General features: G+C 66.6%; 46 protein-coding genes and 3 tRNA genes. 26 read left to right on the forward strand and 23 right to left on the reverse strand.

Features of this window, described 5'->3' with window-relative positions:
- Window positions 1-21 precede the first annotated feature (21 nt).
- The 5 genes from AB0M74_RS27415 to AB0M74_RS27435 all read left to right on the forward strand — a co-directional run bounded on the left by AB0M74_RS27415 (window position 22) and on the right by AB0M74_RS27435 (window position 1,587).
- Window positions 22-687 (forward strand): TetR family transcriptional regulator, encoded by a 666-nt coding sequence (locus AB0M74_RS27415; RefSeq protein ID WP_366529172.1) that lies wholly within the window; start codon window positions 22-24, stop codon window positions 685-687.
- Between the two features lie 94 nt (window positions 688-781).
- Window positions 782-854: transfer RNA gene (locus AB0M74_RS27420), tRNA-Glu, on the forward strand.
- Between the two features lie 28 nt (window positions 855-882).
- Window positions 883-956 (forward strand) — tRNA-Asp (locus AB0M74_RS27425).
- Between the two features lie 59 nt (window positions 957-1,015).
- A tRNA-Phe gene (locus AB0M74_RS27430) sits at window positions 1,016-1,089 on the forward strand.
- Window positions 1,090-1,404: 315 nt separating this feature from the next.
- Window positions 1,405-1,587 carry a hypothetical protein gene (locus tag AB0M74_RS27435; RefSeq protein WP_366529173.1) on the forward strand — a complete coding sequence of 61 codons (183 nt, stop codon included), beginning with the start codon at window positions 1,405-1,407 and terminating at the stop codon, window positions 1,585-1,587.
- A gap of 58 nt (window positions 1,588-1,645) precedes the next feature.
- Here the strand turns inward: AB0M74_RS27435 and AB0M74_RS27440 are convergent, their stop codons facing one another.
- Window positions 1,646-2,911 (reverse strand): cytochrome P450, encoded by a 1,266-nt coding sequence (locus tag AB0M74_RS27440; RefSeq protein WP_366529174.1) that lies wholly within the window; start codon window positions 2,909-2,911, stop codon window positions 1,646-1,648.
- Window positions 2,912-3,417: 506 nt separating this feature from the next.
- Here AB0M74_RS27440 and AB0M74_RS27445 point away from each other — a divergent pair.
- Window positions 3,418-4,137, forward strand: a complete 720-nt coding sequence (locus AB0M74_RS27445) for a polyprenol monophosphomannose synthase (protein ID WP_366529175.1) — start codon at window positions 3,418-3,420, stop codon at window positions 4,135-4,137.
- A gap of 86 nt (window positions 4,138-4,223) precedes the next feature.
- Here the strand turns inward: AB0M74_RS27445 and AB0M74_RS27450 are convergent, their stop codons facing one another.
- A complete protein-coding gene (locus AB0M74_RS27450) occupies window positions 4,224-5,723 on the reverse strand; it encodes an HAD-IB family hydrolase (protein WP_366529176.1) in 1,500 nt (499 codons plus the stop codon).
- Entirely contained in the window at window positions 5,723-8,182 is a 2,460-nt protein-coding gene (locus tag AB0M74_RS27455; RefSeq protein WP_366529177.1) for a glycerol-3-phosphate 1-O-acyltransferase, read from the reverse strand. Before AB0M74_RS27455 ends, AB0M74_RS27450 begins: the two co-directional genes overlap by 1 nt.
- A gap of 118 nt (window positions 8,183-8,300) precedes the next feature.
- Between AB0M74_RS27455 and AB0M74_RS27460 the strand changes: the two genes are divergently transcribed.
- On the forward strand, window positions 8,301-9,077 hold the full coding sequence (locus AB0M74_RS27460) for a DUF2127 domain-containing protein (protein WP_366529178.1): 777 nt from the start codon (window positions 8,301-8,303) through the stop codon (window positions 9,075-9,077).
- A 57-nt stretch (window positions 9,078-9,134) separates the two neighbouring features.
- Complete coding sequence (gene nbtS, locus AB0M74_RS27465) at window positions 9,135-10,445, forward strand: nocobactin biosynthesis salicylate synthase NbtS (RefSeq protein WP_366529179.1); 1,311 nt, start codon at window positions 9,135-9,137, stop codon at window positions 10,443-10,445.
- A gap of 63 nt (window positions 10,446-10,508) precedes the next feature.
- Here nbtS and AB0M74_RS27470 read toward each other — a convergent pair whose 3' ends face one another.
- Complete coding sequence (locus AB0M74_RS27470) at window positions 10,509-12,122, reverse strand: AMP-binding protein (RefSeq protein WP_366529219.1); 1,614 nt, start codon at window positions 12,120-12,122, stop codon at window positions 10,509-10,511.
- Between the two features lie 242 nt (window positions 12,123-12,364).
- On the opposite strand from AB0M74_RS27470, the gene AB0M74_RS27475 reads away from it, so the two are divergent.
- Complete coding sequence (locus tag AB0M74_RS27475; RefSeq protein ID WP_366529180.1) at window positions 12,365-13,243, forward strand: oxidoreductase; 879 nt, start codon at window positions 12,365-12,367, stop codon at window positions 13,241-13,243.
- A 73-nt stretch (window positions 13,244-13,316) separates the two neighbouring features.
- On the opposite strand, the gene AB0M74_RS27480 is transcribed toward AB0M74_RS27475, so the two are convergent.
- Window positions 13,317-13,940 carry a disulfide bond formation protein B gene (locus tag AB0M74_RS27480; RefSeq protein ID WP_366529181.1) on the reverse strand — a complete coding sequence of 208 codons (624 nt, stop codon included), beginning with the start codon at window positions 13,938-13,940 and terminating at the stop codon, window positions 13,317-13,319.
- Window positions 13,940-14,104 (reverse strand): DUF5993 family protein, encoded by a 165-nt coding sequence (locus AB0M74_RS27485; RefSeq protein ID WP_366529182.1) that lies wholly within the window; start codon window positions 14,102-14,104, stop codon window positions 13,940-13,942. The genes AB0M74_RS27480 and AB0M74_RS27485 overlap by 1 nt, the downstream gene beginning before the upstream one ends.
- A 516-nt stretch (window positions 14,105-14,620) precedes the next feature.
- Here AB0M74_RS27485 and AB0M74_RS27490 point away from each other — a divergent pair.
- Together AB0M74_RS27490 and AB0M74_RS27495 are read left to right on the forward strand one after the other, a co-directional pair.
- Entirely contained in the window at window positions 14,621-15,091 is a 471-nt protein-coding gene (locus AB0M74_RS27490) for a carboxymuconolactone decarboxylase family protein (protein WP_366529183.1), read from the forward strand.
- Window positions 15,092-15,388: 297 nt separating this feature from the next.
- A complete protein-coding gene (locus tag AB0M74_RS27495) occupies window positions 15,389-16,480 on the forward strand; it encodes a 3-deoxy-7-phosphoheptulonate synthase (protein ID WP_366529184.1) in 1,092 nt (363 codons plus the stop codon).
- A 182-nt stretch (window positions 16,481-16,662) separates the two neighbouring features.
- On the opposite strand, the gene AB0M74_RS27500 is transcribed toward AB0M74_RS27495, so the two are convergent.
- The gene (locus AB0M74_RS27500) at window positions 16,663-17,256 is read right to left on the reverse strand and encodes a GNAT family N-acetyltransferase (protein ID WP_366529185.1); all 594 of its coding nucleotides are present in this window, start codon (window positions 17,254-17,256) and stop codon (window positions 16,663-16,665) included.
- A gap of 104 nt (window positions 17,257-17,360) precedes the next feature.
- On the opposite strand from AB0M74_RS27500, the gene AB0M74_RS27505 reads away from it, so the two are divergent.
- Window positions 17,361-18,284 carry a sigma-70 family RNA polymerase sigma factor gene (locus tag AB0M74_RS27505; RefSeq protein ID WP_366529186.1) on the forward strand — a complete coding sequence of 308 codons (924 nt, stop codon included), beginning with the start codon at window positions 17,361-17,363 and terminating at the stop codon, window positions 18,282-18,284.
- 60 nt (window positions 18,285-18,344) lie between these two features.
- Here the strand turns inward: AB0M74_RS27505 and AB0M74_RS27510 are convergent, their stop codons facing one another.
- Window positions 18,345-18,581, reverse strand: coding sequence for a hypothetical protein (locus AB0M74_RS27510; RefSeq protein WP_366529187.1), 237 nt, complete (start codon window positions 18,579-18,581; stop codon window positions 18,345-18,347).
- Between the two features lie 172 nt (window positions 18,582-18,753).
- On the opposite strand from AB0M74_RS27510, the gene AB0M74_RS27515 reads away from it, so the two are divergent.
- Window positions 18,754-19,932 carry a pyridoxal phosphate-dependent aminotransferase gene (locus tag AB0M74_RS27515; protein ID WP_366529188.1) on the forward strand — a complete coding sequence of 393 codons (1,179 nt, stop codon included), beginning with the start codon at window positions 18,754-18,756 and terminating at the stop codon, window positions 19,930-19,932.
- A gap of 10 nt (window positions 19,933-19,942) precedes the next feature.
- Here the strand turns inward: AB0M74_RS27515 and AB0M74_RS27520 are convergent, their stop codons facing one another.
- Together AB0M74_RS27520 and AB0M74_RS27525 are read right to left on the reverse strand one after the other, a co-directional pair.
- Window positions 19,943-20,629 carry a trimeric intracellular cation channel family protein gene (locus AB0M74_RS27520; RefSeq protein WP_366529189.1) on the reverse strand — a complete coding sequence of 229 codons (687 nt, stop codon included), beginning with the start codon at window positions 20,627-20,629 and terminating at the stop codon, window positions 19,943-19,945.
- A gap of 109 nt (window positions 20,630-20,738) precedes the next feature.
- On the reverse strand, window positions 20,739-21,383 hold the full coding sequence (locus AB0M74_RS27525; RefSeq protein ID WP_366529190.1) for a LysE family translocator: 645 nt from the start codon (window positions 21,381-21,383) through the stop codon (window positions 20,739-20,741).
- Window positions 21,384-21,521: 138 nt separating this feature from the next.
- Between AB0M74_RS27525 and AB0M74_RS27530 the strand changes: the two genes are divergently transcribed.
- The 4 genes from AB0M74_RS27530 (at window position 21,522) to AB0M74_RS27545 (ending at window position 26,049) form a co-directional block, all read left to right on the forward strand.
- A complete protein-coding gene (locus AB0M74_RS27530) occupies window positions 21,522-23,180 on the forward strand; it encodes a DNA repair helicase XPB (protein WP_366529191.1) in 1,659 nt (552 codons plus the stop codon).
- A gap of 41 nt (window positions 23,181-23,221) precedes the next feature.
- On the forward strand, window positions 23,222-23,890 hold the full coding sequence (locus AB0M74_RS27535; protein WP_366529192.1) for a DUF3239 domain-containing protein: 669 nt from the start codon (window positions 23,222-23,224) through the stop codon (window positions 23,888-23,890).
- A gap of 53 nt (window positions 23,891-23,943) precedes the next feature.
- Window positions 23,944-24,582 carry a LysE family translocator gene (locus AB0M74_RS27540; protein WP_366529193.1) on the forward strand — a complete coding sequence of 213 codons (639 nt, stop codon included), beginning with the start codon at window positions 23,944-23,946 and terminating at the stop codon, window positions 24,580-24,582.
- Between the two features lie 72 nt (window positions 24,583-24,654).
- Window positions 24,655-26,049, forward strand: a complete 1,395-nt coding sequence (locus AB0M74_RS27545) for a M1 family metallopeptidase (RefSeq protein ID WP_366529194.1) — start codon at window positions 24,655-24,657, stop codon at window positions 26,047-26,049.
- Window positions 26,050-26,059: 10 nt separating this feature from the next.
- Here the strand turns inward: AB0M74_RS27545 and AB0M74_RS27550 are convergent, their stop codons facing one another.
- Complete coding sequence (locus AB0M74_RS27550) at window positions 26,060-26,881, reverse strand: hypothetical protein (protein WP_366529195.1); 822 nt, start codon at window positions 26,879-26,881, stop codon at window positions 26,060-26,062.
- 314 nt (window positions 26,882-27,195) lie between these two features.
- Here AB0M74_RS27550 and AB0M74_RS27555 point away from each other — a divergent pair, with 314 nt between their 5' ends.
- A complete protein-coding gene (locus AB0M74_RS27555; RefSeq protein WP_366529196.1) occupies window positions 27,196-27,723 on the forward strand; it encodes a hypothetical protein in 528 nt (175 codons plus the stop codon).
- 16 nt (window positions 27,724-27,739) lie between these two features.
- Here the strand turns inward: AB0M74_RS27555 and AB0M74_RS27560 are convergent, their stop codons facing one another.
- A complete protein-coding gene (locus tag AB0M74_RS27560) occupies window positions 27,740-30,037 on the reverse strand; it encodes a helicase-associated domain-containing protein (RefSeq protein ID WP_366529197.1) in 2,298 nt (765 codons plus the stop codon).
- A gap of 107 nt (window positions 30,038-30,144) precedes the next feature.
- Here AB0M74_RS27560 and AB0M74_RS27565 point away from each other — a divergent pair, with 107 nt between their 5' ends.
- Complete coding sequence (locus tag AB0M74_RS27565; RefSeq protein WP_366529198.1) at window positions 30,145-30,333, forward strand: hypothetical protein; 189 nt, start codon at window positions 30,145-30,147, stop codon at window positions 30,331-30,333.
- 89 nt (window positions 30,334-30,422) lie between these two features.
- Here the strand turns inward: AB0M74_RS27565 and AB0M74_RS27570 are convergent, their stop codons facing one another.
- The gene (locus AB0M74_RS27570; protein ID WP_366529199.1) at window positions 30,423-31,058 is read right to left on the reverse strand and encodes a transglycosylase family protein; all 636 of its coding nucleotides are present in this window, start codon (window positions 31,056-31,058) and stop codon (window positions 30,423-30,425) included.
- Window positions 31,059-31,428: 370 nt separating this feature from the next.
- Window positions 31,429-31,671, reverse strand: a complete 243-nt coding sequence (locus AB0M74_RS27575) for a hypothetical protein (RefSeq protein ID WP_366529200.1) — start codon at window positions 31,669-31,671, stop codon at window positions 31,429-31,431.
- Between the two features lie 200 nt (window positions 31,672-31,871).
- Between AB0M74_RS27575 and AB0M74_RS27580 the strand changes: the two genes are divergently transcribed.
- On the forward strand, window positions 31,872-32,297 hold the full coding sequence (locus AB0M74_RS27580) for a cold-shock protein (RefSeq protein ID WP_328412716.1): 426 nt from the start codon (window positions 31,872-31,874) through the stop codon (window positions 32,295-32,297).
- A 90-nt stretch (window positions 32,298-32,387) separates the two neighbouring features.
- On the opposite strand, the gene AB0M74_RS27585 is transcribed toward AB0M74_RS27580, so the two are convergent.
- The 3 genes from AB0M74_RS27585 to AB0M74_RS27595 all read right to left on the reverse strand — a co-directional run bounded on the left by AB0M74_RS27585 (window position 32,388) and on the right by AB0M74_RS27595 (window position 35,932).
- Window positions 32,388-32,978: a DUF2771 domain-containing protein gene (locus tag AB0M74_RS27585; RefSeq protein ID WP_366529201.1), complete on the reverse strand. Its 591-nt coding sequence runs from the start codon at window positions 32,976-32,978 to the stop codon at window positions 32,388-32,390.
- Window positions 32,979-33,131: 153 nt separating this feature from the next.
- Window positions 33,132-34,982 (reverse strand): MFS transporter, encoded by a 1,851-nt coding sequence (locus AB0M74_RS27590; protein ID WP_366529202.1) that lies wholly within the window; start codon window positions 34,980-34,982, stop codon window positions 33,132-33,134.
- Between the two features lie 176 nt (window positions 34,983-35,158).
- Window positions 35,159-35,932 (reverse strand): glutaminyl-peptide cyclotransferase, encoded by a 774-nt coding sequence (locus tag AB0M74_RS27595; protein WP_366529203.1) that lies wholly within the window; start codon window positions 35,930-35,932, stop codon window positions 35,159-35,161.
- 17 nt (window positions 35,933-35,949) lie between these two features.
- Between AB0M74_RS27595 and AB0M74_RS27600 the strand changes: the two genes are divergently transcribed.
- Both AB0M74_RS27600 and AB0M74_RS27605 read left to right on the forward strand, forming a co-directional pair.
- A complete protein-coding gene (locus AB0M74_RS27600; protein ID WP_366529204.1) occupies window positions 35,950-37,473 on the forward strand; it encodes a DUF3027 domain-containing protein in 1,524 nt (507 codons plus the stop codon).
- The gene (locus tag AB0M74_RS27605; RefSeq protein ID WP_366529220.1) at window positions 37,470-40,715 is read left to right on the forward strand and encodes an ATP-binding protein; all 3,246 of its coding nucleotides are present in this window, start codon (window positions 37,470-37,472) and stop codon (window positions 40,713-40,715) included. Before AB0M74_RS27600 ends, AB0M74_RS27605 begins: the two co-directional genes overlap by 4 nt.
- Window positions 40,716-40,788: 73 nt before the next feature.
- Here the strand turns inward: AB0M74_RS27605 and AB0M74_RS27610 are convergent, their stop codons facing one another.
- A complete protein-coding gene (locus tag AB0M74_RS27610) occupies window positions 40,789-41,403 on the reverse strand; it encodes a TetR family transcriptional regulator (protein ID WP_366529205.1) in 615 nt (204 codons plus the stop codon).
- A 128-nt stretch (window positions 41,404-41,531) separates the two neighbouring features.
- Here AB0M74_RS27610 and AB0M74_RS27615 point away from each other — a divergent pair, with 128 nt between their 5' ends.
- Window positions 41,532-43,598: a neutral/alkaline ceramidase gene (locus AB0M74_RS27615; protein WP_366529206.1), complete on the forward strand. Its 2,067-nt coding sequence runs from the start codon at window positions 41,532-41,534 to the stop codon at window positions 43,596-43,598.
- Between the two features lie 2 nt (window positions 43,599-43,600).
- On the opposite strand, the gene AB0M74_RS27620 is transcribed toward AB0M74_RS27615, so the two are convergent.
- Window positions 43,601-43,840, reverse strand: a complete 240-nt coding sequence (locus AB0M74_RS27620; RefSeq protein WP_366529207.1) for a DUF2530 domain-containing protein — start codon at window positions 43,838-43,840, stop codon at window positions 43,601-43,603.
- 63 nt (window positions 43,841-43,903) lie between these two features.
- Between AB0M74_RS27620 and AB0M74_RS27625 the strand changes: the two genes are divergently transcribed.
- Entirely contained in the window at window positions 43,904-44,341 is a 438-nt protein-coding gene (locus AB0M74_RS27625; RefSeq protein ID WP_328408912.1) for a MarR family transcriptional regulator, read from the forward strand.
- Window positions 44,342-44,371: 30 nt separating this feature from the next.
- Here the strand turns inward: AB0M74_RS27625 and AB0M74_RS27630 are convergent, their stop codons facing one another.
- Window positions 44,372-44,773 carry a YccF domain-containing protein gene (locus AB0M74_RS27630; RefSeq protein ID WP_366529208.1) on the reverse strand — a complete coding sequence of 134 codons (402 nt, stop codon included), beginning with the start codon at window positions 44,771-44,773 and terminating at the stop codon, window positions 44,372-44,374.
- 163 nt (window positions 44,774-44,936) lie between these two features.
- The gene (locus AB0M74_RS27635; protein ID WP_366529209.1) at window positions 44,937-46,142 is read right to left on the reverse strand and encodes a GNAT family N-acetyltransferase; all 1,206 of its coding nucleotides are present in this window, start codon (window positions 46,140-46,142) and stop codon (window positions 44,937-44,939) included.
- A gap of 146 nt (window positions 46,143-46,288) precedes the next feature.
- On the opposite strand from AB0M74_RS27635, the gene AB0M74_RS27640 reads away from it, so the two are divergent.
- Entirely contained in the window at window positions 46,289-47,092 is an 804-nt protein-coding gene (locus tag AB0M74_RS27640) for an RNA methyltransferase (RefSeq protein ID WP_366529210.1), read from the forward strand.
- Between the two features lie 13 nt (window positions 47,093-47,105).
- A complete protein-coding gene (locus tag AB0M74_RS27645; protein ID WP_366529211.1) occupies window positions 47,106-47,417 on the forward strand; it encodes a DUF2537 domain-containing protein in 312 nt (103 codons plus the stop codon).
- A 64-nt stretch (window positions 47,418-47,481) separates the two neighbouring features.
- Here AB0M74_RS27645 and AB0M74_RS27650 read toward each other — a convergent pair whose 3' ends face one another.
- Both AB0M74_RS27650 and sepH read right to left on the reverse strand, forming a co-directional pair.
- Complete coding sequence (locus AB0M74_RS27650; RefSeq protein WP_366529212.1) at window positions 47,482-48,228, reverse strand: hypothetical protein; 747 nt, start codon at window positions 48,226-48,228, stop codon at window positions 47,482-47,484.
- 430 nt (window positions 48,229-48,658) lie between these two features.
- A complete protein-coding gene (sepH, locus tag AB0M74_RS27655) occupies window positions 48,659-49,786 on the reverse strand; it encodes a septation protein SepH (RefSeq protein ID WP_366529221.1) in 1,128 nt (375 codons plus the stop codon).
- Between the last annotated feature and the right edge of the window lie 284 nt (window positions 49,787-50,070).

A 50,070-nucleotide genomic window follows, 5' to 3' on the forward strand; every position in this document is an offset into this window, starting at 1 on the left:
GGCTTCGGAGGCGTTTCGAGCATGGCACGGCAGCAAGAGCGGGCCCGCCGGACACGCGCGGCGATTATCAGGTCCGCCGCCGTTGAGTTCGGGAAGAGCGGCTATGCCGCTGCATCGCTCAACCGCATATTAGAAGGATCGCGCGCCACCAAGGGCGCCATGTACTTTCATTTCGATTCCAAGGAAGATCTGGCTCGAGCCGTACTGGAGACGGCGGTCGAGCGCTATCGCGCGTCGGCCGAACGTTGGCTTACCAGAACGGATCTCAGTGCGTTGGACATCCTGCACGGCATGATCGACGAGATGGCGCTGCGACTGGAGCACGACATCATCGTCCAGGCCGAGTATCGGTTGATCATCGAGCCCGACTTCTATCGGGACGTCCAAACCGGTGGTGGACGGATTCTCGGCCGCGCTACCAGGATGCTCACTGTCCGCGCCATCGAGCAAGGGCAGCTGCGCACCGGCGCGGACCCGGACCGCTTCACCCGCACGCTGGCCGCCGCACTCGCGGGCCAGCGCTACATGGTGGACCTCTTCGGCGGCGGGGCGGATCTGCGCGCCAGATTCCAGGAGGCGCTCGAGGTGATTGTCGAGGCCATGGCCACTCCGGAGTGGGCCGAGAAGTTCCGCAAGGATGGCTGGCAGGCTCGAGCCCGCCTGGAAGACCTCGGTTTAGGGCTGTGACCAGCCGGTTTGGAAAGCTACACCGGTCTGTCATAAGCTAACCGAGCTCCCAACGGATACCCGTTGAAAGCCGGTCTGGAGGAATCCAGGACGAGCCCCCTTCGTCTAGCGGCCTAGGACGCCGCCCTTTCAAGGCGGTAGCGCGGGTTCGAATCCCGTAGGGGGTACGGTCTTCGGATCGTTGGTAGCACGCAAGGCCCTGTGGCGCAGTTGGTTAGCGCGCCGCCCTGTCACGGCGGAGGTCGCGGGTTCGAGTCCCGTCAGGGTCGCAAGATAAGTGCCGGAGCAATCCGGCACTTCGCGTATGGCATTCAATACGGGTGCCTGCGGCCAGGTAGCTCAGTTGGTACGAGCGTCCGCCTGAAAAGCGGAAGGTCGCCGGTTCGATCCCGGCCCTGGCCACTCGCAAGCGGGCAAGCCCTGCACGGAGAAATCGCGTGCATCGGCTTGCTCGTATTTTTGTTTGTGGAGGCAACCCCGTGCCCCGCCAGGCGGGGCTTCGGCCCGCGGACCCCCGGATAGGGGTCACGTTTCCGCCCCGGGCCTCCGGACCAGGGTTACGTTCGGCTCCCGGCTCCCGGCTCCCGGCTCCCGGCTCCCGGCTCAGGTTCGGCCCGTTGACCCTCCGATGTGGTCACCTTTGTCCCAGGCCAACGGTCGCGTCGGGCTTTGTCCGAAATATCGGATCGGCTGGCGGATCGGTGGGATGCTGGGGGTATGGCTGAGCGCTGGTATTACTGCCTGAAGCACAACCGGGCCGAGCACGGGCGGCAGTGTTGGTTCCGGGATCGGATGGGGCCGTATCCGGATCAGGCCACCGCCGAGCGGGCGTTGGAGATTGTGCGTGCGCGCAATGAGCGCGAGGATGCGCGGGATCGGTCGTGGCGCGACGGCGAATGAGGTGAGCCGCGGCGCGGCGCACGTCGTGGTGACACGACGAGCGCCGCGCACAACCGGGTCAGACCATCGAGAAGTGCGTCTCGTCGTCCCCGACAGGCATGGTCAGGAAATCGGCGGGCGGTGCCAGACGGACCGGGAGCGCGGCGAGGCCGCGGATCAGCAGGCTCTTACGCCAGGTCAGCTCGCCGACCGCCACGTTCAGCGACATCGTCGGAATCCTGGCGAGGAGCCGGGTGAGTGCGACGGTGGCCTCCGTTCGAGCCAGTGCCGCACCCAGGCAATAGTGGATGCCATGGCCGAAGGCGATATGCCTGTTGTCGTCGCGCTCGGCGTCGATCCGGTCCGGTTCGGCGAACCGTTCCGGGTCGCGGTTGGCGGCCGCGAGAGAAATCATGATGAATTCGCCCGCGTCGATGTCCTGGTCGCCCAACGTGATCGGTGCGGTGGTGTAGCGGGCCGTGGCCAAGTGCACCGGACCCTGGCAGCGCAGGATCTCCTCGATGTAGGCCGGGATTGCGCTGGGGTCCGCCCGCAGTCGCGCGGCCGCCGGCGGATCGCGCAGTAGTTCGAGCACGGCGTTGCCGATCAGATTGACCGTGGTCTCGTGCCCGGCCGCCAGCAGGAGGAACAGCATGGAGATGAGTTCCTGCTGGTCGAGTCGGTCGCCGTTGTCCTTCGCGACGATGAGCTCCGAGAGCAGGTCATCGCGCGGGTTGTCGGTGCGCACCGCGATCAATTCCGTCAGGTACGTGAAGAAGTTGATTCCGGCGCTGGTGCGTTCCTCGATGCTGGCCGAGTCGTTGACAACGACGGCGGTCCAGGAGCGGAATGCGTCTTTGTCGTCGTCCGGCACGCCGAGCAGCTCGCAGATCACCGCGATCGGCAGGGGAAAGGCGTAGGCGTCCAAGATATCGACGGTTTCCCGGGTGCTCATGGTGTCGAGCAGCTCGTCGGCGATCGCGGTGATCCGCGGGCCGAGATCGCGGACGGCGCGGCCGGCGAACGCCTTTACGACGAGGCGTCGCAGTCGGGTGTGCTGTGGCGGATCGGCGAACAGCATGTTGTCGTTGATGGCGCCGTTGAACATGTCGTCGGCGCCGTTCTTGGCCAGCACGGCCCTGCCCTCGGGCGAGCTGACCTTCTTGCTGATAGTCGGCTCCATGAAGGCTTGCTTGGCCACATCGTGGTCGACGATCAGCCAACCGAGCACCCCTTCCAACCGGACTCGATGGATGGGCCCGCGCTCGCGCAGCATCTGGTAGATCGCGTGCGGGTCCTGGTAGAACTCGTCGGTCAATTCGAGAATCTCGTGCGCGGCCGTCACCGGCCACCACCGGCCAGCGACGTGGCGGCGGCTGCGGCCGAGGGGGAATTCGGGTAGTTCACTTGCCCTGAGTCCTTTCGACGTTCGTACAGTTCTGACATACGCCGATGCAGCTTCGAGCCGCGACAGTGGCAGTGCTCGCCCGGTGGCAGGCCGTGCCGAGGCCGGGATGAGGACGGCCGACGCCGTGCAACTCGATGGGGTTATCGACCAGGTCTGCATCGGTGGAAGGTCGAGCAGTTTCGATCGTGTGTGAACCAGAAAAAGCCCGGCGAGCGGACCGGCCGTGGTGCCGGCAACAGAATGTCCGTGCGCCCGAGGCATTTCCGAGCGATTGTTGCACAGGTAGCCGGGTCGGCCCTGGAGGCTGGACGAAAGTTGACCGAACGTCGGGGAGTGCGCTCAGGTGCTGTTTAGGTCGATCAAGTACGGTTTCCTGAAATCAGACGAATGCTCGGGGTCCTGTCGTGGGCTCGGGGCTGACAGGTGAGCAGGGAGGGCGACCCTTGAGGGTTACCGTTGTTGTGCCGACCTACAACGAGCGGGAAAATCTGCCGGTTGCGGTGGAGCGGCTGACGGCGCTGCCAGTGCCCGACCTGCATGTGCTCGTGGTGGATGACAATTCGCCGGACGGAACAGGCGAGGTCGCCGACAAGTTGGCGGTCGAGCTGCCGAATGTCGTCGGCGTGCTGCATCGCACCGAGAAGGACGGATTGGGCCGGGCCTATATCGCCGGGATCACTCGGGCGCTGGACGAAGGCGCTGACGTGGTGATCCAGATGGACGCCGATCTATCCCATCCAGCCGAGGTGATTCCGGCGATGTTGGAGAAGCTGGCCACCACCGATGCCGGCGTGGTTCTCGGATCGCGCTACGTTCCGGGCGGGTCGACCGCCGCGGAGTGGAAGTGGTACCGCAAGGCGCTCTCGTCGTGGGCCAATTTCTACGTGAACCTGATTCTGCGGCTCGGTGTGAAGGACGCCACTGCCGGTTTCAAGGCGTGGAAGGCGGATACGCTGCGCGCGATCGACGTCGCCTCGATCCGCAGCAACGGCTATTCGTTCCAGGTCGAGATGAACTACCGGACGATCAAACAGGGCATCGCGATTGCCGAGGTGCCGATCCGTTTCGAGGAACGCACCCTCGGCGCATCGAAGATGAGCCTCAAGGTGCAGCTGGAGTCGGCCATGATGCCGTGGAAGCTGCTCCTCGGTCGCAAGGTATAGCCGAACGCCCCAGGGTCCCGCATCGCATTCGACTGCGGGGCACTGGGCTTTGTTCGGCAATGCATTGTCTGGTCTCGCCCGAAGCGTTAGTCCGCGTCCGTTTTCGGCCAGTTCAGCAGCGTGTCGAGGTAGAGCTGCCGTACCGCTTCGACCTCGTCGTCCATATCGTCGGGATCCCAGTTGCTCACATCGATGGGCGCGAGGATCGCGACATCGACCGTGCCCTTGCGCGCGACCATCGAATTACGCCACGAGATTTCGCCCGCGTTGCGGATCACCACCGGGATCACCGGCACACCGGCCTGTAGCGCGATATGGAACGCACCCTTCTTGAATGGCAGCGGGCTCGGCGTGTACGAGCGATGGCCTTCGGGGGCGACGGCGATGGATAGACCCGCGCGCAGCGTCTCCACCACCGGCGCCAGCGCGGCCTTGGCCTGCGCGGTATTCGAGCGATCGATGAATGTCACTCCGACGAAACGCATCAACGGCCCGAATATCGGATTACGCGTCAGTTCCTTCTTTCCGATACCGGTGACGCCGCCCGCCAGGACCTTAGGCACGATGATGACGTCGAATTGGCTCTGGTGGTTGAAGAGAAATACCGCAGGCCGTGGCGCGCGCGCATGCTCCGCTCCGGAGACGCGGATTCGGACACCGATAGCCCGAAGGGTGCCGCGCGTCGCATAGGTCATCAGCCCATCGGCCATCTTCCTGCGCTGCCGTGTGTAGGACTTGGCGATCACGCCGAGGAATGCGCCGCCGAGCAGGGCGGCGAATCCCGCGATCGTCCGGCCGTAGTCGGCCGGGCTCGGCGTCTGCCGCGGCCGGAACGTCACCTTCGACCAATCCTGTTCGGCGGCAACCACACGGAGCCGTCTATCGGGATTCACCGCCACCGGGTGGCCGACCAGCGATAGCAACGGCAGATCGGCGAGAGTGTCGGAATAGGCGAAGCTTCGGCTGAGGTCGATGCCCCTTGCGGCCGCGAAATTGCGGACCGTATCGGATTTGCCGTTGCGCCACAACGTTTTTCCCTCGACGTAGCCGGTGAGGATACCCTCGCTGGTTGCCATCGGGGTGTACAACACGTGCTCGATGCCGAGCGCGGCGGCCGCGGGCGCCACCTGGAACCTGGTCAGCGAGGTGGCGAGTACCACGGTGTGGCCGGCGGCCTCATGGGTTCGGATGAGCTGCCACGCTTCGGGATATAAGCGCCCGTAGATGCACCGTTCGAAGAGGCGTTGGCCGAGCGCGTCGAGTTCCGCTTCCGACCGCCCCGCCAGCGTGTGCATGGACAGGTGCACGAACCGCCCGTACTCGCCGTCGGTGAGGCCGTTGCGAATGCCGCCGAGCAGCGTTGTGGCCGCTGTTCGCGAGGCCTTCGGCCGCAAGACGCGCCGCAACAGTGCGGGCCGGGCGAACCCGTCCACGACAGTGCCGCCGAAGTCGAAGACCGCGGCGACTTCGGGTCCCTGCGGGCCCGACCGGATCGCGGCGATCGCCGCTTCGAGGTCTGTTGGCGCGGTCCCGCTGTGCGCGACAGTCGCGCCGTCCTGCCGCGCCGCCGCATCGCGCGCACTCATCACGGCTCCTGCACCAGTCGGTTCGACGGATCCAGGGTGGCGGCCTGGGAAATACGGCTGCCGATGGCGCGCAGTCGTTCGGCGAACTCGATTCTGCGCTTGGTCAATTCGGCCCTGCGTTTGGCCGAATCCCGCCCGACCGGGGTGAGCAGCCCGTGGTTGTCCGCGAGTTTCAGTGCGCTGGTGAACAGTTCGGTCGATACCGACTCCGGGCTGTGCAGCCGCTGCTGCAGCATCATCTGTTTGCCGACCCGGACGCACTCGTCGATGAACAGCTTGCTGTCGATCTCCTCGGCGGGGTCACGGGCGGCAAGTCGTTCGGCCACCACCAGTTGCGCGTCGAAGAAGGAGCGCAAGGTGCGGTGCGCCATCATGAATCCGGAGGCGGTGAGGGTGGCGAGCACATCGGTGCCGAAGGTGTCCTCGGTGGTGTGGGTGTTCCAATCCGGGTCGAGCACCAGCATTTCCGTGGTCATCTGGTCGGCGAACTCGGACCGCTCGGGAAAAAAGAAATCGAACTTCAGCAGGTCGCGCAGTCGGAACGCCTCGTCCCAGCCCGCCTTCAGCTGGTTCGGTGCTGGTGTGTCGAGCGCGGTCAGGATGGATAGTTCGAGGATCGCGCGGTTGATGAACCAGTGCACGGCGCTGTTGCGGTAGAACGCGGCTTCCAGGTGCGCGCCCGCCTCGATCGAGTAGATCGGTTCCAGCCCGCCGCGATAGACGGTGACAACCTTGGCCAGCGACAGCTGTTCCAGCACCACGGCCAGGCTCTGCTCGTCGCGCAGGGCGTCGAGCTCACCGCTGGGCAGCGCGCGCTTCTCGATGTAGTTCAGCACCGGTACGAGCACCGCGCGCACCTCACCGAGGGTCAGTGCGCGTCCGTGCACGCCGAGCAGTGCCAGGGTGGCCAGCGCGTTCACCGTGATCGGAGTGACCGCGTTGATGCCGACGGCGACCTCGAATGCGAGCCGCTGCACGGCCTTTCGCTCCCGTTCGGCGATCTCTTCCTCGGCGGCGGTGGAGCCCGGTGCATCCAGCGGCGTATCGGTGCTGTGCAGCGGAATGGACAGCGGTGGGGTGGCGAGCGGATCGCCGAACGCCGCGAGCCGGTCGCGCGCGGACAGCGGCTCGCCGAAACGCACATAGACGTGTCCGGCCGAATGCTGTTGGCTGCGAATGTAGCGTGCCAGCCAGGCCAGGCCCTCGGGCTTCTTCTGCCCGCCCACCTGCTCGGTGGCGATGGCGCCGAGCTCGTTGAGCCGCTCATAGGTGATCGACACCGGCACCAGCATGACGTCGTCGATGCGATTGGAACGAACAGCGGCGGCAAGATAATTCAGCAGCCCGTAGCGCGGCGGCCGCAGCTTGCCGGTGCGGGTGCGGCCGCCCTCGAAGTACCACTCCAGGTTGAATCGCTTGGCGAGCAGGTAGGCGAAGTATTCCTCGACCACCGCCTTGTAGACCTCGTCGTCACCGAAGCTGCGCCGAATGAAGACGGTGCCGGTGCGCCGGGCGATCGGGCCCATCGGCCAGAAGCTGAGGTTGGCGCCACCGATCACATGGTTCGGCGGAAAGTCATTGCGGGCCAGCACGTCACCGAGTACGAAGGCGTCGACGTAGGAGCGGTGCGAGGGCAGGAAGACCAGCGGATAACGCCGATTGAGGGTCCGCAGTCCGGCGAGCCCGGATTCCTCGGTGTGCACCTTCCAGGTGGAGGCGTGCACCGGCCGCATCGCCTGGGTGAACAGGTCCGAGACCAGTCTGCTCTGTGCGGCGACGAGTTCCCGCAGTCCCTTCTCGGCCCTGCCGTACACCTCGTGCGGGCTCGCGCCGATTTGGTCGGCGATGACATCGAGCCGGTGCAGGAAGTCTGGGGAGTCGAGGATCTCCTCGGCCACCAGCCGCGGCACCTTGTACCGATCACCGATCACATTGCGTTCGGCACGTTCCAGCACCACGAGTGCGGCGCGCAAGATGGCGCGGGCGAACGGCTCGGCGGAGCCCGCGATGAATAGCGCGGTGGCCTCGGGGTTATTGGCGCGCAGCTCGCTCAGCAGCGCGGGCTGCCCGGTGAGCACCACGTGGCGGTCGGGCGACTTGCCGATCAATCTGCGCTGGGCCAGCCGGTTCGGCTTGCGCGGATTGCTCAGCAGCGCCATGTCGGCGAAGGTGACACGGCGGACCCCGTCGCGTTCGGGGGGCAGCCACAGCACACGCACGGGGACGACCAGTGGATCGTCGCTGCGGCCTGCCAGTCGGGTGGCGATGGCATCGGCGTCCAAGTCCAATTGGGTGACGGGTGCGTGCACACCGAATTCCTTGGCAATGCCGCCGTCGGTGAGCCAGGCGCCGACGAGTTCGCGTTCGACTCTGGAGCTCGCGTCGACAAGGGCCACCACCGATCCGGGTGTCGTTGCTCGCTGAGCTTGCGCGGGTGAGTCCCCGCGGTGATCAATCATGACCAGATCCCTCCGCAACTGACGTTCCCCCTATTCAAGCCCGCCACAGCATTCCGCGCAGGAACTCCGGCTCGCGAGTTCGCCGTGTGTCGGCTGTCGCGCCCATTAGGCTGCGCGCATGGACTGGGCGTTGCGCGCTTGCGGCTGGCACGGCCACTACACCTACGCGCCGGACGAGCCCGAACTACGGGATCGGCTGCGCGTCGATACGGTAGCCGGGCAGGCGTGGCGCTGCCTGCGGTGCGGCACTTTCGTGCCCGGTGACCCGGTCGGCTCGGGGCCTGCCGATCACGCGCCGGAGGTGCCGCGTGGCAGATTGCTCCGGGACCGCTGGCTCATGCGCGCGCTGGCGATCGAGCGGTTGCTGCGTGGTCTGCTGCTGGTAGTGGCCGCGGTGGTCGTCTTCGAATTCCGATCCTCCCGCGAGACCATGCGGGCGGCATTCGATCAGGATCTGCCGCTGTTGCGGCCCTTCGCCGATCAGATCGGCTGGGACATCGACCGATCCAAGCTTGTGCGGCTGGTCGGTGAGGCCTTCGACCTGTCGAACACGACCTTGCTGTGGATCGGGTTCGGCATCCTCGTGTACGCGGGTTTGCAGGTACTGGAGGCGGTCGGGTTGTGGCTGGTCAAACGCTGGGGTGAGTACTTCGCGGTTGTCGCGACGAGCCTGTTCCTGCCCCTGGAGATCTACGAGCTGACCGAGAAGATCACCGCGCTGCGGATCGGCGCGCTGGTGGTCAATATCGCGGCGGTGGTGTGGTTGGTCTACAGCAAGCGGTTGTTCGGGCTGCGTGGAGGCGGCGCGGCGTATCACGCCGAGCACAGTGCGGAGAGTCTGTTGAGTGTCGAAAGGGCGGCGGTAGCTGTGGCTGTCGGCACACTTCCGGCCTAGCCAGGTAATGCTAACCTTACTTCTCAAAGTTAGGTCAGCATTACCTTTGGAGGATCGTTGTCGACCACGGAGCGCTTGCGCCTGGAGTACGTGACCGATCCGGCGGCAGCGATGTCCCGGCTGGCGGCCGCCGATCGGTTCGGCGATTACGTCATGTACGAGCGCCCGGGTGAATGGGTCTTCGCGGCCGATCCGCTCGGCAGCGTGGAACTGGACGCGCACGAGCTGCGCGTGGTGTGGGCGGGGCAGACCACCGTCAGTGTGTGGGAGGGCAGCCCCGGGACCGTCATCGACCGCGCGCTGAGCGCGCTGCCGCTCGGCGGCCGCCAGGCCTACGGGTGGATCGGATTCGAATTCTGTGCGTGGGCACTGGAAGCCACCGCGCATCTGCATCCACGGACGGCACTGGCACACCTGATGATTCCGCGCATCGAGGTGGCGATCGGTGAATTCGGCGTGCGCATCTCGGGTGCCACTCCGGCCGAGACCTGCGATATCCACGATCTCATCGCGGCCTCGCAGGAGAGCGAACTGCCGCAGGCGCATCCGGCGGATGTCCGCCAGGATCCCACCGGATACCGCGACAGGGTCGCCGAAGCGGTCGGCGAAATCCGTTCGGGTCGTTATCAGAAGGTCATTCTGTCCAGGAAGGTCGATCTGCCTTTCGTGGTCGACGTGCCGGCCACCTACCGGCTCGGTCGCGCCAACAACACTCCGGCCCGCTCGTTCCTATTGCGGCTCGGTGGACTCGAGGCGGCGGGCTTCAGTCCGGAATTGGTCGCGTCGGTGGACCAGGATCGGATGGTTACCACCGAACCGCTGGCAGGCACCCGTGCCTTCGGGCGCGGCCACGATGCCGACATGGCGGCCAGGGCCGATCTGATCACCGACCCGAAAGAAATTGTCGAGCACGCCATTTCGGTGCAGACCTCGTTCAGCGAGATCACCTCCGTCGCCGATCCCGGCACGCCTGCGGTCTCGGATTTCATGGCGGTGCGCGAGCGCGGCAGCGTCCAGCACCTCGCCTCCACGGTGCGCGGCAGGCTAGCCGCCGACCGCACCAGCTGGGACGCGCTCGAGGTGCTCTTCCCCTCGGTCACCGCCTCTGGCATTCCGAAGCGTGCGGGCGTCGATTCCGTCTTCCGCCTCGACGGTGCACCCCGCGGACTGTATTCCGGTGCGGTGGTGACGATTTCCCCGACCGGCGCGATGGAGGCCACGCTGGTCCTGCGGGCGGTCTACCAGAACAGCGAGGGTGCGTGGCTGCGGGCGGGTGCGGGCGTTGTCGGCCAGTCGCTGCCCGAGCGTGAGTTCGAGGAGACCTGCGAAAAGCTGGACAGTATCGCCCCGTACGTGGTGAAGGCTTAGCGGCCGGATCAGCCGCGAAAGGCCCGGCCGTCGGAAACTCGGCCGAGCCTCTTGCGTGGGCGGTCAGGTTTCGGCGCGCAGCGCCTTCTTGTCGATCTTGCCGACCGCGGTGAGGGGCAGGGAGTCGGCCTGCCGCAGGAGGTCGGGGAGTTTGTAGGTGGCCAGTCCGCGGTCGGTGAGGAAGGTCTTGACCTCGGCCAGGGTTGGCATGGCCGCGTCGACTACCAGTACCGCGCAGACCTTTTCGCCGAGGGCGGCGTCGGGCAGGCCGACCGCGGCTGCGTGCCGGACGGCGGGGTGGGCGAGGAGATGTTCTTCCAGCTCGTCGCAGGAGATGTTCTCGCCGCCGCGGTTGATGACGTCCTTGATGCGGCCGGAGACGATCAGGTGGCCGGAGGGGCGGCGGCGGACCAGATCTCCGCTGCGGTAGTAGCCGTCGGGGGTGAACGCGCGCGCATTGTGCTCGGGGGCGCGGTAGTAGCCGCGAATTGTGTAGGGGCCCTTGGTGAGCAACTCGCCTTCGGCGCCGGGGGAGACATCGTTGCCGTCGGCATCCACCACGCGGACCTCGTCGGCAGCGCAGAGCGGTCGGCCCTGGGTGGTGCATACGGTGTCGGCGGAATCGTCGAGGCGGGTGTAGTTGAGCAGGCCTTCGGCCATGCCGAACACCTGCTGCAACCGCACTCCCAACGCGGGCTCGACATCGCGGGCGTTCACCTCGACCAGCCGGGCGCCGCCGACCTGGAGCAGTCGCAGCGATCCGAGATCGGCCTCTTCCCATTCGGTTGCCGCGCACCACAACTGGGCCAGTGGCGGAACCACGGCGGTGACCGTGACGTGATGCTTTTCGATCACGGCGAACGCATTTTCCGGACTCGGATCGGTGAGGAAGGCGATCGCGCCGCCCACCGCGATGGTGCCGAGGATGCCGGGGCAGGCCAATGGGAAGTTGTGTGCCGCGGGCAGTGTCGCGAGGTAGACGTCCGCCTCGGTCAGTTCGCACACTTCGGCACTCGCGGTGGCGTTGTAGACGTAGTCGTCGTGGGTACGGGCGATCAACTTGGGTAGGCCCGTCGTACCGCCGGAGACCAGCATCAGCGCGATATCGCTCGGATCGATGGTCGGCAGCGAATCGCCGTTGCGCGGTACGGAATTCAAAGCGGTAAAGATGCCTGGATCGCCCAGCACCAGCACGTGCTGCACTGTCGGCACGGACTGCTGGAGGGTCGCCGCGAGGTCGCGGTAGTCGAAGTCGCCGAGGCGGTCGGGGATGAGGTAGGCCACCGCACCGGAAAGGCGGGTCAGGTGTTCGATCTCGGCGCGGCGATGTGCGGGCAACGTGAGCACCGGGATGATTCCCGCACGCAGCAGCCCGAACAGCACGGTGGCGAACTCCGGCACGTTCGGCAACTGCACGACGACTCGATCGCCCGGTGCGATCCCCAGCGAGAGCAGTCCGTGCGCCATACGGTCGGCATCGGCATCGAGTTGCGCATAGCTGCGCCCGCCGTCGCCATCGAGCAGCGCGGTGCGATCGGGGTGCCGGCGCGCCGTCGCACGCAGCAGGTCATCGAGCGGGCGACCGGTCCAGTATCCCGCCGCGCGGAATGCGGCGGCGTCGGCGGCGGGGAAGGGCACGTAGCCGTCGCCGACGGTGCCGTTTCGAGCGACGTGCAAGCGGTCGCTAGCGATGGGTGTCGAAGTCACAGTCGGCCTCACAGGTGGGAGCGCAGCAGCTGTGCGCTGCCGGATCGAAGTCTCTGAACATAGGTTAGGCAACCCTATATTAGATGCTCGACTCCCGCCTGGCCGTATCGATTCGTCGGACGGCGGCGGTCGAGTAGCGGCAGCGACAGCAGCGTGGGCGCAGGGGCCGCGCGCACCCCGAAGGCGCCTCGTATCGGACTAGACTCGCCCACATGGGTGGCTGGGACATATCGAACATTCCCGATCAGGGTGGCCGGACCTTCATCGTCACCGGCGCGAACAGCGGGCTCGGCGCTGCCACGGTGCGAGCGCTGGCCGGTGCGGGGGCCGAGGTAGTGCTGGCCTGTCGCAATGTGGCCAAGGGGGAGAAGGTCGCGAACGAGATCGGAGCGCGTGCTCGAGTACGCAAACTCGACCTCGCCGATCTGGCCTCGGTGCGGGAGTTCGCCGATTCGGTGGACAAGGCCGACGTGCTGATCAATAACGCCGGTGTGATGGCGGTGCCGCTCGGCCGGACCGCCGACGGTTTCGAAATGCAGATCGGCACAAACCATCTCGGCCATTTCGCACTGACCGGTTTACTCCTGGACAAGATTTCCGATCGAGTGGTCACGGTATCCAGTGGTGCGCACCGCACCGGCAAGATCGATCTGGATGATCTGAACTGGGAGCGCCGCAAGTACCAGCGCTGGCCCGCATACGGCCAGGCGAAGCTGGCCAACCTGATGTTCGCCAATGAGCTGCACCGTAGGTTGACCGCGGCGGGCTCGCCGAAGATCTCGGTTGCCGCGCATCCCGGCTACGCCGCGACCGATCTGCAATCGCACACCGAATCGGTTCAGGACACGATCATGGCCTATGGCAATCGGTTGCTGGCGCAGAGCGCCGAGATGGGTGCGCTGCCAGAGCTTTTCGCGGCCACCGAAAAGGTCGAGCCGGGCGCGTTCTATGGGCCGGACGGCTGGCTCGGCCTGCGCGGTTACCCGGCCCGCTCCAGCTCCAGCGCTGCCTCGAAGGATGCCGAAGTCGCGCGTGGGCTGTGGGAGCTGTCGGAGAAACTGACCGGCGTCACCTACAACTTCGGCGCCTGACCTACGGCTTCGGGAACTGAACGGCGGCCGGATGTCCCTGCGCACGGGATGTCCGGCCGAATCCGTTCGGGGCTCAACTCAGGATGTGCAGGTCGTAGAAGAGCTGATAGCGGTTCGGCTCGTCCGGCAGGTACCAGTGCAATCCCTCGAGCAGGAAGACCGCGACCAGGTTGATCGTTAACACGATGCCGAGCAACCACAGCGCGATACGCCCGACCATGCGGTGCGGGGTAGCGGGGATCGCCGGTGCGGCGGTTTCGTGCGAAAATGACAGCACGACACCGATAGTCGCGATCGCGGCAGCGAACAGTATCCACGCCCAGACATACAGGTGCAGGCCGAGCATCGGGTCACCGTAGCCGGGATCGCCAGGCAGGATGTGCAGCATCGTCTGCCGCCAGGACGCGAACCCGCCTGCGACACAACCGACTATGGCCAGGCCCCAGCCCGCGGTGTAATCGCTGGCCTCGATCGTCCCGTTCATGCCCTCGCGCACGATGGACGCGGCGCCCAAGGCGGCAAGCGCCATGAACATGCGCTGCACGATGCACAGCGGGCACGGATACTCCCAGGCGCCGAACTGGAATGCCAGGCCGCCGCAGATGACGCCGGTCCAGCCGATCACGAAAATCACCGCGAGCCAGTACTGGACCTGGCCGAGGGCCGTTCGCGTGGTCGACAGCCGGGTCGTCGTCATCAGTAGCTCAACCCGAGTCCGAGACTGCCAGTGATGTGATGCGCCAACAGCAGCATCGTCGCGAGCAGCAGCACCCACCATGCGCAGACCACCACCCGTCGGGAGCGCTGCTGGAACAGCGCGATCATGGCCGCCAGCAAACCGCCGAAGATGAGCGTGTCCATGGCGCTGAACGGTACTCGTTTCTGGCTCCCACCAGCCGGTATAGGGGACTGACACGCCGCAGGGGCCGATTGCTCGACCGGAATCCGCAACTGGTCGGCTCGGGCCGTGGGTGGACGGCTGCTCGCCCGACCGACCCGGCGAATCATTCGCTCCTGCGGTTCGTCGGCGGCCACGGATTCGGCGGTCGCAATCTTTCGGCGCTGATGGATCTCGTTGCCGCAGAAGAACTCTCGGCGACGTTCGGAATCGCTGTGGCAGTGCCGACCACGTGTAGGGCCCGACGGCTGCCGAGATGGCCGCACTCGATGGCGTGCACGCTTCGAAGTCTCGTCCGTCCTGGGGCGTTTGAAGCAGACGAAAGCGCTGACCATCGGCGACCGATCGGCGCAGCTGGCTCCGGCGCGTCGTCGACGTCGACAAGTGAGTGGTGCGGCTCACCTTCGGGTCGATGTCACATCCCGATGCGCTGCGTCGTCGTCTCTGTGAAGCCATCGATTAGAAAAGGAAGTCATCTCATGGACGCTCGGATGAATCTCTTCGCCAGCCCGGTCACCGCCAGCTTCATCAAGCGACTTACCATGGCGGGCAAGGTCATCAGTGATTCCGCTCTGCCTGCTGCCACCTATGAGCTCGTCAAGATTCGAGCCAGCCAGATCAATGGCTGTGGTTACTGCACCGACATGCATACCAAGGACGCGGCGCACGCGGGTGAAACCTCCGTGCGGCTCAACCTTGTTGCCGCGTGGCACGAGTCGACGGTGTTCACCGAGGCCGAGCGGGCCGCCCTGGCGCTCACCGAGGAGGCCACTCGCATCGGCGACGGTCGTAGCGTCAGCGACGAGGTCTGGGACCAGGTGCGCAAGCACTACGACGAGGACCAGATCGCCGCGCTCATCGGCGCCATCGCGATGATCAACGCCTGGAACCGGATGAACGTCATCGCCCGCACGCCCGCGGGTAGCTATGAGCCCGGCCAGTGGGGGTGAGCGGGCAGCTCCCACCCAGCGCTGAGCCGAACGTCGCGAATCGGTAGCAGCAGGCTGCTCAACGTGACGTTCGGCTCATTCGGCGCGACCGCGCGGCACTGTGCGTTCACTGGCTGGTATCGGCCTGGTACAGTCGCCGACGTGCAGCGCGTGTATTTCTGGTTTAGCGAGCCGGCCCCGGGTGGGTCGGTCTGCGGCAACCTCCTGCGCTGACCAACTTTCCACCCCGAGCCGGATGAAGACCGGCTCGACGGGTTTCCGTCAGTGAGTCGGCCTGACGTAAAGGAACCCACAACAATGACTACTGCTGCCGATATCGATGCGCGGCATTCCGATCTCGATGATCAACGCACCCTCAGTGTGAGCCCATTGCGCTCACCGGCCGAGGTACGTCGCGTGCATCCGATCACCGATCAGCTCGCCGACACCGTGCGCGCCGGCCGCAAGGCCACCATCGACGTGCTCAACGGCGACGACGATCGCTTGATGGTGATCGTCGGTCCGTGTTCGGTGCACGACCCCGCCGCGGCGCTGGATTACGCGCGTCGCTTGGCCGCCAAGGCCGCCGAACTCGACGATCGGCTGCACGTGGTGATGCGGGTGTACTTCGAGAAGCCGCGCACCACCCTCGGCTGGAAGGGGCTGATCAACGATCCGCACCTGGACGGCTCCTTCGATGTCAACACCGGTCTCGGTTTCGGCCGCAAGCTGCTCGTCGACATCACCGCGCTCGGCCTGCCGGTGGCGTGCGAGTTCCTCGACCCGATCACCCCGCAGTACATCGCGGACCTGGTGGCCTACGGCGCCATCGGCGCACGCACCGCCGCCAGCCAGGTGCACCGCCAGCTCAGCAGTGCGCTGTCCATGCCGGTCGGCATCAAGAACGGCACCGACGGCGATGTGCAGGTGGCCGTGGACGGCGTGCGCGCCGCGGCCGCCAGTCACGTATTCCCCGGCACCGACCTGGACGGTCGCGCCGCCCTGATCCGCACCTCCGGCAACCCCGACTGCCATGTGATCCTGCGTGGCGGCAGCACCGGCCCGAACTACGATGCCGCCTCGGTCGCCGAAGCGTGCATCCGGCTGGAGAAGGCCGCGCTGCCGCAGCGGATCGTGGTGGACGCCAGCCATGGCAACAGCGACAAGAACCACAACAAGCAGGTCGATGTGGTCACCGATATCGCGGCGCGACTGGCCGCAGGCGAGCCGGGCGTTGTCGGTGTGATGCTGGAGAGCTTCCTCGTCGCAGGCCGTCAGGACCTGACCCTCGGCCGTGCCGATGAGCTGACCTACGGCCAGTCCATCACCGATGCCTGCCTGGACTGGGAGACCACCGCCCGTCAGCTCGACCACCTGGCCGACGCGGTCGTGCGGCGACGCAACAGCTGAGGTCGCGCGGCTCATTCCCACCCCGGACCCGGTAACCGCCGGAGCAAGTCGCTCGGGCGAACCGGGACCAGGGTGGAGCTCGGTGAACGCGGGGCCGAGTGTGGATCTCGGCTGCGTGGCGGTGGGTCGCGGGGTAAATGCGTCGGTCGAAGCGGCCGCCGAGAACCGGTGTGGCTGTTCGGCTATCGCGGTGTGGCGATGAGGCCGAGCAGATCGCCCGGCCAGCCGTCGGCATAACCCGGTGGATCGGTGGCGAGGCGGGCGGCGACCCAGCTGTCGCGGCGGACGCCGCGCTGCAGGCCGCCGAGCCTGGCCAGGCCCTCGTAGCGAAAACCATTGCGGCGGACTACCGCCGCCGAGGCGTGGTTGCCGACGAAGGCATGCCAGGTGATACGAGCAAGGGCCATGCCGTCAGCCGCGAACCCGAAGTCACACACCAGCGCGATCGCGCGCGACATCAATCCGCGTTCGCGGTGTTCGGGAGCGAGCCAGAAGCCGATCTCGCGCGCCGACTCGTCGACCGCTCCCAGGCCGATCATGCCGACGATCGGGCCGTCGGCCCGCAGGCGAAGCCCCCACGTCGGGTTGTCCGTCGCCCAGCCCCGCGTCACGAACTCGTCGAGGAACTGCTCGGCGTGCTCCCGGTGGTAAGGCACCGGAATCGTCACCCATTCGGCGATGGCCGGATCCTGGCAGCACTCGACGATGGTGTCGGTGTCGGCCGCGGTCGGCGGCGACAACCACACCGTTTCGTCGGACAGTCGGCGTTCCTCCATCCGAGCATGGTGCCATGTGGGCAGGTATGGAATCATCCGGATTTCGCATGACCGGACGCATGCCGTGGTAATCGGGACGTGGCGTAGACCGTAGAATCGGGCCGATGGTTGCCGCTCTTCTCGCCGACTTGTTCGAATCGCATCGGGCACATTTGCTCTCCGTCGGGTACCGCTTGACGGGCAGCGTCGGCGATGCAGAGGACGCGGTGCAGGAGAGCTGGCTGCGGCTGGCGGGTGCGCACCAATCCGAGATCGAGGATCTACGCGCCTGGCTGACCACGGTGGTGAGCCGAATCTGTGTGGACCGCTTGCGCAGTGCCGCGGTACGCAGGGAAAGCTATGTCGGGCAATGGCTGCCGGAACCGGTGGTCACGGCTATCACGCCGTCCAGCACGCCCGACCCATTGGACGCGGTGGTCCGCAAGCAGGAGTACCGCTTCGCGGCCATGGTCGTGCTGGAGACGCTGACGCCGCCGCAGCGAGTGGCATTCGTTCTGCATGACGGTCTTTCGGTGCCGTTCGACGAGATCGCCGACATCCTCGGCGTCTCCGCGGACGCGGCGCGACAGCTGGCCGTGCGTGCGCGCAAGGCCGTGGCACACACCCCGCCCGCGGTGCCGAACGACGAACATGACGCCGCGGTGCAGCGGCTGCTGACCGCCTTGGGTTCCGGCGATATCAGCGCGGTAGCCGCTGCGCTGCATCCGGATTCGACGATGATCGGCGATGCCAACGGCACCACCGCGACCGCGATCAACGTGGTCGGCGGCGCCGACCGGATCGCGCGCTTCCTGCTCGGTCTCGCCCGCAAGTACGGACTGGACGGCTCGACCGACACCCCATCGGTCGATCTCGAATTCGCCGTGGTCAACGGGCAACTGGGTCTTGTGGTGCGATGGTCGGTGGCGGGGGATTGGCCGAGCACCCATCGAACCAGGGTTATGGGGTTCACGGTTCGCGACGGATTGGTCTGGGGCGCTTACGACGTCGCCAATCCCGCCAAGCTGTCGGGAGTTCATCTCGGGTGAAGCGACGCCAGGCCCGACCCTCATCGCCTGGCCTGGCGCCACTTGCTTATCGCCCGCTGGTTACGGTGTCGACGAGCCGTTGAACCAGTTTCCCGTCGACGAGCCGTTGAACCAATTGCCGGTAGAGGACCCGAGGCCGCCGCTGCCGGTCGATGATCCGAGTCCGAGGTCGGGTGTCGAGGAGCCCAGGAAAGAGTCTCCGATCAGCAGATGCGCGATGTTGCGAAGCAGACCCAGCACTGATCCGGCGACCTCCGACGCGGCCGGATGCAGTACTAGGTCGAGGTACGAGGCCATAATCGCCCCTTTCGAGATTCGCCATGCGGCGAGATGTGAGGTAGAACACGGCGAGGCTAGCCCTCGTCAGGGCAACGCACAACCTTGCAGGTAGAAGGCCCAAATGAGAAGTGAAACATAGCCATTCGCTATCTAATGGCAACAATAGCGACCGCTGGGCTACTCTCCGGATATGCCCACGCGTCCCGCTACTGTCGCCCGCTTGCGCCCCTTCGCCTCGACGATTTTCGCTGAGATGACCGAGCTCGCCATCCGTCACGATGCGGTCAATCTCGGCCAGGGCTTTCCCGATACCGACGGTCCGGCCGGGATGCTGGAGGTCGCGCGGCGGGCCATCGCCGACGGCCTCAATCAGTACCCGCCGGGGCGTGGCATGCCGGTGCTGCGTCGCGCTGTTGCCGATGATCGCGCCCGCCGGTACGGCACCCAGTACGACCCGGACGCCCAGGTACTGGTCACCGTCGGCGCGACCGAGGCGATCAGCGCCGCGATGCTCGGCCTGGTCGAACCGGGCCAGGAAGTCGTGCTGATCGAGCCCTATTACGACTCCTACGCGGCCGCGGTGGCCTTGGCCGGTGCGACGCGGCGGACGGCTCGGCTGGTGCCCGACGGTGACCGCTTCGTCCTCGACCTGGACAGCCTGCGCGCCGCCATCACGCCCGCCACCCGGATGCTGGTGGTGAATTCACCACACAACCCGACCGGAACCATCCTCGGCCGCGCCGACCTCACAGCGATCGCCGACCTCGCCTGTGCGCACGACCTGCTGGTGCTCACCGACGAGGTGTACGAACACCTCGTCTACGACGGCGCCGAGCACATCAGCATCGCCACGCTGCCCGGCATGGCCGAGCGCACCATCGTGGTGTCCAGCGCGGCAAAGACTTTCAGCGTCACCGGATGGAAGACCGGGTGGGCGTGCGGTCCGGCGGACCTCATCGACGGTGTGCTCGCCGCCAAGCAGTTCATGACGTTTGTGGCAGGTGGTCCGTTCCAGCCCGCCGTCGCGCACGCCTTGAACAATGAGTTGGGCTGGGTGGACGGTCTGCGAGACACCTTGTCGGACAAGCGACTCCGGCTCTCGACGGCGCTCGCGGACACCGGGTTCGAGGTGAAGGCCAGTGCGGGAGGCTATTTCGTCTGCGCCGACATCACCCCGATGGGGGCCTCCGACGGGCTGGCCTTCTGTCGGGCGCTGCCGGAGCGGATCGGCGTCGCCGCCGTGCCGGTCAGCGTGTTCGCTGATGACAAAGAGGCATGGAATCGACTGGTGCGCTTCACCTTTTGTAAACGGGACGAAATACTGGACGAGGGTGTCCGGCGGCTGCGCGCAGGCGTGCGCGTGAGTTGAGACCAGGCCGTCAGCGCAATGTTCCGTCCGGACGCATGGTGTGCCTGGCCAGCGGCGCGCGCCACCGGTAGCGGCGCGCGAGCAACCGCACCGCAATGGCGATCAGTGCCGCGAGGAAACCTGTCCATGCCCGGTAGGCGCCGAAATGCAGTAGCACCGCTGTGGTCGCCGCACCGAAAAGAGCAGGCACCGCGTACAGCTCCTGATCCGGGCGCAGCACGCTCGGCACCTGCCCACAGAGCACGTCCCTGATCACGCCACCTCCGATGGCGGTGACCATGCCGAGCAGCGCCGCGGTCGGGGCGCCGGTGCCTTGGGAGTAGGCGACGACGGTGCCGGTGACGCAGAACAGCCCGAGCCCGATCGCGTCGGCGATCTCGAGTGGGCCGCGGGTCAGTCGGCTTGTCGGGTGCCGGAAGAACAGGACGAGCGCGGTCAGCAGCGATGCGCTGAGGTAGGTCAGGTCGGTGAATGCCGAGGGCGGCGTGCGTCCGATGAGCAGGTCGCGGATGACCCCGCCGCCGAGCGCGGTGCTGCAGGCCAGCACCGCCATACCGAAGATATCGAGGTTCTTGCGCACCGCGAGCAGCGCACCGGAGGTGGCGAAGGCGATTACGCCGAGCAGCTCGCCGATCCGCTGTGCGGCATTGACCGCCGAGTCGAACTGTGTCGCCATGATGTCGAGTTCGGCGCCCATGAATCCGTTCCCTTCCGAGTGCACTCTGCTCGAGCAGAGTTGCACGACGGGGGAGCTGTGAGATCCGCGACACCCTGGTTACCAGTGCTGGATGGGGTGAGTGGCGTGATCAGGCCGGGGTAGGCCGTGCGCGGTCGGTCGCGAGCAGCACCGCGATGGTGCCGAGCATCGAGCCCATCACGTACCGCTGCGCGCGCAGCCACAGCGGCCTGCCGGCGAGGAATGTCGAGATGCCGCCCGCACCGAGGACGATCAGGCAGTTCACCGCCAGCGCCACCGTGATCTGCACCATGCCCAGGCACAGACTCTGCAGCCACACCCGCCCGTGGTCGGGCACCACGAACTGGGGAATCAATGCCATGTACATGATCGCGATCTTGGGATTGAGCAGATTGGTGACCATGCCCATGGCGAACAGCCGCCGCGTCGGATCGGCGGGCAGTGCCGTCGGTGCGAACACCGAGGTGCCGCCGGGGCGCAGCGCCTGCCAGGCCAGCCACAGGAGGTAGCCCGCGCCCGCCACCTTCACCGCCAGGTACAACCCGGGAACCACCGCGAACACCGCGGTAATGCCCGCGGTCGCGGCCGCCAGATACACCGCGAAGCCGGCTGCCACCCCGCTCAGCGACACCAATCCGGCCCGGCGTCCCTGCGAGACGGTGCGTGAGACCAGATACATCATGTTCGGACCCGGCGTGAGCACCATGCCGAGTGCCGCTGCCGCCACGCCGATAGTCGCTGCCGTCTCGATCATGCTGCCGATCGTCGCCGACGGACCCACCGCTCGTCTCGGTCCAGTTCGAGGCCGCTGGACATGTGACCCCGACCGTTCCGCCCGCCGAGCTGTCGGTGGGTTCAGGGAGAATGGTCCGGAGCCAAACTAGGAGGCACCGTGACCGACGGTCCGCTGATCGTTCAGAGTGACAAGACGCTGCTGCTGGAGGTCGACCACGAGATGGCCGATGCGGCGCGGCAGTCCATCGCGCCGTTCGCGGAGTTGGAGCGGGCACCGGAGCATGTGCACACCTATCGGGTGACGCCGCTGGCGCTGTGGAATGCGCGGGCCGCCGGGCACGATGCCGAGCAGGTGGTGGACGCCCTCGTCAGTTTCTCGCGGTATGCGGTGCCGCAGCCCCTGCTGGTGGACATCGTCGACACGATGGCCAGATACGGGCGGTTGCAACTGATGAAACACCCGGCACACGGGCTGGTCCTGATCAGCCTGGATCGGGCGGTGCTCGAGGAAGTGCTGCGGCACAAGAAGATCGCGCCGATGCTCGGCGCCCGCCTCGACGACGACACGGTGGTGGTGCATCCGTCCGAGCGCGGTCGGATCAAGCAGATGCTGCTCAAGATCGGCTGGCCCGCGGAGGATCTGGCGGGCTATGTCGACGGCGAAGCCCATCAGATCGACCTGGACTACACCGGCGGCGCCTGGCACCTGCGCGACTACCAGGAGATGGCAGCCGATTCCTTCTGGGCAGGCGGCTCGGGTGTCGTGGTGCTGCCCTGTGGCGCGGGCAAGACGATGGTCGGCGCTGCGGCGATGGCCAAAGCGAAGGCGACGACGCTGATCCTCGTCACCAACACCGTGGCAGGCAGGCAATGGCGCAGGGAACTGCTCGCGCGGACCTCGCTGACCGAGGACGAGATCGGCGAGTACTCCGGTGAACGCAAGGAGGTCAGGCCGGTCACCATCGCGACATATCAGGTGATCACCCGCCGAACCAAGGGCGAATACAAGCATCTCGAGCTGTTCGACAGCCGCGATTGGGGCCTGGTCATCTACGACGAGGTGCACCTGCTGCCCGCTCCGGTCTTCCGGATGACCGCCGACTTGCAGTCGCGCCGCAGGCTCGGCCTGACCGCGACCCTGGTGCGCGAGGACGGTCGTGAAGGCGATGTGTTCTCGCTGATCGGTCCGAAGCGCTACGACGCACCCTGGAAGGACATCGAAGCGCAGGGCTGGATCGCTCCCGCCGACTGCGTGGAGGTCAGGGTGACGCTGACCGACGCCGAGCGGATGTCCTATGCCACCGCGGAGCCCGAGGAGCGGTACAAGCTGTGTTCGACCGCTCGCACGAAAATCGCTGTGGTGGAGTCGATCCTGGCCAATCACAAGGACGCGCCGACATTGGTGATCGGCGCGTACTTGGATCAGCTCGACGAATTGGGCGTCGCATTGAATGCGCCGGTGATCCAGGGTTCGACGAAAACCAAAGAGCGCGAAGAGCTTTTCGAGGCATTCCGGCGCGGCGACATCCCGGTTCTCGTAGTGAGCAAGGTCGCAAATTTCTCCATTGATCTGCCGGAAGCATCGGTCGCGGTGCAGGTTTCGGGAACATTCGGTTCGCGTCAGGAAGAAGCCCAGCGGCTCGGTCGGCTGTTGCGACCGAAACACGACGGTGGCCAAGCCCACTTCTATTCGGTCGTCGCGCGTGACACGCTGGACGCCGAATATGCCGCGCATCGCCAGCGCTTTCTCGCCGAACAGGGGTACGCGTATCGCATTACGGATGCCGACGACTTGCTGGGGCCGGCCATCGGTTAAGCGGAGGCGAATTCTCCGCAACGTGTGTTAGGAATGAGGACGTGCGACGCTTCGAATTCGCGGTCGACCGCGGGCATGCCCACGCGGTCAACGAGGTCTTCGCCGACCTACGTCGACTGCGCATCATGGCCGTCGCGGCCGCGATCATCGCCGCGACGGCCACTGCCTACCTGATCTGGCTGAATCATCCATGGGCCTACCTGCTCGCCGTCGCCTTCGCACTCGGAGCCGTGACCGCACTCTGGGTTGCGCTGTGGACGCCGCGCCGGGCCGGCATCGAGAAGCTGTACGCAGATGGAGAACTTGTCCCCGCGGTGGTCTCCGAAACCCATCCCAGCGGGGTAGTGCTGCTCGCGCTGGTCGACGTGTCGAGATCGGAGGCGACTGCTCCGGTCTATGCCCTGGTGATCAGGAAGGTGCGCGACCTGCCAGGTCATGAGAAGCGTGCGGGTGAACGGGTGCCGTCGGTGGCGGTGCGCACCGATCGCGCGCCACGGCAGGTCGGCGAGCGGTGGCAGTCGGTCAGCGCGATGCCGATTGCGTGGGGCACTCGCGACGGCGAGGTCATCGAACGGGCTCGCGCCGCGATCAGCGAGGTCGAGTGGCGCCTGCTGACCGACAATCTCGCGCTCGCCGATAAGGTGCGCCGCGCCCCGGCCAAGCGCCTGCTGCTCGACCCGCACCAATTGCCCGACGATCTCGGCGCATGAGTTGACCTGTGATGTTCCGGAATTCGGATTGCGCGGACGCCTAGACTCGGAAGATGGTGCCCACAACTCATCTGCTGGCGTTCTGTGCCGCATCGCTGTTGATCATCATCATTCCCGGGCCCGGCGTCCTGTTCACGATCGGTCGGGCGCTCGCGCTCGGCCGCAGGGCCGCCTTCGTCTCGGTGCTCGGGCACGCGGCGGGAGTTTTCGTCGCGTTGCTGTTCGTCGCCGTCGGTCTCGGCGCCCTCGTGGCGACCTCCGCGCTCGCACTCACCGTGGTGAAAGTCGCCGGCGCGCTGTATTTGATGTATCTCGGGGTCCAGGCGTTCCGACAGCGCAAGGCGTTGCGGGAGGCATTGGGCGCACGGGTCGACAGGTCGTCCGATACCAGGGTCTTCCGGCAGGGTGCGCTCGTCGGGTTGACCAATCCGAAGTCGATCGTCTTCTTCTCGGCGGTGCTCCCGCAATTCGCGGACCCGGAGGCGGGCGCGATGCCGTTGCAGTTCCTGATCCTCGGCGCCATTTTCCTCGGCATCGCCTTGGTCTCCGATAGTGCCTGGGGCATGCTCGCGGCCTCGGCGCGCTCGTGGTTCGCACGGTCGCCGCGGCGGCTGGAGGCAGTCGGTGGCGCGGGCGGCATGATGATCTTCGGTCTCGGCGCGTCGGTCGCGCTCACCGGTACTGCCGACTGAGGCGACTACCATCCACCAAGGTCGGTACTGCGGTACCGGGACGCAGGGGTGGCGGAAAGGGGTGGTGGTCGCATGAGGTTGTCCGGCATGTTGTGTGCCGCGGTGGCCGGTGTGCTGGTGACCGTCGCCGCGGCGCCCGCGAACGCGGATCCACTGATCGGTGCACCCGGCCTCGGCGATCCGTACTACCCGATGGACGGTAACGGCGGCTACGACGCCCGCCACTACGACGTCACCCTCGACTACGACCCGCCGAGTAGGCAACTGGCCGCGACAACCCGGATCGACGCGATCGCCACCCAACCGCTGCGGGTGTTCAACCTCGACTTCGATGGTCCCGAGGTGCGGATGGTGTCGGTGAACAGCCTGCCCGCCGCCTTCGACCGCAACGGTGAGCACGAGCTGACCGTGACACCACTGCTGCCGTTGTTGCCCGGTCTGCCGTTCACCGTGACAGTCGACTACGCGGGTCCCGCCGAGGACGTCACCGGGGAGGGCTGGACCCTCGCGCCGAGCGGCGGCGCCTTCGTCGCGGGTGAACCGCATTCCGCCACCACCTGGTACCCGCTCAACGACACACCGCTGGACAAGGCCACCTTTGCTCTGCACGCGACCGTCCCCGCGGAATGGGAAGTCGTCTCCAACGGCGTTCGGACACAGGACGCGGTCATCGGCACCGAGCGGGCGGTTACCTGGCAGTCACATCAACCGGTGCTCGGCTATCTGACCACCGTCGCCATCGATCGATTCACCTACCTCGAGCAGCGTCGCGCCAACGGCACGCCGCTGCTGAGCGCCTTCGCCCCGGATGCGCAGGACAACAGGGCGGAGGAACAGCGGTTGCCCGAGATCCTGGACTTCGTCGAATCGCTGTACGGTCCTTACCCGTTCGAGGCCGCGGGTGGCATCTACGTCGATAGCGAGCTGGAGTTCTCGCTGGAAACCCAAACCAGGCCGATTTACGCGCCGTGGACCGACCTGCGAACCGTGGTGCACGAAATCACCCATCAGTGGTGGGGCGATTCGGTATCGGTGCGGCAATGGTCCGACATCTGCCTGAACGAATGCTTCGCCAGTTATACCGCCGATTATCTGTGGCCGGAGCGAATGGAAGGGGCGGACGTCGACGCCGATTACCGCGACACCATCCAGAAGTACCGTGACATGCAGGAGTTCTGGGACATTCCGCTGGCGAACCCTGGGGTCGGACACGAATTCAGCTCCGTCTATTACCGTGGCCCGTTGTTCCTGCACGCACTGCGTAAACAGCTCGGCGACGACATATTCTTCGCCGCCGTTCGGGAATTCAATGTCGCCCATGCCTACGGCAATGCGTCCATGTCGGACTTCCGCGCTTTCCTACAGTCGAAATCCAGCACCGATCTGAGCGGGTTCTTCGGATCCTGGCTCGACCAGGCGGCGGTGCCTGCCGACGAGTATCTCTTCCCGGGATCGCTGTGCGGCTGAGGGCGCGCCATCATGAGTCGATGCGCTCATGAGCCTTGTCCACCCAGCGTTGCGCGCGATCGAGTTGCTTTTGCGCCGAACGCAATTGATCCTGCGCGGCGCGGTCCGCGGTGCGGGCGAACTGCTTCTGCTGTTCGGCGTGGGCCAGTTCCTCCCGCAGGGTGACGAGGCGAGATTTGCTCTCGGCCAGTAGATTTGCCGCTGCATCACGGGCTGATTGCGCTGAATCCCTTGCCGTGCGCGCAGATTCGAGTTCTTCGAGTGCTTCATCGAGTTTCTGGTGTGCGGTGTCCGCGGATCTGGTGTCCGCGGGCTCGGGTGGCGCGGCGGTGTCGGCGACCGCGGTGAGCGCCGGGCCTGCCGGGCCGAATCCTTCGTAGGTCGCAGCGGTGGTCAGGGTTGCGGTGCGGACCTGTTCGGCGACGTCGGCATCGGCGAGTGCCGCGACCAGCGTCTGACCCACCTCGCGCAGCACCCCCGCACCGACCGGATGGCCGTGATCGGCGGCCAGCGCCCCCGCCCGTTCCGTGAGGGCGCGCACAACCTGTTGGCGCTGTGCGGTGAGGCTGCGTAGCTGGTCAGTGGATAATTCGCGCTGCGCGGTGCGCAGCGCGGCGCCGAGCTGCAGCAGCGCGGCGACCTCCGCTGGAAGCGTGCGGGCCAGGAGGTTCACCGTCCAGGCCGTGACCGTCGGTTTGCGTAATCTGCCGATGGCCGCGGCGAGTTCTTTATCGCCCGCGTCCTTGGCGGCTTTGACCCGATCGGCCCTGGCGGCAACGAACTCACCTGGGGCGAGTCCGTACAAGTCGACGGCAACCTCCGCGAGGGTCATACTTTCCAAGCGTAACGATCCAGCCTCTTCGAGCGAAACAGAGCTCGGATTGCTTGACCGCCCACGGTGTGGGCGAACTGCGAAAGGCATTGATAGTGGACTTTTTTGGGATTCAGTTCCTCGGCCGCCTGCTGCCCTCCATCCTTGGCTACTCGATGTTGGGAATGTACAGCCTCGGCATGCGCTGACCGCCTCTGCCCATAGACCGGGCACGCCGAAGATCGTCCGAAGTGCAGATGCGGTTCCGGCGACCGTGAGGGTATCCTCACCGCGTTCACGACTACCGTGAACGCGTTCGGTGAGAGAGGTTTCAGGTGAAGATCCCAGGCACGAGGCTGCTGGCACGAATTGTGCTTGCTCTCCTGGCAGTGGCCGCGGTCGCGGTCGCGGTGACCGGTTGTTCGGCGATCAAGGATGCGAGCAAGTCCGACACGGCAAAAGCCAAGGTTGGTGATTGCATCAATGTCATCAAAGGCTCGGCCGTCGACTCGAAGACCGAGCCGGTCGATTGCTCGTCGGGTAAGGCCGTGTACAAGATTGTGCAGTCCTACGATACGAAGACCGACTGCGCGGAGGATTACACCTCCTACGAGGAGACCTTGAACGGCGGCACCACCGCGTTCCTGTGCCTCGCGCCGAATTTCAAGCAGGGCAGCTGCTACGCCGACAACAACCTCACCGGATACCAGTACGCGGATTGCGCATCCAACGAGGCCAATTTCCGGGTTATTCAGCGGATCGACGGACAGGTCGACGAACTGCTCTGTGGCGCCGAATCGGATAAATTCCTGACCGTCTCCGACCCCAAGACGACTTTCTGCCTCGGCAGGCCGAAGGCCTGAGCAGGCGCCGAACCGCTCATTCCAGTAGAGCCACCGATGCGATCCGGTGCAAGGTGAAGTGCCGGACCGCGCCGGTGACTGGGTCCAGCGCATCGAGTTGGCCGTTGCCCACTTTCAACGGCTCGACAACGCGCTGGGTCGCGATGCCCGACGCATCGACATAGCCGATATTGACCGACCGCCGCACTCGCGCCGCCAATTGCAGCAGCGCAAGAGTCGCGGCGGTACTGGTTCGGGTGCCATCGGGGCGCACCGCCTGCCCGTTGCGGGCGCTCGCGGCGCGCTCGCCCGCGCGCAGTTCGGCGACAAGCAACGTCAGCTGTTCGGTGCTCGGTGGGGTCGGCCGATAGGGCTGGCGCGCATTCGGCCGGATCATGATGCGTGCGCCGCGTGGCCGCAGATCGACGATGGTGCCCGCCGAGTCCTCCCCCGCGGGCGCGAATCCGGCCGCGCGTAGCTGCTCGAGCAGCTCGCCCAAGGGGGCCTGCGCAATGGCGACCGTAGGGGCGATCGCGCGCAGCGCCAGTGTGGCCGCCACGGGTGCGGCAAGGACCTGCGCAAGTAGTGCGGGGTCGTCGCTGCGCACGAACGACTGGGCCATCCCGGCCCGCAGCTGCCCGTGCCGCCTGGCCACATCGTCGATCAGATAGGTCAGCGCCTGCGGAATCGGCGTGCGGGAGTGCAACGTGAACAGTGTATGCAGTTCGGCCGCCGTCATACCCGCGTCCAGCGCGCGCCGCACCGAGGTCTCGCCGATCCGGTACACGGTTGCCGCGCCCGCCGATTCGACGTCGGCGACCAACGCGATCTGCTGCTGTAGATCCGCCGTCAGCGGGCCGGGTGCGATGACTGTCAGATCGGCCTGCACCAGCACGTGGTCGACAGGGGCAGGCAATGCCGACTCCATGGCAGCCTCGGCATCGGCCGCGCTGGTCGGCGCGCCGTGTAGGAGCGCCCTGGCCGGCGAGCCGAGCCCGCCACGGCCGACGAAGCCGAGCGCCGCCGCTTCCCGTAGCGTGTTCTCGACCGCCTCCGAGCGAAAGTGCCTGCGCCAGCGCGGTTGCCGCCACGCCATGATCTTGCCGATATCGGCGGGGTCGAGTGCAGTGCCGGAGGGATATTCGCCGAGCAGATTCAGTATCGCGCGCCGATCTCGGGGCGCGTGCGGGGTGCGCAGCTCGATCGCCAGCGCTGCCAGTGGCTTGTCGTTGGCGTCGCGCATCCCGATCATCCATGGCATCCGGTCCAGGTCGAGCCAGGCCAGCGCGAGGGTGACCCAGCGTCGGGCGAGTGGGGCCTCGCGCCAGCTGTCGGCGGCAGACGTCGGCGCCCAGAAATCATCGGTGGAGTCGAATTCCGGTGGCGGATCCGGTAGGCCCTTCTCGACCAGCTTCGCCGCCGCGAGCAGTTCGACGAGCAACCCGGCTCGGGCTTCGTCGACTCCGGTCTGTTTGGCGATGCGACGCAATTCCCGCACCCCGAGCCCGCCGGCCCGCAATGCCGGAGCCGGTGCCTGGCCGAGCGCTTCCAGCACGTCGGCGCAGTGCCGCAACAACTCTCCCACTTCGCCCGCCGCGACCGCGTTGATGTCCGAGGGAGCCTGTTTGCTCGGCCGCGGCTGTGGTGGCGTGAGGGCATGCGGGTGGGTCACCGGTTCACGCCGCAGCACCTGGCCGACGGTCACCGGCAGTTCGACGGTCTCCTCGTCGATCCAGTGCAACAGTCTGCGCGTCAGCAACTGCTGGATCGGGCGGTCCGCCGGTGTGCCGGGCGCCGCGTCCCTGCTGCGCCCACGCGGGCCGGTGGTGGCAAGTTTGTCCAGCAGTGCCCGCTCGGCGGGTGCGATCTGCGCGAGAGCGGCAACCACCTCGGGTTCGGTGAGCGCATCCGGGATCTCGGTGGTGCTGCCGATGGGCCACGGCAGCGCCTCGGCGGCCGCGGGCACCAAATGCAGGTCCTCGCCGTCGGCCCAGACGAGCGCGCGGTCGGTCAAACGCTCCAGTGCGGTATCGAGTGCGGCCGCGCTCACGCGTTCGCTCAGCTGCACGTGCAGCGCGCCGCGCGATAGCGGGGTGGCCGCCCGATCGGAGCGGGTGACGCCGTGCACGGCAAGAGTTTCCACGATCGCGAACTCGAGGGTGGTCAAATCGTCGGTGGCGCGCAGCACCGACGCACGTTGCTCGGCGCGCGCGGCAAGCACCGCCATCGACGAGGGCAGTGGCACGGCCAGATCGGGCCGGAGTTCGAGCAAGGCCACGAGCTGGGCATCACTGCGGGCGCCGAGCCATCCGGCCAAGGAGTCGGTCGCGGTCATCGAGTCCAGCCTACGGTGCAGCGCAGTTGCTCGTCGGGGCAGGACTATGCATTTCGGCACCCGACCTGTATGGCCTCGGAGCTATAGCGCCGGGTTAGCATGGGCCGGTGGTGAACAAATCGAAGAAACCCTACGTCGACAATGGCTGGCCCACGGTGGCCGAAGGTGACCATGCGGTTACCGAGCTCTCGTCGGCTCGTTCCGGTGGCCTCTCGCCCTACGGTGAGGACACCGAGTTTCCGGTTCCGGCCGATCAGCTGCCGTACATGCACCCGAACACGGTGATCAACCGCTGATCATGGGCGGAAGGCCCGCGGATACGAAAAGGTCCCCGCATCGTCGTTGATGCGGGGACCTTTTTCGTGAACGAGATTGTGACCGAAGCTCAGGAGGGGAGCAGTCCCTTGTTGGCTTCGAAGAAGTTGATGACGTTCGGATCGAGCTTCATGTTGCTCGCCTTGGCGCCACTGAGGAAGTCGAGGGCTTCCTGCGGGATCTGCACGCCCTGCGCCTGAACAACGGCGACGGCGCGGTCGACCGCGGAGAAGACTTGCTGCGAGCTGTCTGCCGGCTGCACCTCGAGCGGGGTCTGCTCGGCGGGCTGCCAGCGCGGCGCGGCGTCCGGCGACTTCGGCGCGGTGCGCACGGACGGTGCGCTGCTCAGGCCGAGGTTGGACGAGCAGGAGGGCCAAGCGCCCCAGCCCTGGCTGGCGAGGACCTTTTCGGCGACAACGATTTGCTGTTCGCGGCTGGCCTGGTTGGCGGTCGCGGCGTACTCGCCGCCTCCGTGCGCGCTCCAGGTGCTCGGCGAGAACTGCAGTCCGCCCTGAAAACCGTTGCCGGTGTTGATACCCCAGTTGCCGCCTGCCTCGCACTGCGCGAGACGATCCCAGTCGGAGTCCGGTGCCGCAGCGGCGTTGCCGGCAAGGGCTACACCGGCGGTACCGATGATGGCGCCGGTGACGGCGACCTTGGCAACAGTGCGCCCGGTGGAGGTTGGCTTGCGATGGCGTCCACTCATATCGGGTTCTTCTGCCTCTCCTACGCACCTGCACGTGGCCCGGACTGAGAGGTCGTCCGTCCGCCCTCACCCCTATTTCCGTCGGGGTCCGGTACCCGCGGGGTGAGGCTTGGTGCGGCGGGCCGGTGGTTGCCGGGTGTCCCGGCTGGATAAGACGGTACGACGATCGCCGCGAAAAATCACTATTTGGTAACCGGCGTGTGCGGACGGGTCTCGGAGCGGTCTCGGTGTGGCCCCGAAGCTTTCGCGCAGCTTAGAAGTGGTGTGAACCAGCCGATAGGGGGCCGTCACCACTCTGTGACCTCCTCGTTATGTGACGAGGATCACACTGATGATTTGGTAACGGCCGGCTCGGGTAACCGGGTTCGCGTCAGCGGGAGCGACGACCGGACCACAACGCGTACCCCACGCCGACCAAGAATCCGAGCGGCGCGAGCATGGCGATCAGGTATAGCCAGAGCCCCGGCGTGGCGTCGCTGACAATCGGCGTCAGAAAAATCGCGACAATCGCCAGCAAGCCGATCGCGAAGAGGCCGAGTGCGAGGTACAACAGCCGGTCGCTCGAGCGGCGCCCGGACCCACTCGAAGGCGGTGGCGCGGATGGGTTCGTCACTCGAAGACCGTAAAACTGATGTGCTTGCGTTATTGGCACCGGGGTAGACTCGATGACTGTCGCGTCCTGCATGCTGTGGGGCGCGTTCTTTTCGCAAACTGACAGGATCTCTCTCGCGATGCTTCGCGCGGTAGATCCTGGGCAGACGGGTGTGCTCGGTCCGATGGGGGCCGAGTTTCGATGACGAACGGGTGATGGCAGTGCCGACCGGCAGGGTTAAGTGGTACGACGTCGAAAAGGGCTTCGGCTTCCTTTCCCAGGACGAGGGTGAGGACGTCTATGTCCGTTCCTCAGCGCTGCCCGAGGGCATCGAATCGCTCAAGCCCGGCCAGCGTGTCGAATTCGGCATGGCCGCAGGGCGTCGCGGGCCGCAGGCACTGAGCCTGAAGGTGCTCGAGGCGCCGCCGTCGGTCCGTCAGGGCCAAGAGCGTGAGCGTGGCGCACACCGCGAGCCGGCCGTCCGTAAGCACACGCCGGACGAACTGCACGGGATGGTCGAGGACATGATCACCCTGCTCGAGGCCAAGGTGCAGCCGGACCTGCGCAAGGGCAAGTACCCGGATCGCAAGACCGCGCAACGTATTTCCGAGGTCGTCCGCGCTGTCGCGCGCGAACTGGATCACTGAGGGTGCCGACTCGCCGGGACGCGAATGCGCCCGGCGAGTCGGCCACCTCGCGAAACCGGTGGTGGCACAGGGGGTCCCGCGCAGTGGTTTCTACAGCGTGCTGATCGACCAGGCGGCGTGCGGAAGGTAGAACTCTTGGCCCGTCTCGTCTTTGGCGAGGATGGGTAGCTGCATCTCGACGCCGATCAGGCGCAGCTCCGGCTCCGGCTTCGAGTCGATGGTCAGATTGAGCGCACCCTTGGGATAGTCGTTGCGGCTGACGATGCGGTCTACGGTGTCGCCGTTGGGCAGCATGTACACCAGTCGGGCGATCCACGGCGCATCCGCGATCCTCCTGGGCAGCGACATCTGCAGCGGATACCCCGCAGGCACCTCCAGATGGACCGTCTTGCCGGTCTGGCAATCCGGCGTCGACTCACCACAGGGCAGCCGGGAGAAGATCGAGCCCACATCGGCGTTTCCGCCGCGCTCCGGCAGGATTCGGCAGTCCCGCATCAACGGTGTGCAGTAGCCGTACGGCCGCACTGTGATGGCGGTGCCGTGTGCGTAGGCGGTGATCTCGGGCTCGCGCTCGGGGGCGTTGCGGACCAGCACCGCGAGTACGCCGACGAAGGCGACGACGAACACCAGTGCGGCGGCTGCGCCGAGCACGATGATGGTGCGGGTCCCTGGCTTTGTCACGACTGCGCCTCGCCGACGCAGGGCTCCGTCGTCAGCGGGGCTGCTGTGTTCGTGGCTCGCTCGCCGCGCTCACTCACGACTGCGCCTCGCTGAGGCTGGGCTCCGTGGTGAGCGGGGCCGCTGTGTTTATGGCTCGCTCGCTGCGCTCGCTCACTAGATGGGATCTCCTATCCCTCGTTGGTGGATGCGTTGGGTGTCGCCACCGCGTTGTCTGCCTGCCTCGGGAGCATGCGGTCGAGCGTGGGCAATTTCCTGCTCGGCATGCTGCGGCCGGTTGCCACCGAGACCTGGTAGCAGGGAGTGACCTCGAAAGCTGACGAAGGTCTGGACCAGTCCGACCACGAGTATCGCCGACACCACCGCGAAACCCTTCCAATAGTCGGTCGGCAGCAGCACACCGGCCGCGCCGCCGACGACCCAGCTGAGCTGCAGCACGGTCTCCGACCGGCCGAAGCCGGAGGCGATCGACTCCGGTGGCAGGTCGTCCTGGATCGAGGCGTCCAGCGAGACCTTCGCCAGCGCGCTCGCGCCGGCCGCGACGAGCGTCGCGAGCGCCGCGCCGAGCAGATTGTTCGCAAACACCGCGAACAGCGCGATGAGGGTGCACGCCGCGGTGCAGCCGAGCACGATCAGGGAGGGCTTGCCGAGTTTGAGGCGGGCGCCGGTGGCGTTGCCGGTGAAGTTACCGATGGCCGCGGCAACGCCGACCACACCGAGCACGGCCGCCTGCTGGACACCACCGTGCTCGGTCGCCTTGGCGACGAAGGCCACATAGAAGGTAAGGAACCCGGTCAGCACCCGGATGGCGCTGTTGCCCCAGAGTCCGGTGACGACCGATCGGCCGAGTGGCTGCCTGCGCTTGCGCGGCGGGACGGTGGCTTCCTTCTTCGGATCGAGCACCTCGGTGTTGGCGTGGTAGCTGAGGGTCGCGGGGACCTCACCCTCGGTGACTTCGACCCAGCGCGGGATGCGCAGGCTCAGATAGGCGCCCGCGACGGCGATCGCGGTCGCGAAAATCAGTGCGCCCGTCGAACTCGCTATCGCGGCGGCGAGTGCGGCGATAGCGCCGGCACCGATGGTGCCGCCGACCAGACCGAATACGGTGAGCCGAGAGTTGGTGCGCACCAGATCGATATCCGGCGGCAGCACGCGTGGCGTCACCGCGCTCTTGAGCACCGAGAACGATTTGCTTCCGACCATCATGCACAGGGCGAGCGGATAGAGCGCCCAGGTGTCGAAAGCCACGATCAGCGCCACGGTGACCACTGCGCGCAGGGCGAACGAGGAGGCGAGCGCGAGCCTGCGTCCGCGCTGCAGGCGGTCGAGCAGCGGTCCGATGAGTGGTGCGATCACCGCGAACGGCGCGATGGTGATCAGCAGATACAGCGCGACCTTCGACTTGCTCTCCGCGCTCGCGCTCGCGAAGAACAGCGTGTTGGCGAGGGCAACCGCGATGGCCGCGTCGAGGGCGAAGTTCGCCATGGTGGCGTAGGTCAGCGCGGTGAGGCCCGACTTGTCCGCGCCGTCGGCCTTCGCCGCGCGCTGGAAGGAGGCGATACCGCGCATGGTCAGTTCCTGGCCACGCATCGCGGCGACCCTGGTGACGGTCAGCTTGCGGGGGACTCGTTGCTCGTCGGGCCCGGTCGCGGCGGTGCTGTCCGGCTCGGCGTACTCGCCGGGCTCGGGTCGATGTAGTGGCTGTTTGCGCATGTCAGGGGCGGATTGATCGTGCGAATCCGGCATGCGGCGTGTGTCGGACTCCGCGGTGTCGGCCGGTTCGGGCCGGGTTTCGGGTAGTCGTCGGGTATCGAATTCCGGCGGGTGGTCGGCGGCGGGCGGTCGGCGGCGCCCGTGCTCGGGACCCAGTGGCGGTAGCGGCCGTCGAGGCGCAGGTTCGTTGGGCGGCGGATATCGGTCGAAACCGGGGTGCCGTTCGATCGGCGGAGCCTCCTCGCCTTCCCGCGGACCATGGTCAGGGCCGGAGGGATCGCGGGGAGTATTCACGCATCAATTCTGACTCATCGGTCTCGTCGCGTCTCAGGCCGGACGCCCGGTGTGGGAAGTGTGTTGGCCCGGGCCAGAGGCCCAATGCTCGACTGAGCTCCAGGCATACCCGGCGATTCACCCGTGCACTCACGAACCCGTCGTTGCGTGGCAACACGATTGGGAGCCTGCTGTGTTCAAGCGGGCACGAATCGGACCTCGAACATGGTCGGCCAGTACTTGCCGGTGAGCAGGAAGCGGTCGGTGCCCGGGAGGTGAGCGATTCCGTTGAGCACATCGGTGCGGGCGCGAGTGGTGGGTGTGAGCAGGCCGCGGGCATCGATTTCGGCCAGTACGCGGCCGGTCTCGGGATCGATGCGCAGGATCGTGTCGGTGGGGTAGTCGTTGGCGTACACCGAACCGTCGGCGGCGCAATCGAGTTCGTTCAGGTGGGCGTTGCGACGGCCGGTGAGGGTGACGGTGCCGGTCGCTGCGAAGGTGACCGCGTCGCGAAAGGTGAGTGTGCCGGTGCCGTCGCTCATGACCAGCTTGCCCGCGCGGGTGCAGATGCCCCAGCCCTCGCCGTTGTAGGACACGCGGCCGCGTTCGGCCAGTGTCCGTGGATCTCTGGCGAAGGCGACCCCGTCCTTCCAGGTGATCTGCCAGAGGGTGCCTGCGGCAGGCGACACGCCCTCGCCGAAGTACGGCTCGGGCAGATCGACGCGCGCCAGTTCGGCCCCGGTGGTCAGATCGGTCGCGCGGATACTCGACGCGCCCGGCTTACCGGTGCCTTCGTAGAGCACGTTGCTGTCGATGTCGAGGCCTTGGGTGAACGCCGAAGGATCGTGCGGACGGGTGCCGATGACCTCGATTTTCATCCGTTGTGGTTGGTCGTCTGCGCTGCCACAGCCGGTCGATGCGAGCAAGCTGACCAGTACTGCGACGGCCAACGAACGCCGATTGCGCTCCATACGGCAAAATGTAGGCCGTGAGCGCAGTTTCTGTTTCGGAGTCCGGCGTGTGGCCGATCCTGGCCGACGCCGTCGACGTGGCCCGTCGAGCGCTCGTGGAGTTGGAGCCCGCCGGGGTCGGCGCGCATTTGGGGGTGACCGCGGAGGACGCGAGTGCGGCGACGCACCGTTTCGAAGCCACCCTGCCCGGCTACCACGGCTGGCAGTGGGCCGTCGTCGTCGCGGCCGCACCCGGTGCGACCTACGCCACGGTCAGCGAGTCGGCCTTGCTGCCCGGCCCCGATGCCTTGGTCGCGCCCGATTTCGTGCCATGGGATCAGCGGGTCCGTCCCGGCGATCTGGCGCCCGGCGACCTCCTCGCCCCGCTGCCCAACGATCCGCGGTTGGTGCCCGGGTACGTCGCCAATGGCGACCCGGCGGTCGACGAGGTCGCCCGCGACATCGGCCTCGGCCGCACCAAGGTGCTGAGCCTCGAAGGCCGGGAGGAAGCAGCCGAGCGCTGGTACGCCGAGTTCGGCCCCGATACCGAGATGGCCAAGGCGGCCCCGTCCACCTGCGGCCTCTGCGGCTTCTACCTGCCACTGGCAGGTGCCATGCGCGCCGCCTTCGGCGTGTGTGGCAACGCGATGGGCGCGGACGGCCGAGTGGTGCACGTCGAATACGGCTGCGGCGCGCACTCCGACACCGTCGTCCCTACCGGCGGCGGCTCCCCGCTTTACGAGGCCTACGACGACGCGGCATTCGACGTGATCACCTCGGAAGCCGCACACAAGCCCGCATCGGAAGCGGCGCAGCCCCCGGTCACGACGAAGACCGAGCCATCGACCACCGACGCCGATTCGAGCGCCGGCACCCTGGCTCCCGCGGCCGAATCCGACACAGTGATCGATTCGGTCGGTACCGAGGTCGAATCGACTCCGGGTGCGGCGGGTGATGTTGCGGCTGAGCCGAGTGCGGTGGGCGAGGCGGATGCTGCGGTTCTGGTGACTGCCGAAGTCGAGGCGGCATCGACTGCCGACGTGGCTGGTGGTGTTGCGGTTGAGTCGACCACGGCGACGGACTCCGATGCTGGGACTGCGGTGAGCATTCCTGGAGGCTCGACTGCTGGGGCGGTGAGCGCTGGGCTCCCGAGTGATGATGTGGCGGAGGCGGGCCGCGTGGCCGCGGTGGATGTGGCGGGCGGGACGGCTGCGCAGGCTGGCGCGGCCCGGGTCGGCGATAGTGCTGCTGAGCAGAGCGTCGTCGGCGAGTTCGGCGCTGCGGTTTCGGTGCGTGCGGAGGGCGTGCGGAGTCCTCAGGGCGAGTCGAGTGACGAAGCTGTCGGCGGTGCCACCGCGCTGGAAGTGTCCCCATCGAGCACCGATTCGGTACACACCGACCAAGCCTCTTCGGTCCAGGATTCGGCTGCTGCCGAGCCGGATTCCAGCTCCGCATCGGTTTCGAGTGATGCTGCGGAGCAGGCGCTGAGCGCACAGGCCGCTGGGGACACGGATGAGCCGGGTACCAATCGGCCGGAGTCCGAATCATCGGCACGGAGCTGAACGAGGCGGCCGAGGCGTCCGATCCGTTCGGCACCTCGGCACTGCGTGTTGCAGTCCTCGCCGCGTGGCGTGATTCGCCGACCCGGCTGCGAGAGGATGCCGCCACCGAGGCGGATCTGGTGCGTGCGGGGTATCGGGATCGACTGCTGACCGAGTTGGCGCAGAATGCCGCCGATGCCGCGGCGAAGGCGGGCGTGCCGGGCCGCCTGATCGTCCGGCTCGACGAGCACACCATGTGCATCTCGAATACTGGTGCACCACTGGATACTTCCGGTGTGCACGCCCTCACCGCGCTGCGCGCCTCCGCGAAGGCGAATCCGGCCGCCAGCGTCGGCCGGTTCGGTGTCGGCTTCACCGCGGTGCTGTCGGTGAGCGACGACATCGAGGTGCGCTCGACCACTGGCTCGCTGCGTTTCTCGCGCGAGAACACCTGGAACACACTGCACGACAACGACATCGATGTGCCGGGCGCGGACGGCGATTTCACCCCACCGGTGCTGCGTCTTGCCTGGCCGAGCGCCGCCGTCCCCACCGACGGCGATACCGAAGTGGTGCTACGCCTGCGCGACGACATCGATCCCGATGCGCTGCTCGCCGGGATGCGTGCCGAAGCCATCGACCTACTGCTGGAACTGCCCGCCCTGCACAGCATCCGAATCGGTGACGACGAGCTCACCGCCACGATCACCGATCTCGGCGCTGCCGATCCGGAGCGGGCCGGCCTGTGCGAGCTGCGCATCACCGGCCAGGACAGCACACAAGTCTGGTGGCAGTACCGGACTCCCCGGGCCCGCTGGCTGCTTCCGGTCCGCAACGGCCGACCGGCGACCACCACCCCGGATGTCCTGCGAGCCCCCACCCGATCCGACGAGGAACTGTCGCTACCGGCGCTCCTGATCGCCGATATCCCCATGCAGCCGGACCGCCGCCGCCTGCTCCCGGGTGCCCACCTCACCGAACTGGCAACGGGATATAGCGATTTCGCCAGAGCCCTCCCACTCCGTGACCGCCTCATCCTGGTTCCGGCACCCGGCTTCGCACGTAGCCAGCCCGATGCCCTGCTCCGCGAAGCGCTGATCCGCGAACTCCAGACCCACGCCTGGCTCCCGGTGGTAACCGGCCTCTCCGATGCGCCCTCGACGGCCATCGGTGACGTCGATTCGCTGTGGGCCGATCCTCTCCCGGAAAGCGCTGCCGCCCTCGGGTTCGCCGCTGACAGTGCTCCGACCCGTTCCGGTGCTGCCTCGGCCGACGAAGAATTCGGTGTCGTATCGGAGTCGGTCGATGATAGGTCCCCGACCGCTGCGTCACTGAGCGTTGGTGGCACGGCAGGTGGTCGTGCCGGCGTGGATTCGCCGTTGGGCCGCGAAGTATCGAATGGCGCGGTGTCCGACCGGGCGTCGGCGAGTGCGGTAAGCCCCACTGCCCCGTCTGATTCGGCTGCCCCCGGCCGAGATGACCAGGGATCACCGGTGGGCGCGGGACTGCCCGATGACGGCCCCGCCCTCGCCCTGGCCGCTGCGCACGGCGATGACGTTGCCGAGGGCTTTGCGGTGAGCCGGGCAGTGTCGGGGATTGCGGTGGGGACGGCTGTGCCGACTCGGGCGAGCGTGTTCGCTGGGCTCACCGCGGAGCTGGCCGGGCTGATCGATGATGTGGTCGGGCCGTTGGTGATTCCGGAGTTGTCCGGGCGTGCGCACAGCGAGGCGCTGGGTGTGCTGGATGTGCACCGGCTGGGGCTGGCTCGCCTTGCGGAGCTATCGGGTGGGTTGGAGCGTTCGCCGCAGTGGTGGTATTCGCTGTATGCGGCGCTGGAGCCGTTCGTCGTCGATCCACTGACCGCCGAGGAGTTGGGGGCGCTTGCGGTGCCGCTGGCCGATGGGCGGCTCGTGACCGGTCCGCGCACGGTGGTGTTGGACGATCGGCTCGCGGACCCCATTCCGGTGCACTGGGCGCGGCTCGTGCATCCGGAGGCGGTACATCCGCTGCTGGCTCGGTTGGGAGCGCGTACCGCCACCGCCGAGGATTTGCTGAGTGATCCTGGGCTGCGTGCCGAGCTGGAGGATCATCCCGGCGATCCGGATACTGTGGACGCGGTACTCCGGCTCGCGGTCACCGCCGATCCGCTCGCGTTGCCGTCCTGGCTGGGGTTACTCGAATTGCCCGATAGCTCAGGGGAATTGCTACCCGCTGATGAGCTGTTGCTGCCGGGCGCTCCGCTGCGTGATCTGTTGGTCGAGGATTCGCCGTTCGGGACAGCGGCCGAGGATCTGGTCGAGGGCTACGGCGCGCAGGCGCTGCGGGCTGTGGGCGTCGGCTGGGATTTCAGCATTGTCATCGAGGCGGATCCGACCGGCCCGGACCATCATCTGGACGACGAGGAACACTGGTGGTCGGGACTGCCGCAGGACCCGCCCGAGCTGGCCGCCGTCCGCGACCTGGACCTGGTGGCCGAGGCCGCCTGGCCGGAAGCGCTGCGGCAGTTGGCTTCCGGTGATCGAACCAGGCGGCTGCTCACCGATCCCGACGGCTACACCGCGTGGTGGCTACGCAGGCATGCCCGCGTAGACGGCACGGTGCTCGGACTGCTGCGTCACCCTGCCGACACCGAATTCGCCGGCCTGCTTACCGAATTCGCTGCTCCCGGCCTGGGCTGTCAGGACATCGACGCTGTGCGTGCCGTCCTGGCCGACCCTGACGCCATCACCCCGGACCTGGCCGCAGCCCTGCTGACGGCTCTCGCTGATCCAGCGAAAACGCCTGTGCCCGAAGTTATTTCGCGAACCCACGCCCGGTTGGCCGCCGCGGTGGCGGCGGACCGGCTCGACCTGGCCGACCTCGATCTGCCCGATCGGGTGCGCGCATTGTCCGGTGCTGTGGTCGATCCAGGCGACGCCTTCGTGCTCGACCAGCCGTGGTTCGGCCTTGCTCTGCCGCCCGAACGCCTTGTCGTCGGCGATGTCGATACGGCGCCGGCCTTGTCGAGGTTGCTCGATCTTCCGCTCGTCTCCGAGGCGGTCACCGCCGAAGTGCTCGGCACCGGCCGCCGGACAACATGGTCGGCAGAACCGCTCGGGGTGGTGCTGCGCCAGCTCTTCGCACTCGCCCCACAGCAAGGAGATCTGGTGGTGCACAACGACCTTCGGATACGTCTGCACGGGGCTGTGACCGGCACGGTTGCCGTCGCGTGGTGGCGGGACGGCGCAACCACGCATGTGCGCATGCCGCAGGCGCAGGGCTGATTGTTGGTGGGTCCGGCCGTGGCTCGCCACGGCCGAGATAGCCACTGTGTCCGGCGCGCTACGGGTTACCCGCCTATTCCGCGTAGTTCGACACCATTTGGCTGAGCAGGTCCAACTGCCCGCGGACGCTCTCGCTGTCGTTGTCCACCAGCCAGCGCAGCACGATCCCGTCGATCACACTGAGGGTGAACCGGCTCAGGTCGTGCACCGGCATCGTGAACCGGCTTCTTGTCGCATCGCGCGCGTGATCGAGGAGGTCGGCGACGGTGGAGTCGTTGAATGCGTACTGTTCGCGCGCAATCGCGAGTTTCGCCGGTGTTTGTTCGCCTTCACGAAGTGCGTAAGTCGTCGTTTCGTAAGTGAGTAGCTGTCGTTCCGGTGTAGCTTCAATGTTCAGCCACATCAGTTCGAGTCCGGCACGCACCAATTTCTGAAGCGCTTCTTTTCCACTTCCGACGTCTTGCCAAACTGTTTCATTGGCGTCGACAGAATCGCGTAATTCCATCGACAACGCTTTGACCAGCTCGGTCATCAGCGCGTCCTTGTTTTCGAAACAGTAATGCACCACACCGAGCGAAACACCTGCCGCCTGAGCCACATCGCGCGTGGTCACGCCCGCCACGCCTTTTTTCTCGGCAAGGCCGATGGCTGCCTCGATAAGGTGGGCCCTTCGTTCTTCGACGCTCAATCGGGAGGACACCTCAGGGAGTTAAGCGTTCAAGAAGCGTGCAGTCAATTCGCGCGGCGAAAAAATCTAGACTGGACGAGCGTCCAGTTGTGTGGTTCGCTGCACAGTGGGATCGAAGGGAGACGCGTATGCCCGTGTCGCGAAGGACCGTTTTGGCTCGAACCGTGGCGGGTTCGGCCACGCTGGCTACCGCGGCGGCGGTGGCCACGGTGCCGGGCGTAACCATGGCATCGAGTGCGCCCGCTGCGGCCGCACCGGAGTCCGGCGGATACCTCATCGGCCTCGGTATTTCCGACATCACGGGCCCGGCCGCCGAATGCGGAATGATGGGCTACTCGCAGTTCGAGCAGCAGACCGCGGGCATTCACCTGCGCCCGCGCGCCCGCGCGTTCATCATCGCCACTGCCGAGCGGCGAATCGTGTTCGCGGTCGCGGAGAACGGCATGATCTTTCAGTCCGTGCACCGTGGCGTCCTGCTCGAGCTCGCTCGACGCTTCGGCGACCTGTACACCGAGCAGAATGTGTTGCTCACCTCGACGCACTCGCACGCGACCTGTGGTGGTTCCAGCAACGATTACGCATACAACCTGTCGATCCTCGGTTTTCAGCAGCAGGTCTACGACGCCGAAGTGAACGGCATCGTAGAGGCGATCGCGGCCGCACACACCGATCTCGGTCCGGGCGCGCTCGGGCTCGGCCGCAGCGAACTGCACGATGCCAGCGTGAACCGCTCCCGTGTCGCCTTCGACCGCAACCCCGATGTGGACACACAGCATTTCCCACAGGCCATCGATCCGGCAGTCACCGCGCTGTCGATTGTCAAGGGCGGCAGACAAGTCGGCGCCATCACCTGGTTCGCGACGCACAACACCTCGATGACCAACCAGAACCGGTTGATCAGCGCGGACAACAAGGGCTACGCGTCCTTCTCCTTCGAGCACATCGAACACGGCGTCCGATATCTCGACGGCGCCGCCGATTTCATCGCCGCCTTCGCCCAGACCAACGCGGGCGACATGTCGCCGAACCTGAACCTGCGCCCGGGCTCCGGCCCCACCGAGGACGAGTTCGAGAACACTCGTATCCTCGGTGAACGGCAGTATCACGCGGCGAAAGCCGCTCTTGCCGAAGCGAAGTCGTTGGCCGGACCGGTCGACTCGATGCTCTGTTATATCGACCTCGCCGACCTCGCCGTCGACGGTCGCTTCACCCCGGATGGCCTGCCGCGCCACACTGCCCCCGCGGCCGCGGGCGTTTCGCTCATCGCGGGCAGTACCGAGGACGGCCCCGGCCTACCGGGGATTCCCATTCCGGAGGGTGTGCGCAACCCGTTCATCGATGCGTTCGGCAACCCCGACGTCCCGGCGCCTGCGTGGCTCGCGGATGCCCAGGCGCCCAAAGCGATCGTCGCCCCACTCGGTCTGTTGCCGCCGGTGCCGTGGGTGCCGAGCGTGGTGCCGATCCAGATCGTCCGCATCGGTGAGCTCTACCTGGCGGGTGGCGGCGGAGAATTCACCATCGTCTCCGGCCTGCGGATTCGCCGCGCGGTGGCGGCGGCCCTCGGCGTCTCGCTGGAGCAGGTGCTGATGCAGGGTTATGCGAATGCCTACCATGAATACGTCACCACCCCAGAGGAATACGACTCTCAGCAGTACGAAGGTGGGTCGACCCTGTTCGGCCGCTACACCCTGAGCGCCTACCTACAGGAATTCACCCGACTGGCAACGGCTTTCGCTGCTCGTCAGCAGGTTCCCCGGGGTCCGGCCCCGCGCGACGTGTCCGCCATGCAGCCGAATTTCCAGCCCGCGCCAGGACCCGACACCACGCCACCCGGGCGCACCTTCGGTGACGTGCTGGTCCAGCCCGCCGCGACCGCGGCCCGCGGCACCCGCGTCGCGGCCGAATTCGTTTCCGCTCACCCGAAGCACAATCCACGCCGCAACGACACCTTCCTGGAAGTACAACGGCGCAACAGTTCCGGCGAGTGGGTGCGCGTCGCCAACGAGGGCGAATGGGCCGTGCGATTCCACTGGAGCAAGCGCGGTGCTGCCGAATCCGTCGCCCGCTTCACCTGGGATGTCCCGTCCGATGCGACGCTGGGTCGTTACCGCCTACAGCACTACGCGGACAGCCTGAACCCGAACGGCGTACTACACCCGTTCACCGGTACCACCGACGAATTCGACGTGGTCTGAGGCTAGAGGCCGGTTTGCGCGCCCTTGTCGCCACGCCGCGCGCCACGGCGCTGGATCGCGAAGATCGTGTACCCGAGCAGGCCGACGGCCAGCCCCATGAGACATACCGGGCGAGTCGACTCCCAACGCTCGCCACTGGCCCACACCACTACCGTGGCGATCAGCCACAGCGCACTGCCAACAGCGAGTACCGGCCGTGGATCGGTGAGCCGCTGCGGGATCTCGGGCACTTTCTGCGTCACCGCCCCAGGGTAGCTGCGAGAACAGTCGTCCCGCAGCCAGCGGGTCCCGTATCGTTTGCCACTGTGACAACGCCATCGGATGTTCGAGCTCTCGCTGGTGAGCTGTCGCTTGCGGTGGTGCGTTTGACGCGACATCTGCGGGGGCGGCGCGCCGACGCACAAATTTCGCTGACCCAGCTGTCCGCGCTGGCCACTCTGCACCGGGACGGCGCGATGACGCCGGGCGCTCTCGCGGCCAAAGAGCGCGTGCAGCCGCCGTCGATGACGCGGGTGATCGCCTCACTGTCGGACCTGGGGCTGGTCGAGCGCAAGCCGCACCCGACCGACGGCAGGCAGATCATCGTCTCGCTGTCGGATGCCGGCCGTGCGTTGATCGCCGATGAGACCAGTGCCCGTGAGGCTTGGATGACCGAGCAGCTTTCCACCCTGACCGATGAGCAGCTGGTTGTGCTGACCAGGGCCGTCGGCATCATGAAGCAGCTCGTCACCGAGTCCGAATAGCGCCGAGCAGCGGGGTAGGCGTTCGGGCAGCTATCGTGCGCCGAAGGGCTGGTCGCTGTCGACGATCTCGCGGCCGAGCGGGAACAGCGACAGCGGAATCAGCTTGAGATTCGCCCACCCGAACGGGATTCCGATAATCGAGACGAACAGCGGGATGCTGGTGATCAGGTGGCCGAGCGCGAGCCACCAGCCCGCCACAATGAACCAGATGATGTTGCCGAGCAGCGAACCCGTGCCCGCGCCCGGCTTCTCCACGGTGGTCCGCCCGAACGGCCACAGCGCGTAGGCCGCGATCCGGAACGACGCGATGCCCCACGGGATGGTGATGATCAGGAGGCAGCAGAGGACGCCGGCGAGGATGTAGCCCAGCGCCATCCAGAACCCGACGAACACCAGCCACAGCACGTTGAGGATGAGCTGAATCGGCTTCATGTGTTCCAGCATGCCAGCAGACCGGCAATTCGGGCATCAGTCCTGGGGACTACATCGCCTCCGGGACAACCCCTGATGCGTTCTCGGCGGACCCGTCTACCAGTGCCTGCGCCGCAGCGACCAAGGTCCCGACACCGGTGCCGCGGTGCCGGGACACCGGGTGTCAGAAGAACCAACCGAGAACCGCGTCGCGCTCGGCCCCGAACGCTTCGTCGAGCGCGCGCACCTGCCCGGAATCCTTGGCGTGCAACCGGTTCGCGGCGGCGAACACCCGCGCCGGATACGCGCCGAGGTACATGCTGCCGAGCACGTCGATACCGAGTTCGATATCGGCGGTGCGGGTAGTCGGCGTGCAGTCGGCAACACCGTCACGTACCCGCAGTGCGAAGACGCCGCCCGCATTCCGGAACGGGTCGGTCACGGCGAGTACGACATCCAGGTCGCGCTGATACGAGCGCGCGTTGAGCGCGGCCGGTACATCCATGGGCCGCAACCAGAGTCCGTCGTAGCGGTTGTCGGTCCGTAGCTGTCTCGGGTTGGTCAGCAGGTAGGGGAGCGGGTCGTTGTCGGTGAGTGCGGCATCGATCCGGGTGACCAGGTCCAGCCCGCAGAGCGTCCGCCACAGCGCGGTATGAGCTTCGGTGGTCACCGTCCGGATCTCGACCACCGTGGCGGTTTTGACACGGTCCCGGTAGTGATATCGGTAGAGCACGTATCCGTCCTGGTGCAGGAGCGCGTAAAGGTCGGTGCCGCCGCCCCGGAAACGCTCGGGGTCGAAGAAGGTGGTCTCCCAGCGTGCATCCGGACGGACTTGCGCGCCCGGGGTGAGCCTGCGCCACCGGTCATAGATCGCCCGCACCTGTTCGGTCGACTCGGCGGGCATCGCCAGCTCCACGCCGCCGGGATCCGGTGCGGAGGGCAGGAACTCGGCGAAGCGCCGATCGATGTGCACGGCGTTTTCCCGGATCGCAGGCCCGTATCCGAACCGACCGTAGATGCCGCCCTGGCTCGCGGTGAAGATCGTCAACGGCAGCCCGGCCGCCTCGATCCGTCGATGCTGTTCGGTGTACATCGCGCGCAGAATCCCGCGCCGTCGATGCGTGGGCGCCACGGCGACCCCCGCGATACCGCATGCCGCCACGGTCCGCCCGCCCGGCACTGTCAACGTCATCTCCGTCGACTCCACATGCCCGACCACACGGTCGCCATCTACCGCGACTATCGCGTTCTCCGGCGGAAACAGTCGCCGATACGGTTCCCGTAACGCCTCGTCGGGCCGCATCCCGAAGGCCGTCTGGACCACGAGGTCGATCCCGGCCGCATCGCCCTCGGTAGCCGATCGAATGGTGATACCGGGTATCAGCGTCATACCTGGACGATCCCACGGACCCGCACCCGATCGCACCCGATTTTCCGCCGGTGCGGCCGCCGCCGCCGTCCGCATTCGATGTGCCGGTCGAGGCGGGCGGGCACCGGTGTCGATGTCGGCGGTGCGGCCCGGCAGGATGTGTTCTTGTGGCCGAAGTGATCGATATCGACGACCCCGCCGATCCGCAGGTCGATGACTTTCGCGACCTCAAATCCGCCGATCGGCGGCCAGACCTGCCTGGGCGCAAGGGGCTGGTCATCGCGGAGGGGGTCGTCGTGGTGCAAAGGATGCTCGGCTCGCGGTTCCGGCCGAGTGCGTTGCTCGGGGTGGACAAGCGGCGCGACGAGCTCGCGGCCGATCTCGATGGTGTCGACGTACCGTATTACCAGGCGAGTGCCGAGGTGATGGCGCAGGTGGTGGGGTTTCACCTCAATCGCGGGGTGCTCGCCGTAGCCCGGCGCCCCGCAGAGCTGACGGTGGACGAGGCGCTCGACGGAGCGCGGACGGTGGCGGTGCTGGAGGGCGTCAACGATCACGAGAACCTCGGATCGATGTTCCGGAACGCGGCGGGGCTGGGGGCCGAGGCGATTCTGTTCGGGGACCGATGTGCCGATCCGCTGTATCGGCGGGCCGTGCGGGTGTCGATGGGTCATGTGCTCCGAGTGCCGTTCGCGCAGCTTCCTTACTGGCCCGGTGGACTGGATATGCTGCGAGACAAGGGCTTTCAGATCATCGCACTGACGCCGAATCCGGCTGCGGTGAATCTGGCGACGGCGATGACGGGGGAGCGGGTGGCGTTACTTCTGGGTGCGGAGGGACCCGGATTGAGTGAGGCGGCCATGCGGGCCACCGATATCCGCGCCAGAATTCCGATGTCGCCGGGTACCGACTCGTTGAACGTCGCGACCGCGGCGGCAATGGCGTTCTATGAACGGGTGCGGACATCATGAACGAAGGATGGTCGTGAACTACCTGCCGAACGGGGCGTATCGGCCCTATCCGCCCTATCAGGACCCGACGCCGTGGGCCGCCGGGGTCACCGTCGCCGTCATGGTGGGGTTGCTGACGGCGGTCGCGGTGTACGCGTTCGGTGATGCGTTGGCGCAAGTGCATCCGATACTCGCGGTCGCGGTGAACCTCGTCGCGGTCGGTGGCGCCGCACCGACCGCCTGGCGCTGGCGCTTCGTTCCGGTGACCCGTTGGGTGCTCGCCGGGGGAGCGGCAGGCGTGCTACTCGGCTGGCTGGCGCTGCTGTTCGGCGGGTTGGCCGAATAAGGCACGACGGATCCGCCGATGCTCGTCGGCGTACGGAACTGCGAACTGCCGGCCGCGCTGCCGGTCAGCAGACGCGGTCTCGCCCGCGCAGCCAACTGAAAAGGCCGCGTCTGCGTTTCGCGTCGATGTAGGACTCCTCGTCCCTGGGCACCAGGGTGGCAGGGTCCGGTGCTTGGCCCTTCGGGTACAGGGTGAAACCACACACCGAGATATCGCCGGGCATCAGCGCACCATCGGTCGGGGGCGTGCGGTACTGGAATCCGAGCCACTGGTGATTGGCGGCGTCGGCGAAGTCGGGTGGATCGAACGGCAGAGTCTGCGGGTCGGGCAGATCGCCGGGATACCACTGCACTGGATGATCACCCGCCCAGTAGGGGCGCTCCCACACGAGCGGCAGGCCCTCGTCTTCGAGGATGTTCACCCGCGTCGAACTGAAGGAGCGGCGGAATTCGCCACGCTCCCAATGCGCGAACGCGCCCCAGCCGTGCGCGGCGTCGAACGCGATGAGATAAGTGTGCTCCGAAGCCAGCGGTCGGACGAGTAGTTCGGGCAGCGCTGTCGGATGCACCAACGCCGCCTGCGTCGAACACACCACGGTGACACCGGGATAGCAGCCGATATAGACCTCGTCGGCGTCCGGACCGGCGCAACCACCGAGTGTGCCGACCATGATCGGCAACACATCTCGGTCGGTATGCAGCTGCCTTGCCAGGGCTAGCGCCGCATCCGGATCCGAATCGTGGTTCGCGCGCAATACTGTCAACGGATCGAATGCGTCGACGTACCAGAGGGACGAAGCTTTGGACAGCATTTCCGGCACCTCCCGATGGTTGCACGAAACAGCTCCGCGAACTTCGAGCAACTCTCGGTGATCTGACAACGTGGCTGTCACCTCGAACCGCCCAACGCCGACAAACCACTCGACGGCACATCGAAAAATCTACCCGTACTTGACCGCGAAGGACGCAGCTTCCGCCTGCGAACACGCCAGCAGCCCAAGAAATCCGCGATCGAGACGTCCCAGCAACCTCCGCATCGCCACTGGCAAACATTTGCCGCGCGGATCTCATGGGGTTTCCGGCACCAGTTCGAGCACGGCACCGGACTCGAGTACTCCTTGTCCGCACGGCGAAGTGCGGAGCCCAGAGGTGGCGCCTGGCAAGACCAGCTTCAGCCGGTGCACGGCGGCGCGCCGAATGCGCGTGCCGAGCGGCTGTGAAAAGGCTGCGTGACCGGACGACTCAGTGGCCGGAGCTACGGACGCCGAGCAGCACGTCCTCCCAGGACGGCATCGGCGCCTTACCGCGCTTGGTCCGATTGGGCTTCGCGGGCGCAGCCTTGCCGTTGTTGGGCTTGGCGGTCTCCTCGGTGGCCGCCGGAGCCTTCGGAGCCGCCGGAAGCTTCGGCGCGGCGGGCTCGGACGAGACAGTGCCCGTGCTCGGTGCCGGGGTTGCGGTGCTCGAAGCACCCGCGGCAGGTGCCGTGCTGGTTCCCGTTGTTACCGCAGGTGCGGTACCGCTCGCGGCCGGAATGGCGTTGGTGCTCGCGGCAGCCGGGATGGCGGTGCTGCTGCCACCCGCGACAACGGAACGCTGCTCGTAGTACTCGTCCAGCATCGGCTGGTTGTGCCGGGGCGCGGTCCGCGCGGCCGGGGCCGTTTCCCGAGCCGGTCGGGTTTCGACGGGGCGAGTTTCGGCCGGCATGGTCTCCACCGGAACCTCGGGTGCGGCGGGCGCCTCGATCTCGGCCTGCGGCGGGAGAATCGTGGCCAGCCCACGTAGCGCGCGGCCGAAATCGGGATCGATCAGATCGGAGGCGGGATCGTCGAGGGGCGATACCGAACCGCCATGGGCGTCCGGCTGGTAGCGCCAGTGCGCCGTAATGTCGGAACGGCCGTTCTGCCACTGCAGTTGGGCGACCCAGAAGCCCTTCTCGTCTTTCCAGGCATCCCATTCGACGCCCTCGATATTGTGCCCGCGCTCGGTGAAGGCGGCGGTGATGATATCGATGAGGGTTTCCACCGCCGGGCCGTCGGCGCGGACCGGATGCGCCTTCTGCGCAAGTTCGGCGGCACGAGCCCGCTCCAACAGCACGGGGTAGGCGAAACGCTCGACCCGACTGGCCGGCATTCCGGACTCTTCGGTGACCTGTTCGACGGAGGCTCCGGCACGGATACGAGCTTGAATATCGCGAGGACGCATAGTTGCTTCCATTTCGATCTCAATCTGGCCGAATCGGGCAAGGTCTCCGCGGGCTGCGGCTCGAAGCTTGTCGTCGGCGGGCAGCCGGTACTTGGTGCCGGTCTCGGTGTCGATACACACGATGTGCGTGGAGTCGGGCGTCACCCCGATCACTCGAAGTTCACGCACCATTACCTCCTTATCGCGTCGACTCGCGACACCGCCCACTTTCCGAAACAGTAGTGCACTACTGATGATCTCGAGGCAAGACACGCGGCACGGAAATCGGGCAATAACCCGCCGTGCCCCGATAATCTGCTCTGTTCGATTCGCCGCGCGTGCCTGTACGGCGTGTCGAGCGTGGCGTGTCTGTGTTTTTTGGCAGCGCCTGCGGCGCTGCGTGTTCGCGGCCCCCTTGGTCTCGCTTCCGAGCCGTCGAGACTTGCGACTTCGTCGCGTGCGCTTCGACGGCT

Origin of the sequence: Nocardia sp. NPDC051463 (assembly GCF_040681975.1) — a bacterium.
In the GTDB taxonomy this organism is placed as follows: domain Bacteria; phylum Actinomycetota; class Actinomycetes; order Mycobacteriales; family Mycobacteriaceae; genus Nocardia.

Bases quoted from the DNA above. Each gene is read 5' to 3' on its own strand.
- AB0M74_RS27525 (WP_366529190.1), bottom strand. From the start codon at position 21,383: ATGATCGAGACGGCAGCGACTATCGGCGTGGCGGCAGCGGCACTCGGC.
- AB0M74_RS27570 (WP_366529199.1), bottom strand. From the start codon at position 31,058: ATGAGTGGACGCCATCGCAAGCCAACCTCCACCGGGCGCACTGTTGCC.
- AB0M74_RS27550 (WP_366529195.1), bottom strand. From the start codon at position 26,881: ATGACCCTCGCGGAGGTTGCCGTCGACTTGTACGGACTCGCCCCAGGT.
- AB0M74_RS27515 (WP_366529188.1), top strand. From the start codon at position 18,754: ATGCCCACGCGTCCCGCTACTGTCGCCCGCTTGCGCCCCTTCGCCTCG.
- AB0M74_RS27450 (WP_366529176.1), bottom strand. From the start codon at position 5,723: ATGAGTGCGCGCGATGCGGCGGCGCGGCAGGACGGCGCGACTGTCGCG.
- AB0M74_RS27435 (WP_366529173.1), top strand. From the start codon at position 1,405: ATGGCTGAGCGCTGGTATTACTGCCTGAAGCACAACCGGGCCGAGCAC.
- AB0M74_RS27480 (WP_366529181.1), bottom strand. From the start codon at position 13,940: ATGACGACGACCCGGCTGTCGACCACGCGAACGGCCCTCGGCCAGGTC.
- AB0M74_RS27520 (WP_366529189.1), bottom strand. From the start codon at position 20,629: ATGGGCGCCGAACTCGACATCATGGCGACACAGTTCGACTCGGCGGTC.
- AB0M74_RS27485 (WP_366529182.1), bottom strand. From the start codon at position 14,104: ATGGACACGCTCATCTTCGGCGGTTTGCTGGCGGCCATGATCGCGCTG.
- AB0M74_RS27490 (WP_366529183.1), top strand. From the start codon at position 14,621: ATGGACGCTCGGATGAATCTCTTCGCCAGCCCGGTCACCGCCAGCTTC.
- AB0M74_RS27460 (WP_366529178.1), top strand. From the start codon at position 8,301: ATGGACTGGGCGTTGCGCGCTTGCGGCTGGCACGGCCACTACACCTAC.
- AB0M74_RS27505 (WP_366529186.1), top strand. From the start codon at position 17,361: ATGGTTGCCGCTCTTCTCGCCGACTTGTTCGAATCGCATCGGGCACAT.
- AB0M74_RS27615 (WP_366529206.1), top strand. From the start codon at position 41,532: ATGCCCGTGTCGCGAAGGACCGTTTTGGCTCGAACCGTGGCGGGTTCG.
- AB0M74_RS27495 (WP_366529184.1), top strand. From the start codon at position 15,389: ATGACTACTGCTGCCGATATCGATGCGCGGCATTCCGATCTCGATGAT.
- AB0M74_RS27540 (WP_366529193.1), top strand. From the start codon at position 23,944: ATGGTGCCCACAACTCATCTGCTGGCGTTCTGTGCCGCATCGCTGTTG.
- AB0M74_RS27415 (WP_366529172.1), top strand. From the start codon at position 22: ATGGCACGGCAGCAAGAGCGGGCCCGCCGGACACGCGCGGCGATTATC.
- AB0M74_RS27635 (WP_366529209.1), bottom strand. From the start codon at position 46,142: ATGACGCTGATACCCGGTATCACCATTCGATCGGCTACCGAGGGCGAT.
- AB0M74_RS27560 (WP_366529197.1), bottom strand. From the start codon at position 30,037: ATGACCGCGACCGACTCCTTGGCCGGATGGCTCGGCGCCCGCAGTGAT.
- AB0M74_RS27630 (WP_366529208.1), bottom strand. From the start codon at position 44,773: ATGAAGCCGATTCAGCTCATCCTCAACGTGCTGTGGCTGGTGTTCGTC.
- AB0M74_RS27650 (WP_366529212.1), bottom strand. From the start codon at position 48,228: ATGCTGTCCAAAGCTTCGTCCCTCTGGTACGTCGACGCATTCGATCCG.
- AB0M74_RS27455 (WP_366529177.1), bottom strand. From the start codon at position 8,182: ATGATTGATCACCGCGGGGACTCACCCGCGCAAGCTCAGCGAGCAACG.
- AB0M74_RS27510 (WP_366529187.1), bottom strand. From the start codon at position 18,581: ATGGCCTCGTACCTCGACCTAGTACTGCATCCGGCCGCGTCGGAGGTC.
- AB0M74_RS27475 (WP_366529180.1), top strand. From the start codon at position 12,365: ATGGGTGGCTGGGACATATCGAACATTCCCGATCAGGGTGGCCGGACC.
- AB0M74_RS27500 (WP_366529185.1), bottom strand. From the start codon at position 17,256: ATGGAGGAACGCCGACTGTCCGACGAAACGGTGTGGTTGTCGCCGCCG.
- AB0M74_RS27545 (WP_366529194.1), top strand. From the start codon at position 24,655: ATGAGGTTGTCCGGCATGTTGTGTGCCGCGGTGGCCGGTGTGCTGGTG.
- AB0M74_RS27595 (WP_366529203.1), bottom strand. From the start codon at position 35,932: ATGGAGCGCAATCGGCGTTCGTTGGCCGTCGCAGTACTGGTCAGCTTG.